Genomic DNA, 57671 nt, shown 5'->3' with positions numbered 1-57671 from the left:
ACACGACGAGGCTTGAGGGAAGGGTCTATGTGCTCGACGTTTTTCAAAAGAAAGCCAAGTCAGGCCGCGGAACTCCGAAGGCCGACCTGGACCGAATCGCGCTCAGATTGACAGCTGCTAGAAAGCTGCATCGAGACAACCCGCCATAGGCCAAGGTTGGATTCAGGATCACACCGCCGGGCAGCAATTGATTATTGGGATGTACAATTCACTGGGAAGGACAATGAGAGTTACAAAGGCGAAAGAGCGCAGGCTCGAGCGAGGCAATCGAGGCAAGGTCGACGAGACTGACTACTTCGTAGGCAGCGGAAACGTGTATGAGGATCTTGGCTTCGCTGACGCGGAAGAAAGGTTCGCGAAGCTCAAGCTCGCTGCCCAGATCAATGAGATTATCGAGGAGAACGGTTGGACCCAAAAGACGGCCGCCCTAAGACTCGGCACTAAACAGCCAGAGATCTCGAACCTGAGCAGGGGCAGGCTTAGGAGCATCACCTATGACCGACTAGTAGACTGGCTTATTACGCTAGGATATTCGGTCGAGATCAAAGTCGAACGATCGAAGAAGCCTCACGTCGAAGTTGCGATCGCAGTCTAAGGGACACGCCACTATTTGCACCGTGCAACAAGTGGAACAGAGCGATGAATCGAGTCATCCTCGATTTCATGACTTCGACTCGGCGCGAGTCCAGCGCTGGCGCAGCAGTCCCACGCTGCATCTTTCGGCAAAGGTGATCTGGCAATACATCATTGGAAGCTTACTTTCTTGGCGGAGAATCGAAGCTTACCGTGTTGCCAGGTCACCTTTCTCGTTCGGGAAGTTGTTGCACTCGCTTCATGAATCCGCGCTGTCGAACGAACGGCTGCAGTTGGCAGAGCGACAATGCTTCACGCTGTGCGTCTTGCCTTCTCATCGAAACGCGTTCATTATCGCGATTGGCGGCCATCACCGCCGGAGCTGAACGTCAACGTCATGCGCCGGCACCGCCATTCGGATAAGGGCTTCTAAACTTTCCCTACGCCGCGCCTTCCCAGGGAGGGTGAATGCAGGACAGTCCCGAGTGACCGAGACCCAGAGCTCAAAACTCGAATCATGTATCCATAGGCCACGCTACTATATCCGCGATTCGCTTGCGGGCAACATCGAGGATCGCACTAAGCCAATCACGGAGCAGGAACACCGGGAGAGAATGAGGACTTTCATGGCTCTCGCGCTGGGTGTACCGCAGTCTGCGCTGCCGGAGGACGCGCTTATTCGCGACGTCATGACAGGCCCTCAGGCCGTCGCAATTGTCGAAGAGATCTTCAAGCGAGCCGAGGTGACGAATTACAAGGCGGGACTCGAATATGCACAGGCGCCTCCACTGAGAACTATTGGCGACATGGTTGGCCGTCTCGTGCCGATCGTGCGAAAATACGGCGCCCGCTAGGTCTACGACACTCAAACCTTCACGGAGCTTTCGTGCGCACAGTCACACCCGTCTTCCTCGTCGTCGCTTTCGCGATCGGTCCGTCCGTTCCCGTGATTCAGGCCCAGGCCTCACCCGCCCCGCCGGCCGTCATGCCCGTCATCGTTACCGCTCCCCGGGCAGCCGCAGCGGACGTCGAGTCGATCGACGCGATCATCTCTGCGCTGTACGACGTCATCTCCGGCGGCGTAGGCCAGGCGCGCAACTGGAATCGCATGCGCTCCCTGTTCGTCCCCGGCGGAAAACTGATGCCCACGATCCCGCGCCCCGACAGCACCATCGGAATGCGCATCCTCGGCGTCAACGACTACATCGCCGTCTCCGGGCCGCAGCTCGAGCGGGTGGGCTTCCGCGAGCGCGAGATCGCGCGGCGCGTGGAGCAGTTCGGGCACATCGCGCACGTATGGAGCACGTACGAAGGCCGGATCGAGACGGACAGCACGATGATCCGCGGGATCAACAGCATTCAACTCATGAACGACGGCACGCGCTGGTGGGTGGTCTCGGTGTTCTGGGAGGCGGAGCGGCCGAACTTGCCTTTGCCGCCGCAATACCTGCGGAACGAGCAGTAACGAGCCCGGTACAGCGGAATCCACGGTCTTGTGTTAGCGTTTGGTTGTTGACCCCACAGGAGGCTGTCCCATGAGTTCCGCTTCACGGCTATTCACGCTCCCGCTCGCCGTACTTGCGGGACTCACCGCCGCCTGCGCCGCCGGCAATACCCAGCGCGATCCTTCGGGCCGCGCGACGGTCACGAGCGAGGACCTGCAGAACCCGAATGAGCCGATCGAGGTCACGCTGCAGAAGAAGGTCCCCGGGCTCGTGGTCACGCGGACCGCCGAGGGAGAGATCGCCCTGGAGATCCGCGGCGGCTCATCGTTCCGCGGCGCCGACTCGCCACCGCTCTGGATACTTGACGGCCAGCCCTTCCATCCGGGGCCGAACGGCGCGCTTTCCGGCGTCAACCCGCAGAGTATCGAGTCGATCAGAATCCTGCGGAGCGCCGAGGCAGGGCTGTACGGCGTTGAGGGCGCAAACGGGGTAATCCTCATAACGACCAAGAGGGCGGCCAAAGCGAAGCCCTGAGCTACGCGCCTCAAGTGATGGCAACGCGGCCGCGGCGGCATCTCACCGCGCCATAAGCCGCATGGATCCCATCACGCACACGATGACCGGCGCCGTGCTGGCGCGCGCCGGCCTCGACCGCCGCGGCACGCTTCCACTCGCCGCTACCACGCTCATCCTCGCGGCCAACGCGCCCGACATCGACATCCTCGCGATGTACGCCGGCTCGTACGCCGGACTCGCGTTCCGCCGCGGATGGACGCACGGACCGATCGCGCTGGTGCTGCTCCCGCTCGCGCTCACAGGAGTGATGCTCGCCTGGGACCGGTTGGTCAGACGGCGCGGAGAGCGCGGAGCGTCACTCACGCCGCTCGATGCCCGCGCGACGCTGCTCATCGCGTTTATCGGAGTTGTGAGCCACCCGGCGCTCGACTGGCTCAACACGTACGGCATCCGGCTGCTGATGCCGTTCAGTGGGAGGTGGTTCTACGGCGACGCGGTGTTCATCATCGACCCGTGGCTCTGGCTGCTGCTCGCCGCCGCGCTCGTCCCCTGGCGCCGCACGCGCGGCCGAGTGCGGATCTTCGGGGCGGCCGCGGCCGTGTATGTGGCCGCGATGATCGGCGCGAGCATGGCCGCGGAGTCCATGGCGCGGCGCGCGGCCGAGGCCGCTGGCATCACCGGCATCGAGGAAGTGATGTACCAGCCCGCGCCGGCGCAGCCGCATCGCGGAAGCGTGATCGTCGCGACGGGTGAAGCGTACACCCTCGGCGGTTTCGCCTGGATCGCGCCGCCGCGGAGCCGCGTGACGTTCCGCGATTCGATCCCGCGCGGGGACTGGACGGAGAGCGAGGTCCGCGAAGCCATGACGGATCAGCGGGTGCGCGACTTTCTCGTCTGGTCGCGCTTTCCATACGTAAGGGTCGAGCGCGCATCCGGCGGCACCGCCGTATTCTTCGGCGACGCGCGCTTCGTGGACGTTCCTGCCGGCTCGCTGCAAGGCGTTCGCGTCGTGCTCAGCCGATGACTCGACCACGCCAAGCCATGTTCCGCCTGTGCTGAGATCGTCGCTGCTGTGGGCTTCGCGGAACCGCACCATCGAGCGCCTCGTGCGCTCGAGCAGAGTGGTGCGCCCACTCGTCTCCCGCTTCATGCCGGGTGAGACGATCGCGGACGCGCTGCGGGCCGCCCGGACCCTGCGGGCGGAAGGCACGCCGTCCATCATCACCTACCTCGGCGAGAACGTCGCCTCCGAAGCGGCGGCTGATGCGACAGTCGCGGAATACGAGCGGCTGCTCGCAGCGCTCGCGGCGCGGGGCGCGGACGCCCACGTTTCCATCAAGCTTACGCAGTTCGGCTGGGATCTCGACCGGCCGCGCGCGCTCGATCGCGTGCGCGCGGTGGCGCGGATGGCGCAGGCGGGTGGGACGACGCTCGCCATAGACATGGAATCTTCCGCATACGTGGACTCGACCGTGGAAGCGTACGAGACACTCGCTCGCGAATTCGCCTGCGCCGCGCTCTGCCTCCAGGCATACCTGCATCGCACGCCCGCGGACGTACGCCGGCTGCTCGCCGTGCGGCCATATGTCCGCCTGGTGAAGGGAGCGTACCGCGAGCCCGCGAGCGTGGCGCTCCAGCGGCGGGAGGACGTGAGCGCCCGCTTCCGCGAGCTGGCGCGTGAGCTGCTCGGCCACGCCGGTGACGGCGTGCGCGTCGCGTTCGGCACGCACGATCTCGAATTGCTGCGACGGTTGCGGGACGACGCGCGCGAGCTGGCAGTTCCGCCTTCGGCGTACGAGATCCAGATGCTGTACGGGATCAACAGCGAGGCCCGTCGCGCGCTCGCCGCCGAAGGCGAGCGGGTGCGCGTGCTGATCAGCTACGGCGCGGCGTGGTATCCATGGTTCATGCGGCGCCTCGCCGAAAACCCGGCCAACCTGCTGCACGTCGTGCGCGGCTTCGGCCGGCGGTCGGCCCGCCCGTCACCCGCGACATGAGATTGTCGCGACCGGCATGCATTGCGGCGGCTCTCGCGCTCGCCGCTTGCACGACGAGGCCCGCGCAAGCGCCGGCAGTCAACGCGCCCGACTCCGTCGAGATCCGCCTGGCCGAGCGCCGGCGGATCGCGCAGGAGCGGCTGCTCAACGACTGGGCGGGCCTGTCCCGGTATCGCGCCGCCAACGACAGTATCCCGGCGCCGGCGCCCGGCGAGAATCGCGTGGTGTACATCGGCGACTCCATTACCGAATCGTGGGCGAGCTACTTCCCCGCTCTTTTTCCCGGTAAGCCCTACATCGGACGTGGCATCAGCGGGCAGACTACGCCGCAGATCCTCGTGCGGTTCCGGCAGGATGTGGTGCAGCTGAAACCGAAGGTCGTCGTCATCCTCGCGGGGACCAACGACATCGCCGGCAACACGGGACCGTCGTCACTCGAGATGATCCAGCACAACCTTGCGTCGATGGCGGAGATAGCGCGCGCCAACGGCATCCGCGTAGTGCTGTCGTCCGTGCTGCCGGCCTACGACTATCCATGGAAGCGGGGACTGGAGCCGGCGCCGAAGATCGTGGCGCTCAACTCCTGGATCCGGCGCTACGCGGAAGAGACCGGCGCGGTGTATCTCGACTACCACTCGGCGATGGTCGCCGCACGCGGCGGGCTCCGCGCCGAGCTGACGAGGGACGGCGTGCATCCGAACGCCGCCGGCTACGCGGTCATGGCGCCGCTCGCGGATGCGGCCATCGCCAGAGCGATGCGGCTGCCCTAGCTTTCCGATCCCCACACGGTGGAAGCTGCTTGCATTCCGAAATGGTCCGAATCCTGCTCGCGCGCGACTTGCGAGCGCTCGCACGTGAAGTGGACGCGTACCCGAACGACGAATTGGTCTGGCGCACCGTGCCCGGCATCTCGAACTCCGCCGGGACGCTGGTGCTGCATGTCGCCGGCAACCTCGAGCACTTCATCGGCGCGGTGCTCGGCCGCACCGGGTACGTGCGCGACCGGGACGCCGAGTTCAGCACGCGCGACCTGACACGCGCCGAGCTGCGCGGTCGGATCGAGGCCGCCACGAAATCGGTGGACGCTACGCTCGCGCAGCTTGCGCCGGAGCAGTGCGAAGCGGAGTATCCGGTTCCCATCGGCGGCCGCAAGGTCGGCACCGCCGCCTTTCTCGTCCATCTCGCCACGCACCTCGCGTATCATCTCGGCCAGATCGACTACCACCGGCGGATGCTCGTGCCGAACGCAGGCACGGTCGACGCGATGTCGATCGGCAAGCTGCCGGAGTACGCGCCCTGATGTCTGACGTGCTTGCATCATCACCGTCGCCGCCCACGCAATTCCCGTCGCCGCTCGCGTCGCGGTTCGTCGTCGAGCGCGAGCTCGGCCGGGGCGGAATGGCCACGGTCTGCCTCGCCCGGGAGACCAAGCACGAGCGGCACGTGGCCGTGAAGATCATGCGTCCCGAAGTGGCCTCGGCGTTCGGCGCGGAGCTTCCCTGGCCCGTCGTGAATTCAGTAACGACCCTAGCGCTGCTCGCTCAGGCGCGGCTAGGTCGTTCGCGTCCGATGCATTCCACCCTCGGTGTTGAAATGCACCAGCGTGTAGAGCGGACACCACCCGAAGAGCCCCGTCAGGAGGGGCACGAAGCCTATGATCTTGAACGCCAACCCCACGCCACCGGCGACCGCGCCGCTCCAGCCGAGCGAGAGCAGCGCGAGACCCGCGGTGATCCGGACCACCCGGTCCAGCCCTGATTCGTTGGCGTCGAACATGATCATCTCCGCTTAAGGAAGTGCCGCCGCGCCCGGGCGCGGCTCGGGATACGGTGCCTCGTCGTCGTCGTCGCCGTCCACCCATTCATCCAGCTCGTGGCGCAACTGCGGATGCTGGCGCAACAGGGCCCAGCTCATCGCCGCCAGCGCGAGCACGGTCGGTATGGAAACGTGCCAAATGGAGAGCGCGTTCCGGAGCGGCTCCGTCATCAGGAGGAACGCGCCGAACAGGTGCAGGAAGACGAGCAGGTACATGACGAGCGCGGCGTACCAGAGCAGCGGCCCGCGCTCCGCCACGGACGCCATCCAGGACGCGAACAGTCCGAAGGCAAGGAAGATCAGGAGATGCACGCCGTTGTAGGCGAAGACGGCGCCCGGCCACACGCGCACCAGCGCGGGGTCCTCGAGGCCGTAGAAGAGCCAGCCTCCGAGCAGCGAGAACGTGTAAAAGAAGGAGCGACCCTGCAGCAGGTCACCGACGCCGACGCCGAGGAATACGATCAGGTAGCCGATCGACCCTATCAGCAGTCCACGGAAAGCGACTTCCCATCGATCTTCGCGCATGGTCCACCGCCGGAAGTATCCAGCTTGAGGATACGTTCGCCGGCCGCCGGCGCAGTAGGGGAAATCCCATGGGCCGGTACAGCTTTGCCCTACCGGGGTGGGCTCCCGCTCGCATATTGGCGCGATCATGGCCGAAGCGAATGTACCTTGGGCGCATGCGCTGGCGTCGAATAGCTATGCTCACGGGCCTGGTCGGCGGCCTGTCCGTTTCCTCAGGCGCTGAGAGCATGCAGGCGCAGCAGTGGCTCCGCGGCAACACGCACGCGCACACGGCGAACTCCGACGGCGACAGCCCGCCTGACAGTGTCGCGCGCTGGTACCGCGATGCAGGCTACGATTTTCTCTTTATCACCGACCACGAGCGGATCACTGATCCCGCTCCATTGAACGCTCGCCTGGGCGCACCCGGCCGCTTTCTGCTGATCGCCGGCGAGGAAGTGACCCAGGTCGTCGCGGACTCGGCGCACCCCGACCGCCGCCGGCAGGCGCACGTCAACGCGCTCGGCCTCACCCGCGTGGTGACCCGGCTGGGCGAGAGAGGAATCGCGCATGGGACCTCGCTGACGGACGCATACGCGCGGAACATCGCGGAGATCCGCGCGGCGGGCGGGATCGCGCAGGTGAATCACCCGAACTTCCGCTGGTCGGTGCGGCTGGAAGACCTCACCGCGCTTCCCGACTCGACGCTGCTCGAGATCTGGAACGCGCACACGGGCGTGAACAACGCCGGCGGCGTCGATGCGGCGGGGCGCGTGGCTCCGTCCGCCGAAGCGCTGTGGGATTCGCTGCTCACGCGCGGCAAGGTGGTGTTCGCCGTCGCCGACGACGACAGCCACAGCTTCCGCGCGAGCGACGCGGACTCGTACGCGCTAACGCGTCCGGGACGCGCCTGGATCATGCTGCGGGCGGATACGCTGGCGGAATCAGCCATTCTCGGCGCGCTTCGCCGCGGAGACTTGTACGCGTCCACGGGCGTGACCTTGAGCGAGCTCACAGTGACCGACCGCACGATTACTGTCGCTGTTTCACCGGTGAACGACAGCAGGTACACCATTGAGTTCGTCGGCGGCGGCGGCCGCGTGCTCGCCACGGTGCACGACCGGCGCGCGTCCTACACGATTCGCAGCAACGAGGGCTACGTCCGCGTGCGCGTCACCGATTCGAACGGGTGGAAGGCGTGGACGCAGGCGACGCGGGTGCGCTGAGGAGCGGCAGAAATCCTCCCAAGCCGTGCAGGTGGTCGATGTGGTCCGGACCGGTGTTCCCCGCGAATCCCAGGATCGCCAGTCCGCCGCGCCGTACCTCGCCGATCTGCTGCATCCCGCCGGGGCCCCATGCGAGCACCGGCGAGCGCGCGAGCCCGAGCGCGGCGAGAATCCAGTCCGCGGTCTCGGTGGTGCTCGCGAACGTTCCGGGAAAGATCTCGGAGTGAGTGACGACGAACCTGACTTCCCCGGCCACTGCGCGGCGCGCGTAGCGCAGGAACGGGACGAGCTTGAGCGTGTCGAGCGAGCCGCCCTCGGAGAGCACGGCTCGCTCCGGGATGTAGCTCGTGTGCAGTCCGTCGAGCAGCAGCACTCCGTCGATCGCGGCAGCGGTTCGCTCGTCGCTCAGTAAAGCGCGCACGCCGCCATAGCCGGCGCTGAAAGCGCTGACGACCACGCGGTCGACGCGCACCCTTCCCTGCGTTCGCGCAACGGTCTCGTCGCGCACGCGCTGGATCAGCGTGTTCCACGCGGCAGTATCCGACAGCGCGCGCTCGTACGCGGAGGAGCTGCCGCCGAGGTTCACGACTGCGAGCACGTAGCGGTCGCGCGTGGTGGCGACCGCGTGCATCGGCACGTACGCGGCGCTGAAGACGTGCACGAGCAATGTCCGCTCGTCCGCGGCGCCCGCGCTGGCGAGCGGCTTATCCGGGATGAACACCTCGACCGGTCGCGACAGCACCGAGTCGATCCTGAACGCGACTCCGGAAGTCTGACCTTGCGGGACGCGCTCGTGCCGTCTGGTGTTCTCCACCATCGGCGAGGGATTCTGCGCGCGCGGAGCCGGCGGTGCGGGAGCGGGATTCGATTCCGACGCCGGGCGCGCGTGACAACCGGCGGCAGCGAGGACGAGCAGAAACGCGCATGGCCGCGTGAGCGCACCGACGGCCGCGGAGGAGGGCCTGTCGGGACCGGTCACTTCGTCCAGATGGCGATGGCGCCGCAGCCAAGCAGTATCTGCTGGAATTGCGGCGGCACGACGTCGGTGTACACCTCGATCGCCGCGATCTCCTCCGGGCGAACCCAGCTGTCGATGTCGTCGGCGGTAAGGTCGCCGAGCATTATCGGCTGAATGTGGGTGCCGTTGAGGTAGAGCGACGGTGAGCACTCGCTGTCCCCTCGCCGGAGTCTGATCGTCCCGACGTCGGTCGCGACCCCCGCGATACTGCGGAACAGGTCCGACGCGTTCACGGGCGCGCGCCGCGCGATCTGTTCTGCCGTGAGGTAGCGCCCAAGGCCGGTCCGGCGCCGCGCCTCGAACGCGAGCCGATGCTCGTCCCTCCAGCGCGACGCGGTGACCCGCACGGTGTCCAGCACGGCGCGGAGCGTGGATAGCCCGACGTGCACCGCGGGCGCGCCCGCGAAGACGTTCACCGCCCGGCGCTCGGGGTAGTAACCGAGTGCGCGAACTTCCAGCATGCGTGTCCCCAACGGCGCGTCCGTGAGCGTCCATTCGCCCCTCTCGTTCGTGAGCGCCTCGGGGCCGTCGGTCATGACGACTTGAGCCCCCGCGATGGGCGCACCCGTGTTGATCGCCGCTACCGTCCCGCTCAAGCGCCCGTCACCCGCTTGCACCATTCGCGGCGGAACAGCGGTGTCACCGGCGGGCCGCTCCGCGTCTGCGGCCACGGTCCGCGCGGATCCGAGGTAGAAGTCGCGGCGCGTAACGTGCTCCGCGGCGATGGTGACTTCGATGAGCGCCGTGCTGTCGGCGCCGCCACTGGCGACGAGCGTCGTCGTCCCGGGACGCGGCACGTCGCACAGCGAGAACCAGCCGGTCTCGGTCGTCGTCGCGGTTGCTCGCTGCACCCGGCGGGTGAACCCCTCGCGCCGCACGGAAAACTCCAGCCACTCCGCCGCGACGGCGACGCCCGCCATCGGCGCGTGGCTCCGCGCGTCGCGGACGATGCCGACTATCACCGCGCCCGAATCGCGCGCCGACTGCTCCCCGCAGATCGCGGCGAGGAGCCGCCGGGGTGAAGGGATCGCCACGTCCGCGAGCACCGGGCGGCCGCCAGTGACGACCACCTCGCGCAATGGCGACTCGACGCCAAGCGAGTCGAGCACCGGATGCAAGAACCCGAGCAAATAGCGGCCGTCCGCCACGCCGCTGAACGCGAACGAGCCCGAGGGGTCGGTGATCTCCGTCCGCACGCCGCCCGCCATGTTGCCGGCGTCCACCAGCTGTACCGTCGCCCCGGCCAGCGGCCGGAGAGCCATGCTGTCGTACACGACTCCGCTGACCGTCGCTCCCGCCGCGCGCCCGGTCGGGTCCGGCGTCTGCGCGCCGGCGGCTGCCGCGAGCGCCACGACAAGCAGGAGAAGCCGGACCAGCATCCGATGATCGCTCAGGAAAGGGGAGTACGCACAAACGTTAGCGATCGACCCGATTCGCGCTAGACTTCCCGGATCACACGAGACAGCGACACAGTACGCGCCCCACGGAGCTGCCAATTGACGGCGATCGAGACGTGACAGCGCTCGAAGTCAGCGATGTGCGCAAGGCCTACGCGGGAGTGGTCGCGCTCGCCGGCGTGAGCCTGCGCATCACCGCCGGCGAGTGCCTCGCGCTGGTCGGCGAGAGCGGCTCCGGGAAGACGACTCTGCTCCGACTGTTCAACCGGATGGTCGCTCCGGATGCGGGGGCGGTGCTGGTGGACGGTACGGACGTGGGCGCTGCCGATCCGGTCGCGCTGCGCCGCCGCATGGGCTACGTCCCTCAGACGGGCGGGCTGTTGCCGCATTGGCGAGTGCTGCGCAACGTCGCACTGGTGCCGTGGCTGGAACGGCTTCCAAACGCGGAGGACGCCGCGCGCGCGGCGCTCGAGCTGGTCGGCCTGCCTCCCGCGACATTCGCCGACCGCCGGCCGGCAGAGCTGTCGGGCGGCCAGCGGCAGCGGGTCGCGATTGCGCGCGCGCTCGCCGCGCAGCCCCGATACCTGCTGCTCGACGAAGCGTTCGGCGCGCTGGACGCGATCACGCGCGCCGACGTCCAGGCTGCGTTTCTGCGAATCCGCGACCGCCTGCGGATCACCACGCTGTTGGTGACGCACGATCTGCGCGAGGCGGCGCTGCTCGGAGACCGGATCGCCGTTCTGCGCCGCGGCGCGTTGGAGCAGGTGGGCGCGCCCGCGGACGTGTTCGCCACGCCGGCCACGGAGTACGTGGCCGAGCTGGTCCGCAAGTCAGGGGTGGGGCCGACATGATCGGCGCGGTGGTCCTCTGGGCGTTGCTCCAGGCAGCTCCGGCGCCCGCGACGCGTCCGATCGCGATCGCGTCGAAGCCGTTCGCGGAGTCCTACATACTCGCGGAAATGTTCGCTCAGCTGCTCGAGGCGCGCGGGTTCACGGCGGACCGGCGGCTCGGCCTGGGCGCTACCGAGATTGCCTTTCGCGCGCTGCGCACCGGCGCCATCGACATCTACCCGGAGTATACCGGCACCGGGCTGCTTGCGATCCTCGGCGAGCAGCCGCAGCGCGACGCGCGCGCCGTGTTCCGGCGCGTGGCGACTGCGTTCCCGGCGAGATTCGACGCGCACTGGCTGCCGCCCCTCGGGTTCGAGAACACGTACGCGATCGCCGTGCGGCAGCAGACGGCGGCGGAGCACGGGCTGCGCACGCTCACCGACCTGAGCCGGGCGGCGCCGCGCCTCACGGCGGGTCTCACTCCGGACTTCGTCGGCCGCGCGGACGGGCTCCCCGGTCTCGAAGCGGAGTACGACATGCACTTCGCGCAGGTGCGCTCGCTGCTGCAGTCGGTGAAGTACAGCGCGCTGGTCAACGGCAACGTCGACGTCATCGACGGCTATTCGACGGATGGGCTGATAGCGCGCCATCGGCTCGTCGTGCTCGTGGACGACCGCGCTTTCTTTCCGCCCTACGAAGCCGCGGCGCTGGTGAGCGGCGCGTTCTACCGAGACATGCCGCATGCCGTCGCGGTATTGACGGAGCTGTCCGGCCGACTCGACGCGCAGCTCATGCGGCGGCTCAACGAGCGCGTCGAGGCGCGCGGGGAAACCGTCCCGCGGGTAGCGGCCGCGGCGCTGCGCGAGCTGGACCTGCTCGGCTCCGCATCGGAGGCTGGCGCGCCCGCCGCGACGGAGAGCGGCTCGCTGCCGCGCTACTTCGCCGAGCGCCGCGCGCTGCTGGCGCAGCTGACGCTGCGGCACCTGCTGCTCGTGTTGTTGTCGCTATCCGCCGCGATCGTCGCGGCCGTGCCCATCGGCCTCGCGCTCGAGCGCGCAGGAGCCGCCGCCGAGCCGGTGATCCGCGCGTTCGGCGTGCTGCAGACCATACCGGGCATCGCGCTGCTCGCGTTCATGATTCCCCTCCTGGGCATCGGCGTCGTGCCGGCGCTCGTGGCGTTGTTCCTGTACTCGCTGTACCCGATTCTGCGCAACACCTACAGCGGCGTGCGCGACGCGGCGCCGGGCGCGGTCGAGGCCGCGGGAGCGCTCGGCATGACGCCGTGGCAGGTGCTGCGCTTCGTGCGACTGCCGCTCGCGAGCCCGATCATCATGGCCGGGATCCGGACCGCCGCGGTGATCGGTGTCGGCACCGCGACGCTGGCCGCGTTCATCGGAGCCGGCGGGCTCGGCGATCCGATCGTCGCCGGTCTCGCGCTGTCGGACACGCGCATGATTCTGTTCGGCGCGATTCCCGCCGCCGCGCTCGCGCTGCTCGTCGACAGCGGACTCGGCCTGGTCGAGCGCGTGGTCACGCGCCGCTTCGCCGGGAAGTGAGCGCCGAATAACACAGCGGGCGCGAGCTACCTGACGGCGGCGGACGCGACCTTTCTGGCCCGGCTTTACTCTGTCGCCCGGGCCCCGCTCAGAAATTCGAATCCAATCCGCACGCCCTTGAGCGTGAAGAACGGATCGACCTGATCGAACTCCCTGCAGTGACTCGCGAACACCTCGGCCAGCCCGCCGGTCGCAAGCACCACCGGCACCGACTCTCGCGGCCACTCGGCCTTGATCCGCCGGACGAGACCGTCGATCGACTCGGCGGAGCCGTACACCACGCCGGACTGAATGCATTCCTCGGTGCGCGTGCCGATCAGCTTCGCCGGCGCGACGATCGCCGTCGCCGGCAGCTTGGATGTCTTGCTGAATAACGTTTCCGCGGAGCTCGTTACGCCGGGCTGGATGATTCCACCGAAAAACGAGCCCTCGGCGGTGATGCAGTCGTAGGTCGTAGCGGTGCCGAGGTCCACCACGATCGTGTCGCGCTCGAGCAGAGCGTGCGCAGCGAGCGTGTTGGCGATCCGGTCGGCGCCGACGGTGAGCGGCTCGTCCACGTCGAGCGTGATCGGCAGGTCCGCGGTGGCATCAATGAAGAACGGATTGCTGCCGGTGACGCGCCTGCACGCTTCGGCCAGCGTCGCGGTGAGCTGCGGCACGACGGAGCAGATCGCGGCCCCGTCGATGCTCTTTATCTTGATTCCCCCCGAGTCGAGCAGCGCGGCGAGCAGCACGCTCGTCTCATCCACCGTGCGCGGCGAGTTCGTCGTGATTCGGAAATTCGCGCGCATGACGTCGCCGGCGAAGACCCCGATCGTCGTCTCAGTATTCCCAACGTCGAACGCGACTATCATCGCCCGCCCTCCAGTACGAGCGAGCCGCTCCGGTGCGCGGACAGCTCTCCGTCCGATTCCACCAGCAGCTCGCCCAGCTCGTTAATGCCTCGCACGATTCCGGCCGCGGGCTCGGAGCAGCTATTCCCCGCCGCGACGTCGCGGCGCGTGAACGCTTCCAGCTCCTCCGCCGACAGCGGGCCGCGCCGCGTGGCTGCGCGCCGCAAGGCGGGGCCGACCGCCGCGAGGACGTCGGAAACGGTGACGTCCTCCCGCAAGCCCGTCGCGGCGCCGACGTCCGCCGGCGGCGCGAGGTTGATGCCCACGCCGAGCGCGACCCACTCCGGCCGCGCGTCCCGCCAGCGCGCTTCGAGCAGAATCCCGGCGAGCTTGCGGCCTTGAACGAACAGATCATTGGGCCACTTCAGTCCGACCGACGCGCGCGCGAACCGGTCGAGCGCGGGCGCGAGCGCGAGTCCCGCGCGGATCGACATCAGCTCGACCGGCACCCCCTCCCATGGACGATCGATCAGCGTGAGCCAGATCCCGCTCGGCGCATCGGAAAGCCATGCCCTGCCGCCCCGGCCGCGCCCGCTGAGCTGCCGCTCCGCGAGCACCAGTGTCCCCGACGGCGCGCCCTTCGCCGCCGCCTGGTGCGCGACGTCCATCGTGGAGCTCACTTCCTCGAACAGCAGCGCTCGCGGCGCACCGGTCAATCGCAGCACATCCGCCTGCGAGAGTCCCCAGTACCGACCGGTGGCTCCGCCCGAGGCCTGCTGCTCGCTGCCAGCTGCCAGCTGTCTTTCAGAGTCCGCGCGCATATATCAGATAGAAAATCATCGCGCCGAACGCCACGCGATATACCGCGAAAACGCCATAGCTCCGCCGCGCGACGTACCGCAACAGCACCGCGATGGCGACCCAGGCGCTCACCGCCGCGGCCACGACCCCCACCGCGAGCGGCACGATGCTCTCCGCCCCACGGACCGCGTCGGGGAGCTTGAACATCACCGCGGCCAGCGTGATCGGCATGCTGAGCAGGAAGCTGAACACCGCAGCCGACTCGCGCGTCAGCCTGAGCGCGCGCCCCGCGGTGATCGTCGAGCCGGAGCGCGACACGCCGGGAACGAGCGCGAGACATTGGGCCAGGCCGACGAACAACGCGCCCTTCCAACCGATCCTTTCCATCCCGCGCTCGCGCGACATGAACCTGTCGACCGCCCACAGAATGATTCCCAGCACGATGAGATTCGTGGCGATGATCGCCGGCGACCGGAAAACCGTCTCGGCGGCATCCTCCAGCAACATCCCGGCGATACCAGCGGGAATCGTGGCGAGCACGAGGAAAATGACGCGCTTCTCCTCGGGCGTATCGGCGCGACGCTTCTTCACCAGCGACAGCGCCGCGAGAGCGAGCCTGCGCCACTCCTCCTGGAAGTACGCCACGATCGCGATCAGCGTCCCGAGATGCAGGGCGACGTCGAACGCCAGCCCGCTGTCCGGCCAGCCGAGCAGCCACGGCGTCAGCGCGAGGTGCGCGGAGCTGCTGATGGGCAACAGCTCGGTGAACCCCTGGATTATTCCGAGTATCAGCGCCTGGAGGACCGTCATTGCGCGAGAGCGTCCTCGTACAACCGCTCGTAGTCGCTCACGACTTCGGCGCGCGAGAAGCGGGAGCGAGCGTCGTGCTGGCCGGCGATGCTCATGCGCTTCCACGCATCCGGATCGCTCAGCACCGACACCGCGGCGCGCGCCATGCCGTCCACGTCGCCGACCTCGCACAGGAATCCGGTCTCGCCCTCCTTGACGACCTCGACGAGCCCGCCGGCCCTCGTCGCGACCACCGGCACGCCCGAGGCGAGCGCCTCGAGCGCGCTCAGCCCGAACGACTCGCTCTGACTGGGAAGAAGGAACAGGTCGGCGCCCGCGAGCAGCGGCGCGACCACGTCGAGCTTGCCGAGGAAGTGCACGGCGTCGTGCACGCCGAGCTTGCGCGCCTCCTCCTCGGCGAGCGTGCGGTCGGGACCGTCGCCGACCATCACCAGCATCGCGGGAACGGCCTCGCGGATCCTGGCGAAAATGCGGACGACGTCCCGCACGCGCTTGACCGCGCGGAAGTTCGAGACGTGCATCACCACGCACTGCTTGGCGCCGAACTGCTCGCGCAGCAGCGGCGCGTACCGCTTCCGGTCGTACACGGTCGGGTCCACGAAGTTGTGAATCACGCGCACGTCGCAGCCGGTGCAGCCGAACGCGTGGAACGTCTCGCCCCGCAGATACTCAGACACCGCGGTGATGCGGTCGGACTTCTCGATCGAGAAGCGCGTGATGGACTGGAAGGACGGGTCCTGGCCCACCACGGTGATGTCGGTGCCGTGCAGGGTCGTGACGAGCTTGATGTCGCGGCCGGTCTCGTGCAGCATCTCGCGCGCGATCCACGCGCTGGTTGCGTGCGGGATGGCGTAGTGGCAGTGCAGCAGCTGCAGGTCGTGCGCGCGTACCACCTCGTGCATTCTCGCGGCGAGCGCGAGGTCGTACGGCGGGAACTCGAACAGCGGGTAGCGCCCGACGTCCACCTCGTGGAAGAAGACGCGCGGCAGGAATGACGGCAGGCGAAACGGCTGCCGGTAGGTGATGAAGTGCACCTCGTGGCCGCGCTCGGCGAGCGCGATGCCGAGCTCGGTTGCCACCGCGCCGGAGCCGCCGTACGTGGGATAGCAGGTGATGCCGATCTTCATGCGCCGTTGCTCCACCATTCCTCGATGATCCGGCGCGCGTCCGGCGAGCCCGCGTCCACGCGGGTCACGGTCGTTCCACCGATCTGATGCCGGAACCAGGTCCGCTGCCGCTTGGCGTATTGCCGCGTCTCGATCAGGATCTTCTCCCTTGCGGCGTCGAAGTCTATCTCACCGCGCGCCAGCGCGCGCACGGTGGAATAGCCCGATGACATCCACGCGGGCGCCGACGGCGCGACGTCGCTCTCGAGCCGGCGGACCTCGTCCAACCATCCCGCCTCGAACATCGCGTCGATTCTCCGCGCGATGCTCTCCTGCAGCTCGGCGCCGCGGTCGACGACGAGGAACTTCGCGCGCCGGGGCTGCAGCCGCGGCGCGGCCGCGTGGAACTCGCTCAGCCGCTTGCCCGACAGCAGCGCGGTCTCGATGGCGCGCAAGAGCTGCGCGCGGCCGAGGTCGGCGCGCGCGGGATCGAGCAGCAGGCACCAGCGGCGCAGGTCCTCGGTACTGAGCTGATCGAGCTCGGAGCCGATGGTGAGCCGCTGGGCGGTGTCGAACACGGGCGAGTCGGCCAGCGGCTCCACCAGGGCGCGGATGTAGAAGCCGGTGCCGCCGACCACGAGCGGAATCCTCCCCGCGGCCTCGCACTCCGCGATCCATTCGTCGGCGTCGCGCGCCCAGCGCGCCGCCGAGTAGCGCTCGGCCGGATCGATGATGTCCACGCCGAAGTGCTGCACCCGATTTCGCTCGCCCGTGGTCGGCTTGGCAGTGCCGATGTCGAAGCGCTTGTAGATCTGCCGCGAGTCGGCGGAGATGATGTCGGCGCCGTGCCGCTCGGCCAGCTCGAGCGCGATCGATGACTTGCCCGCGGCGGTGGGGCCGCAGATTATGCGCAGGCTATCGCCGGCCAAAGCGGCGCTCCAGCTCATCCCAGGCGATTCGGACGATCGTGGCGCGTCCGTGTACGTCGTGCGCCGGGAGCTTCGTGTCACGCAGCGCGAGGAACAGCGCGCGCATCTCGTCCGGCGCGAGCACGTCGCCGCCCTTGACGGCCGCCTTGCACGCGACCGTCGCCAGCAGCCGCTCGTGCCGCGCGATGTTGCCCGGCGCGCGATCGCCGGTCAGCGCCGTGAGCGTCTCGCGCAGGCAGCGCTCGGCGTCGAAGCGCGGATGCGGAGCCGGCACGCTGTGCACCAGCAGCGTGTTCCCGCCGAACAGCTCTACCTCGAAGCCGATCTTCTCCAGATACTCGCGGTTCTCCTCGAACGCCTCGATCTCGGGGCCGCCGACGTGCAGCGTGATGGGAAAGAGCAGCCGCTGCGACGGCGAGCCGCCGCTCTCGAGCGCGCTCAGGAACCGCTCGTACAGGATCCGCTCGTGCGCCGCGTGCTGGTCGATCAGCACCAGGCCGCTGCCGTCATGCTCGAACGTGACGTAGGTCCGATGCAGCTGAAACAGCGGCGGGACGTAATCGTCGGCGGCAACGGCCTCGTCCGCCGCACTCTCCCCGGCAACCTCGAACGCGGGCGTGCCGTTCCCGGCGTGCGCCGGCGACGCGGTGAACTCGAGCGACAACCCGCCCGCATCGTTGAGCGCGGCGTCCGCCCGCGCGGCCGCCTGAAAGGAATTCCAGCCCGGGTTGTACGCGCGCGGGCCGAGCGAAGCCGAGCTGTCCCAGTTGCCGAGGGCGCGGCGCACCGCGGCTTCGACCGCGCGCTCGACCGGCCACCGGTCGCGGAAGCGCACCTCCGCCTTGGCGGGGTGAACGTTCACGTCCACGAGGTCGGCGGGCAGCACCACGTCGAGAAAGAGCGACGGCCGCACTCCCGGCGGGATGGTGTTGCGGTAGGCCGCTTCCGCGGCGCGCACGAGGCCGTGGTCGCGGATGACGCGGCCGTTGATCGTGATGAATATCCGGCGCGTCCTGGTGCCGACGTCCGCGGGCTTCTCCACCAGCCCGCTCGTGTGCATGGCGCCCGCGAGATCCTCCACCTGCACCAGCGACGCGGCGTAATCGGCGCCGTACAGCGCGGCGAGCCGCTCACGCAGATCCGTCGCGGGCGGGACACTCATCGCCTGCTTGCCGTCGTGCGTGAGCGTGAAGCGCACGTCGCGGCGCGCCAGCGCCATGTTGCTCATCGTCTCCGCGATCGCGCGCCACTCGGAGCGCGCGCCGCGCAGGAATTTCTGCCGCGCCGGCACGTTGTAGAAGAGGCGCGAGACGGTGACCGTCGTGCCCGGCCGACGCGCCACATCGGCCACGCCGAGCACCTCGCCCGCGGCGGTCCTGACCTCGAGCCCTTTCCCGCCCGCGGTGCAGCTCTCGAGCAGCAGCTCCGACACGGAGCTGATCGCGGGGAGCGCCTCGCCCCGGAAGCCGAAGGTGGCGACGCCGACGAGATCGGCAGCCGTTCTGATCTTCGACGTGCCGTGCCGCTCGAGCGCGAGCAGGACGTCGTCGCGGTCCATGCCGCTGCCGTCGTCGGCCACGCAGATGAGCGCGCGCCCCCCGTCCTGCACGGTGACGTCGACGGTGGTCGCGCCGGCGTCGAGCGCATTCTCCACGAGCTCCTTGACGACGGACGCCGGCCGCTCGACGACCTCGCCGGCGGCGATCTGGTCGGCGACGGCGCCGGGGAGAATGGCGATTGTGGGCACGCTGAAAACTACGCTGTTGGCTATTGGCTGTTGGCTATTGGCAAGACGGCAACGGTGGACATTCTTGGCTAATAGCCAATAGCCAATGGCCAATAGCTGCTTCTACCAGTCCTTCCCTCTTGGCGCCTGCGGCACGCTCCGCCGGGTCTTGTCGCCCTGCACGTCCTGCTCCTCCTCGGCCGCGGCGTCGAGGATCCCGCTCGCCTGATCGACATTCAGGCCGTTGCGCGGGCGCGGCGCGATAGTAGGCTGACCCTGCGCCGGATCCGGCTGGGGCGTCGCCGCGCCACCGCCGCCACCGCCTCCACCACCGCCCCCGCCTCCGCCTCCGCCCTCACGCTCGCGGAGCGCCAGCTCGTAGTTCCACTTCGCGTCGAACACGTCCGGCCGACGCTTGAGCGCGATCCTGTAGTGGACCAGCGCGCTGTCCAGCGGCGGATCCGCGGAATCACCCCGCAGCGCGAGCCCGCGCTGCAAGTGAGCCAGGCCGATGTTGAACTCGCCGCGCCACGCGATCTCGTCGCGCTGGCTGTCCAGCACCATCCGCAGGAGCCGCTCCGCCCGCTCGAGCGAGTCGGCCTGCAGCGCCTGGGTGCCGGCGTTGTAGTTGTCGAGCGTCGGATCGGGAAAGAGCTGGCGGCACCCCGCGAGCAGCAGCAGCATCGCGGCGGCTCCGGCCGTGCCCGCCGCGCGAGCGCGCGCGGGAGTCTTGCCGGCGCTGAATCCCCGGGGCCGCACCCGCTCGGGCAGGTTCGAGACGAACGTGCGCAGCCGGCGCCGCCGGCGGGCGAGCGCGGGCAACAGCGCGTCGAGCATGAGCAGCAGAAACGCGGGGAGCAGGAAGAGCTGGTAGCGGTGCGCGAGATTCTCCCTGTTCTCGACGCTGCGCTGCTCCGCCTTCAACGTCGCCAGCGCCTGCACCGCCGCGGCGACCCGGTCGTCCGCGTCCGGCGGGATGAACGTGCCGCGCGCCACGCGCGCCGCTTCCTGCAGCAGTGCGGGCTCGTACCGCGTCGTCACTACCGCGCCGGCCTCGTCCCGCTTGAGTACGATACGGCCGTCCTCGCGCACAGGGATCGTCGATCCCTGCCGCGTGCCGAAGCCCATCGTGATCACCGCGATCCCGGCCTCGCGCGCTTTCTCGGCGGCATCGACGACCGCCGCGGCGTCCTCGAATCCCTCGCCGTCGCTCATCAGCACCACCGCCTTGTCCGCCGACGATCTACTGAGCGACAGGAGCGCCGTCGCCTGCCGCAGCGGCGGCGCCAGCGCACTCCCCGCCTGGCCGACGACGCTCGGATCGAGGTTGTCGAGGAAGAGATCGAGACCACCGTCGTCGATCGTGAGCGGGGTGAGCACGTAGCTGCGCCCCGCGAAGGCGATCAAAGCGACGCGGTTGCCGCGCCCGCTCGCGCGCAGCCGGCGAACTTCGCGCTTCATCGCCTCAAGCCTGCTCGGCGCTTCGTCGGTGGCGAGCATGGAGGCCGAGGCGTCGAGGGCGAGCACGAGATCGATGCCGCTCTGGCGCACGACCGTGCGCTCGAATCCCCAGCGGGGTCCGGCGAACGCGAGTCCCGCGAGGAGAACCGCGATCGTGCCGATGACGATGCGGAGCCGCGACTGCCGGAGCAGCGCGCCCGGGGCGAGCCGCTCGATCATCTCCGGGGTTCCGAGCCGGGCGAGCCGGGCGTCGCGCCGCCTGCGGGCGTGGATCAGCAGCCACGCGGTGAGGGCAGTGACGACAGCCGCGAGGGCGAGCGCCCACTGGTACTGGAAAAGGACGGGCATCATGGAATCGGCGCCCTCCGCGCGAGCAGCGCAAGCTCGCCCAGCAGCGCGAGCAGACCGAGACCCAGCGGCATGCGGAACAGCTCGCTGTACCGCACGTACGACCGCGACTGCACGGTGGTCCGCTCCAGCAGATCGATCTGCTCGTATATCCGCCGCAGCGCGGCTGCGTCGCGCGCGCGGAAATAGCGGCCACCCGTCATCCGCGCGACTTCGCTCAGCAGCACCTCGTCGATGCGCACGGGCTGCAGCTCGTAGCGCAGCCCGGCCGGTCCGCGTCCCACGGGAACCGGCGCCAGCCCGACGGTGCCGACTCCGATCGTGTAGATCTTGATGCCGTACACGCTCGCCGCGCGCGCCGCGGTCCGCGGGTCGATGCTCCCGCGGTTGTTGACGCCGTCGGTCATCACGATCATCACGCGCGAGCGACCCGGCGCGTCGCGCAGCCGGTTCGCAGCGGTGGCGATGCCGAGTCCGATCGCCGTACCGTCCTCCAATTGCCCGGCCTGGAGGTTGTCCACGGCCTGCATGAGGATCGGATAGTCCGTGGTCAACGGCACCTGCGTGAGCGCTTCGCCGGCGAACGCCACCAGCGCGATGCGGTCGGACTCGCGCGCGGCGATGAACTCCTTGAGCCTGGACTTGGCGACGGCGAGTCGATTCTGTGGCCGAAAATCCTCGGCCAGCATCGAGCTGGAGAGGTCCACGGCGAGCGCGATGTTGATTCCCTCGCTGGTGACGTTCTCCACCCGCGCGGTGGAGCGCGGCCGCGCGAGCGCGAGGACGAGCGCGGCGAGCGCGACGTTCCGCAGGATGAACATCGTCCGCGTGATCCGCTCGCCGGTGCGCGGTCCCTGGGCGAGCACGCCCGTCCGGGAGAACGCGATCGCCGACGGACGGCGGCGGCGCCGCAGGATCCACCAGAGCGGGAGAAGCAGGAGGAGCGCGAGCGCCCACGGCGTATAGAGCTGGAGGGAATCGAAGGTCATGCGGCCTTCCGCTTCTCCTGCTCCACGAACCTGTTCTCGACGCGCTCGACCACGGCGCGGGCGGCCGCGCCCAGCTCGCGAGCCTGAGCCGCGTCCACGCGCCACGCGGCGAACTTGGCCAGATCGGCCTGGTGCAGCAGCTCCGCCAGCCCGGCACTCCACTCCGGATCGAGCGCGCCGCTCGCGCGCGCGGCGGCCACCAGCTCCCGGGTGGTGTGCGACGCGCGGACTCCAGCGACGCGCGCCGCGAGATAATTCCGCAGCACGTCCACCATCAGCGCGACGTGCAGCGCGCCCTCGTCCCTGTCGGGCAGACCGAGCTTCTCGATCCGGAAGAACTCGCGCTGCGCGAGCGCGGCCGGATGGATCGGCCGGTTCTTCCAGCGCTGGTACACGCGCCAGAGCCACCACGCCAGCAAAGCCGCCAGCAGAATCCCCAGCGCGAGCAGCAGCCACTTGAGCCACCATGGATAGGCGAACGGGAGGACGTCCCGCGCCGGCTTCGGCACGTGCAGTGTGGTGTCGGCCGGGAGCACGCTCCGCACGAAGACGGTGTAGGACGCGAGCGATATCCTGCGCTCCGCGATCCCGGAGCGAACGATGACGTCGCCGAGCCCGAGCGGCTGGGCCTCGATGTCCCACGCCGCCATGCGGTAGCCGGCCACCTGCTCCATCTCGCCGGGCGAGCCCGCCGGAGCAGGCAGGAGCCGCGGCTCGGCGACGGCTGCGTCGGCGGCGAGATCGACATTGGCCGCGGAATCGGTGCTGACGGGGAACTCGATCGTGGAGCCGGCCGGCGCGCGAACCCGGACGATGACCGTGAAGCGCTCGCCCACGGTGACGGTGTCGGGATCGATCTGCACGCCGATCCGGACAGGGACCGTGACCGGCGCGACCGGCCGCGCCGCGCCCGCCTGCAACAGCAGCACCGCCGCGAGCGCAATCACCGGCGGCGGGCCCTCGTCTCGCGCGTGCGGAAGAACTTGATCAGCGGGTGCACGACGTTGTCGGGCGTGGCGATGGCGATTTCGTCGATCGACAGCCGCCGGAGCAGATGCTTTCGCTCCTCCCGCTCGGCGGACACGGCGGTCTCGTACGCGGAGCGGACGCCGCTGGAGCTGGTGTCGATGCTCAGCGTCTCCCCCGTCTCCGGATCGATGAAACGCGCGAGCCCGACGTCGGGTAGATCGCGCTCGCCGGGATCCTCGATCGTGACGGCGACGACGTCGTGCCGCTGCGCCAGCAGCTTGAGCGGGTGCTCGATGCCGGGCGCCAGGAAGTCGGAGACCACGAAGATGATCGACTTCTGCGTGAGCATGCGCGAGACGTACTCGAGCGTGCCGGAGATGTCGGTGCCGGTGCCCTCGGGCTCGAACGCGAGCAGGTCGCGGATGATGCGGAGCACGTGCCGCCGGCCCTTGCGCGGCGGTACGACGTGCTCGATACGGTCGGTGAAGAGCACGATGCCGACGCGGTCGTTGTTGCGCACGGCGGACATGGCCAGCACCGCCGCCAGCTCGCTGGCCGCCTCGCTCTTGAAGCGGCGCACCGTCCCGAACTGCTCCGAGCCGGAGAGATCGACGGCGAGCATGACGGTCAGTTCGCGCTCCTCGATGTAGCGCTTGACGTACGGCCGCCCCATTCGCGCGGTGACGTTCCAGTCGATCGAGCGCACCTCGTCGCCGGGCTGGTACTCGCGCACCTCGGAGAACTCCATCCCCTGCCCCTTGAACACCGAGCGGTACTCGCCGACGAACAGCGAGTTGACGAGCCCGCGCGTGCGGAGCTCGAGCAGTTTTACTTGCCGGAGGATGTCTTTGGATGGAGTTGTGAGCGCGGGTTCCGTGCGCGAGGCGGCTCGACTGGAGGGTGCTTCGGCCGCTACGCGCTTCGCGCTAAGACGCGGCCTGCGACCCTCCGGTCCAGCCGCCTCATCGACCTTCATCGCGCCCGCAGTCGCGCGACGGCGAAACATCAGGGCGCCCGGATAGCCTCGAGCACCCGTGCGACGATTGCGTCGCTCGTCACTTCCTCCGCCTCCGCTTCGTACGTCGTCAGCACCCGGTGGCGCAGCACATCGGGAGCGATAGCCTTGACGTCGTCCGGCGTCACGAAGGAGCGGCCGTGCAGGAACGCATGCGCGCGTGACGCTTGCGCAAGTGACAGCGTCGCGCGCGGGCTCGCGCCGAACTCGATCAGCGGGGCGAGCTGCGCCAGTCCCGCCTCAGCCGGATACCTCGTGGCGTGGACGATGTCCACGATGTAGTCCACGATCCGCGCGTCCATGTACAGCTCGGCGATCCGCTTGCGGGCCGCGAGGATCTGCTGCGGCGTGGCGACGTGCCCCACCGGAATCGGCTCGCCGCCCGCCATCCTGCGCAGGATCAACTTCTCCTCCTCGCGCGACGGATAGCCGATGTGCAGCTTGAGCATGAAGCGGTCGACCTGCGCCTCCGGCAGCGGATACGTGCCTTCCTGCTCGATCGGGTTCTGCGTCGCCAGCACGAGGAACGGCTCCTCGAGGATGTAGGTCGTGCCGCCGATCGTGACCTGCTTCTCCTGCATCGCCTCGAGCAGCGCGGCTTGCACCTTCGCCGGCGCGCGGTTGATCTCGTCGGCGAGGATGATGTTCGCGAAGATCGGCCCCTGCTTCACCGAGAACTGGCCGTTCGACTGGTCGTACACCTGCGTCCCGATGACGTCCGCCGGCAGGAGGTCGGGGGTGAACTGGATCCGCTGAAAGTGCGTGTTGATCGTCTCCGCGAGCGTCCGCACGGTCAGCGTCTTGGCGAGGCCGGGGACGCCTTCCAGCAGCACGTGTCCGCCGGTGAGCAGGCTGATCATGAGCCGCTCGACCATGTAATTCTGGCCGACAACCCGCTTGCCGACCTCGGCTATGACGTTCTGGATCATCGCCGTGTCGCCCGCGGGCGGCGCGGTGTCCTGGGAGCGGGCCCCTACCGGCGCTGCGCTAGTGCTCACGTGTTTCCCCTGGTGAACGTGGTGTTACCCCCGCGGCTGTGCAGGAATAGCGCCGTTATCTTGCCAGCGCCTGGATGATGTCGCGCTCCTTCGAGGTAAGCTCCCGCGTCTTACCCGGGGGCAGGCGGCCGAGTTTCACGGGACCGAAACGGGTCCGCACCAGCCGCTCCACCGCGAGGTCGAGAGCGGCGCACAGCCGGCGGACTTCCCGCGTGCGGCCTTCCGCGATGGTAACCTCGAACTCCCACAGCCGGTTTCCGAGCGGCCGCGCCGCCACGTCGATCGGCTTCACTACGCCGTCCTCGAGCTCGACCCCCCGCCGCGCGGCGCGGAGCGCTTCGGCGGCATTGCCGCGGACGGTCGCGACGTACGTGCGCTCGACCTCGTTGCTGGGGTGCGTGAGCGCGTTCGCCGCCTCGCCGTCGGTGGTGAGCAGGAGAACTCCCTCGGTCATGTAGTCGAGCCGGCCGACGTAGGTGAGGCCGGGTATGTCCTGCACGAGTTCGAAGACGGTCCGGCGCCCCTGTGGATCGCTGCGCGTAGTCATCACGCCGGAGGGCTTGTTGAGGACGATCCACTTGTTCTTTACGGCTGGGCCGATCGGCTTGCCGTCCACGGTGATGACGTCGCGGCCCGGCTCGACGTCCTGACCGACGGACGGCGGGACACCGTTCACCAGCACGCGGCCGGCGGCGATGAGCTCGTCGGCGCCTCTGCGGGAAGCGACGCCGGCGCGGGCAAGCGCACGATTTATTCGCATACGTAACGCGCCGCCGGTCGGTTATCCAAGGGAAGGACAGGGGTGGGTGACCGGTCGAAAGTGTTGGTTCTGGTAAACAACGGGTTGACCGTCATTGGTCCGGAGGTTGAGGCGGAACCGAAAACCGTTCACCTATGACCGGTCGTTAACCAGAACCAACACCTGCAACCTGTCACCCATCCCGGTTGTCAAGCTGACGGCCGTACCTCGCCAGCCGGCCTCAACGCTACTGCCAGCTCATCCGCCCGCGGCAGCTCGTCGAGATGCCGAATCGCCAGCTGCTCCAGAAACGCCGGCGTAGTACCGTACATCAGCGGGCGTCCCATCCCCTCGGCGCGGCCGGTCACTTCGATCAATCCTCGCTCGTGCAGCGACTTCAGAATCGCGCCGCAGTTCACGCCGCGGATCTCTTCGACTTCCGCGCGCGCGATGGGCTGGCGGTACGCGATGATCGCGAGCGTCTCCAGCGCCGCCGCTGAGAGGCGCGCGGGACGGCTCGCAAGCTGCGCGCGCTCGATCGCATCCGTGTACTCGGCGCGCGTGAGGATCTGCCAGCCGCCGCCCGTCTCGATCAGTTCGACGCCGTGCCCCGCCTCGTCGTACTGCGTGCGCAGCTCCGTGAGCGCGCCCGCGACCTCGTCGTCGGACACATCCGGATCGAGCTCCGCGAGGCTCTCGCGAGAGATCGGGGCCGAGCTCGCGAACAGCGCGGCTTCAAGCAGCTTCGCTAGCGGACTCACCGTTGATCTCCACTTCGGTAAAGGCCCGGTCCTGCCGCAGCTTCAGCTCGCCGCGCTTCGCCATCTCGAGAAGGGCCAGCAGGACCGAAAGAATCTCCCAGGGCTCCGACCCCGTGCTCACGAGGTCGCGCCAGCGGCAGTTGCGCCGGAGAGCGAGCATGTCGCGCACGACTGCGATCGCGCCTTCCACGTCCAGCGCGCGCGGGACCACGTCGTGAATCGTGGGCTTCCTCGCCAGCCGCAGCACCCGGTCGACCGCGGCGAACAGCTCGGGCAGCGAGAGCGACAGCGGCGCGGCGGCCGGCGCGGGCGAGCTGAACTGCTGCGGCAGGTACCCGCGCGCGAACTTCGCGCGGCGCACCTCCGACAATCTGTCGAGCACGTCCACGACTTCGCGCACCTGCTGGTACTCGAGCAGCCGCCGCACCAGCTCGGCGCGCGGATCCTCCCAGCCTTCCTCGCCTTCGCGGCGCGGCAGGAGAAGCTGCGCCTTGATGCGGATCAGCCGGGCTGCCATCTCCAGATAGTCCGCCGCGTCGTCGAGCCCGAGCGTCTTGATGCGAAGCAGGAACTGCTCGGCGATCCGCGCGACGGGAATGTCGTAGATGTCGATCTGCTCGTCCCGGATCAGCGTGAGGAGCAGGTCGAGCGGACCGGAGAACTCTCCGATCTGCACGACGAAGGCGTTGTCGCCGCGGTCGGTTACGTGGTCCACGGGCCCGGCAGGATGAACGGCAGCAGCAGGCGCACCGCGGCGGTGTGCAGGAAGAAGATGGGCATGAAGAACCCGCGCATTATTCCGCCGCCGAGCATGATGATGAGCATCAGCGCGATCAAGCCGTACCGCCCGAACTGCTCGTACCGCAGCGCCCAGGCGGGCGGAAGCAGGTACTTCGCGACGTGCGAGCCGTCGAGCGGCGGGATCGGAATCATGTTGAAGAACGCGAGCACGAGATTGATCAGGATGCCGTAGATCAGCATCAGCTGCAGGATCGACGCCCACGGCGCGAGCGCGGGGATCCCCCGCCCCGCGAGTCCGATCAGCGCGACCACCAGAACGGCGGCGGCCGCGAGCACGAGGTTCGTTACCACTCCGGCGAGGGAGACGATGATGTCTCCGCGCTTGAAGTTGCGGTAGTTGCGCGGATTCACGGGTACCGGCTTGGCACCACCGAACATGACCCCGGCCGTTATGAAAGTCAGGATCGGCAGGATGATCGTTAGGAACGGATCGATGTGCTTGAGGGGGTTCCAGGTGAGCCGACCGAGCTGGTAGGCCGTGGGGTCACCCTGCCTCAACGCCGCGTAGCCGTGGGCGTACTCGTGCGCGACCATCGAGAAGAGCAGAACGGGCGCGACGAGCAGAAAAGTCTGGGTTTTATCCAATAGCGGGTTTGCGGGAAGCGCCGAAGGACGGTAGTTTCAACAACTTAGCCCTAGTAATGGAGATTCAGTAAGTGCCGAACATCGCGTCCGCCAAAAAGAACCTGCGAAAGTCGAGAGCCGCCGAGGTGCGCAACCGCGCGCAGCGCTCGACGCTTCGCACTGCACTCAAGAAGGCCAAGTCCACCGAAGGATCCGCCGCGGACCGCGCAGCCGCGGTTCAGCTGGTCGATCGCGCCGCGCGCAAAGGTCTCATCCACAAGAACGCGGCCGCGCGCCACAAGAGCCGGCTCGCCAAGAAAAAGTGACTAGTGACTAGTGACTAGTGACTAGTAAACCGCTTTACAGCGCAGCGAGCTCACCGCCGCAGCTCTCGCAGTACCACTCCGTAGGATAGTTCATCGCGCCGCACTCGGCGCACTTGAGCGTTTTCTCGTTCTCGCGCCGGGGGTCCGGCTGCGCGGGCACGAACGTGCTCGTCTTGCCGCGCTTGCCATGGGAGTTCGCGCGCGTCTCCGATTTTGCTGGCGCGGGTGCCGTCTCCGCGGGTGCGGGCTCGGCCGGAGCCCTGGTGGATTCCGGCACTTTCGCCGGGAGCCCGTCGGCGGGCGCGAGCGATTCGATCGGCACCGTCGGCGTTTCCTGCTCCACCGCTGGACGGGCCATGGCGGGCGTCGCGGCGCGGGATCGCGCGGGCGTCTTTCGACTGACACTGGTCGCGTCCGCGGGCACCGGCGCCGGGCCGGGCGGAATCGGCGGCGGCTCGGCGGCCGCCCGCGACGGAGCTTCCTCCTCGCTGGTCTGCTCGACGATCAGCAGCAGCTGGTTCAGCTCATCCGAGATCTTCCGCTTCTCGTCGACGAACCGCTTGAGCTCGACCTCGACCTCCCGCTTGCGCAGCTCCCATTGCTCGGGCGTGAACTCGCCGACCACCGCGCGCAGCTCCGCCTCGTGCAGCTCGTCGACGCGCGCGGTCTCCTCCTCCGTCGCCTGCTTGAGCCGGTCCTTGAGCGCCGCGACCGCGGACCGGATCTCGCTCGTCCGCTCGGTGAGCTGGTCGCGCACCGCGGCGAGGCGCTGCTCGTAGTCCGCGTGCACGCGCTCGTACACGTGCCCCGGGGTCGAGTCGCGCCTCGACTCGAGCGTGGCGAGCCACTGCTCGTACCGCTTGCGCTCCTCCAGAAGCTGCTGCAGCGCGTCGTGAGAACGACCGGGCTTGGCCACCGTCACCTCGTCGTGTTCGGCATCGTGTAGACGATCTCTCCATCAACGATAGTAAAAATCGCGCGGCCGTGAAGCTTCTCGCCGGCGTACGGCGTGTTGCGCCCCTTCGAGAGGAAGGCGGCCGGATCCACCGTCCACTCGGCGCGGGGGTCGAAAACCGTCACGTCGGCGACGGCGCCGCGCTCAAGCGTCCCGCCGGGAAGGTGGAACACGCGCGCCGGCGCGCACGACATGCGCTCGACGAGCCGCGGGTAGTCGAGCACCCCGCCCGCCACGAGCTTGGTGTGCACGACGGCAAGCGCGGTCTCCAGCCCGACGATGCCGTTGGGAGCGTTGGCGAACTCCTGCTCCTTCTCGTCGTAGTGGTGCGGCGCGTGGTCCGTGGCGATGAGGTCTATCGTGCCGTCCGCCACCGCGTCGCGCAGCGCGGCCACGTCCGCGGCGGTCCGCAGCGGCGGGTTCATCTTGGCGTTGGTGTCGTATGCGCCGACCCGATCCTCGGTGAGCGTGAGGTGATGCGGACACACCTCCGCGGTCACGTTGATCCCGCGCTCCTTTCCCCAGCGGATCAGCTCGACCGACCCAACGGTGCTCATGTGCGCGAGGTGGACGTGCCCCTTCGTGCGCCGCGCCAGCAGGATGTCGCGTATGACCATGATCTCCTCGGCCTCCGAGGGAATCCCCTTGAGGCCGAGCCGCGCGCTCACGATCCCCTCGTTCATCGCGCCGCCGTGCGAGAGCGTCGGCTCCTCGCAATGGTCGATGACGGGGATGTTGAACGTCCGCGCGTATTCCAGCGCGGTCCGCATGAGCTGCGCGCTGGCGACGGGCCGCCCGTCGTCGCTCACCGCGACGGCCCCGGCCCCGATCATCTCGCCGAACTCGGCGAGCGCTTCGCCGCGCTGCCCGAGCGAGATCGCGCCGATCGGGTGCACGCGCGCGGCCTTCGCGCGCTGCGCCTGCCGGATGATGAACCCGACCGCGGCCTGGTTGTCGGTGACCGGATCGGTGTTCGGCATGGCGCAGACGGCGGTGAATCCGCCGGCCGCCGCGGCCCGCGCGCCCGTGGCCACGGTCTCGACGTCCTCCCTTCCCGGCTCGCGCAGGTGGCAGTGCACGTCGATGAACCCGGGCGAGACGATCATCCCGGCGCAGTCGAGCACGCGCGCGCCGTCGGGCGCTGCGAGACCTCTGCCGCAGGCTTCGATCAGGCCGGCGGCGAGCAGCACGTCCTGCTGAGCGTCGATCTTCCGCGAGGGATCCACGACCCGGCCGCCGCGGAGCAGAATCGGCTGCGTCACCTGGCCGCCGCCTTGGCGGACTCCGCCAGCGTGGGATTCCCGCCGGCGAGCAGATACAGCACCGCCATGCGGATCGCGATCCCGTTGGTTACCTGGTCCAGTATCACGGAATGGTCGCCGTCGGCCACGTCGGAGTCGATCTCGACGCCGCGGTTCATCGGCCCGGGGTGAAGGATGAGCACGTCCCGCGGCGCGCGCGCCAGCCGGTCGCGCGTCACGCCGAACACGCGGTTGTACTCGCGCAGCGAGGGAATGTACCCGCCCGTCATGCGCTCGATCTGGAGCCGGAGAACGTTGAGCGCGTCGGCCCATTCGATGGCGTCCTCGATGTGGTCGAACACGGTCACGCCCAGCTCCTCGATCGCGCTCGGCAGGAGCGAGCGGGGGCCGCACACCGCGACTTCGGCGCCCACCTTGCGGAGCCCCCAGATGTTGGAGCGCGCGACGCGGGAGTGCAGCACGTCGCCGCAGATGCACACGCGCTTGCCCGCCAGGCCGCCGAAGTGATCGCGCAGCGTCAGGAGATCGAGCAGCCCCTGCGTGGGATGCTCGTGCATGCCGTCGCCCGCGTTGATGACGTTCGACTTGATGCGCTCGGCGAGGAACTGCGCGGCGCCGGAAGAGCCGTGGCGGATCACGACCATGTCGATCCGCATCGCCTCGAGGTTGCGGGCGGTGTCCACCAGCGTCTCGCCCTTGGACACGCTGGAGCCCGTGGCCGAGACGTTCACCGGATCGGCGGAGAGCCGCTTCTCGGCGAACTCGAAGGAGATGCGCGTGCGCGTCGAGTTCTCGAAGAACAGGTTCACGATGGTGGAGCCGCGCAGCGTCGGGACCTTCTTGATGGCGCGCTCGCTGATCTCCTTGAACGGCTCGGCGGTGTCGAGAATGAGCTTGATCTGCTCGGCGGAGAGCGGCTCGAGGCCGAGCAGATCCTTCCCGAGCGCGCCGCTCATGCGCTGTCGGCCCGCGAAACGACGACGCAGGTCTTTCCGTCCACTTCCTCCAGCAGGACGTCGACGCGGTCGCCGCTCTCGACGTCGACCTTCTTGCCGACGATGTCGGCGTGGATCGGAAGCTCGCGCCCGCCGCGATCGATCAGCACGGCCAGCGCGATCCGGGCCGGCCTGCCGAAATCGGCCAGCTCGTCCAGCGCCGCGCGGACGGTGCGGCCGGTATAGAGCACGTCGTCCACGATGACGACTTTGCGGTGGTCGAGCTCCCAGGGGAGATCGGTGCGGCCCACGACGGGGCGCGGGCCCACGGTCTGGAGGTCGTCGCGGTAGAGCGTGATGTCGAGGGCGCCGCGCGGAACGCGGACCGTCTCGCTCGCCGAGATGAGATCGACCAGGCGGTCGGCGAGCTGGACGCCCCGCCGCTGGATCCCGACGAGCACGAGGTCGTCGGTGCCGCCGGTGAGCTCGAGGATCTCGTCGGCCATGCGCTTCAACGTTCGCTCGACTGCGCGCGTGTCCAGGAGAGTCGAGTCGCGGGAGGGCATTAGCACACAAATCTAATCGTTACTCGCTCCGCTCCTAGTCAGGCGAAAAATGCGTAGCGCAGCTAGGCGACCTGCCGGGCTCGTTTCACGACGATGCTCACCCGCACGCCGGAGTGCGCGAGCATGTTGACCAACCCGTCGATGCTGAAAAGCTCGATGCGCCCGCGGACAAGGTCGCTTATCCGAGGTTGGGTAACCCCGAAGACTTTTGCCGCGGCCGCCTGCGTCAGTTTCCGCCCCTCGAGAATCTTTCGCACCTGAATCATCAACTCGGAGCGAATACGAAGGTTCTCGGCCTCCTCGGGCGGAAAGCCGACATCTCGAAAGACGTTGCCGGTCGACCGGTGTATTCTCGTCGGCATATTTCGCTATATCCCGGTTCGCAATCGTATGAGGTCCCGCAGCCGTTTTCGCGCCAGCGCCAAGTCGATTTGTCGGGTCGGACGAGTCCGCTTCTCGAATGCGTGGAGCACATAAATGGCCTCCTCGAACCGGGCAACGTACAGAACCCGAAACTCCTTGCCGACCCAGCGAAGAGGCTTGAGCGCCGACATTGACTATACAATGTTCAGTATAGCCACGCAATCCGCCGATCCCGTGCTGCACCCATCCAGAGCTAGCGACGTCTGCATGGGGCATTGTTATCCACGTCGACGCTGTGACCATGCGCCGTTCCTCGCAAGCAGGAGCAATCACGCCCAGCTGAGTGAGGTCACGGGCGCGGCTGCGTTCCCGCTTGTGGCCCGACAACGTGAGCGTACACGATTCGCGATATGTCGGCGATCAGCGCGGCGGAAGCGCGGCCGTCGCGTACGCCGCGGGTGAGCACGACCAGTACGTAGGGCGCGCGCCCCGGCGGGTACACGATCCCGCCGTCGTGCGACACGGCGGTGATCTCGCCGGTCTTGTGGGCGACGCGCGTTCCCGGCGGCAACCCAGCCGGGATCTTCGAGTTGAACTCCTGCGCCAGCAGGATGTCCAGCATGTCGCGGGTGTCGTCCGGCCCGGCGATCTGCCCGCGCTGCAACGCGGCGAACAATGTGGCGAGATCGCGCGCGGTCATGGTGTTGCTCATCCCGCGGTCGAACGCCTTCTGGTCCTCGACGCCGCGCAGCACCAGCGATCTGGTCACGCCGAGCTTTCGCGCGGTGGTGTTGATCTGCCCGGCGCCGAGCACGGCGACCATGATGTTGGTCGCGAGGTTGCTCGAACGCGTGATCATCCGGCGGGCGAGGTCGCGGACGGGCACGCGCCGCCCGACGAGTCCGTACAGCGCCGAATCGCCGTCCACGCGGGCGTCCAGGGCGTACGGGCTCCCGTCGACGATTGATGCGAACTGGTTCACGACCAGCAGCTCCTGCTCGAGCGAGATGCGTCCCTCGCGCGCCGCGTAAAACGCTTCGACCAGCACCGGCACCTTCATCGTGCTGGCGGCGTGAAAGACCGTGTCGGCGTTGCGGTACCAGCTCGCGCCGGATCCGAGATCAACGATCGCGACGGCGACCTGCGCGCTGTCGGTCGCGGCTACGCGCCGGTCTATGGCCGCCGCGAGCGACGTGTCGGCCAGCGTAATCACCTGCGCGAGCAGCAGCAGATGCATCACGCGGCCTGCTCCTCCCCCTCGACCTCATCCCATATGCGCGTCTTGTGCTGCTCGGTGAGGTAGAGCGAGCCCACCACGAAAGTCGTCAGCGCGATGGTGATCGGAAAGAGAAGCCCGGCGTAGATGTTTCCGGTCCGGGCCACGAGCGCGGTGGCGATCAGCGGCAGGAAGCCGCCGAACCAGCCGTTGCCGAAGTGATACGGCAGTGACAGCGAGGTGTAGCGGATCTTCGCCGGAAACGCCTCCACGAGAAACGCCGCGATCGGGCCGTACACCATCGTCACGAAGACCACCTGGAGCAGCACGAGGGCGGTCAACATCACGGGATTGACGGGATCCGCGAAGTGCTTCATCGCCATGTAAATGGGAATGTACGACAGCGCCGCGAGCAGGTTGCCCGCCATCATCACCTTCTTGCGGCCGATCTTGTCGGACAGCGCGCCGAAGACGATGAACATCGGCGTGCCGAGGATGAGCGCGGCCGCGACGATGAAGTACGACATGGTCAGCGGGACCTGCAGCACCGTCTGCATGAAGAAGAGCGCGTAGAACTGACCCGTGTACCAGACCACCGCCTGCCCCGCCGTCGCGCCGAACAGCACCAGCAGGAAGAACTTCCAGCGCGGCCACGTGCCGAACGAATCGGTGATCGGCGCCTTCGACGTCTTCCCCGCCTGCTTGAGCCGCGTGTACAGCGGCGACTCGGCCAGGCGGCTCCTGATGTAGTACGACAGGCCGACCAGCACGATCGAGAGCAGGAACGGAATTCTCCAGCCCCAGGCCCGGAATGCTTCCTCGGACATGGACGCCCGCACGATCAGGATGACGCCGAGCGAGAGAAAGAGCCCGAGCGTCGCCGTCGTCTGAATGAAGCTCGTGTAGAAGCCGCGCTTCCCGTCCGGCGAGTGCTCGGCCACGTAGATCGCGGCGCCGCCGTACTCGCCGCCGAGGGCGAGACCCTGGAGCAGCCGGAAGATCACGAGCAGGATGGGCGCGGCCGTCCCGATCTGCGAGTACGTGGGGAGGAAGCCGATCGCCGCGGTCGCGCCGCCCATGATCAGCAGCGTGATCAGGAAAGCGAATTTGCGTCCGACCAGATCGCCGATCCTGCCGAACACCAGCGCGCCGAACGGACGCACCGCGAAGCCGACGGCGAACGTCGCCAGCGTCTTGAGGAAGTTGAGTGTCGGGCTCCCCTCTGGGTAAAAGTGCGTCGAGAGCACGGCCGCGAGGGCGCCGAAGATGTAGAAGTCGTACCACTCGATCATCGTGCCCGCGGACGAAGCCGCGATCACGTTTCGCAGCGACTTCTTGTCTATCGTAAACCTCTCGCCGACCGCCGCCGTCTCACTCATGGCCGGCAGCCGGTTCGGGGAGCGCGGCGTCACCGGCCCACCGGTCCAGTATCGTGACGGCCGCCATGTGACCGGTCACGTTCGTGGTTGTGCGAAACATGTCGGGGATGGCATCGAGAGCGAGCAGCACGCCGATACCCGCAACCGGGATTCCGACGGCCGCGAGAACCGGCGCCATGATGAGAATCGTTCCTCCCGGAATGGACGGCACGCTGAACGTGAGCAGCGCGGAAGTCACCGCGATCGTAATGAGGTCGGCGGCGCCGAGGTCGACGCCGTACAGCCGCGCCACGAAGATGGCGCCGGCGGGAATCGCCACGGCGCTTCCGGGGCGGAAGATCGAAGCCGAGATCGGCAGAAAGAAACCGGGGAGATCGCGGTGCACCGCGAGCCGCTCCCTGGCGCCCTCCAGCATCGCCGGCAGCGCGGCCAGCGACGAGCGCGCGCTGAAGGCAAGCGCCTGTCCGGCGGTGGAGGCCGCGGCGAAATCGCGCACCCTCGTCGTGGAGGCGACCGCCACGAGCGGATAAAAGGCGGCGATGGTCAGCACGCACAGCACGACAACCACGGCCACGAAGACGCCGAGCGCGCCGACCGCGCTCGCGCCGAGCCGCGCGGCCAACACGAGGGACAGCGCGAACACACCGACCGGCGCGAGCAGGAGCACGAACTCGACGATGCGCAGCATCGTGTCGGAGATGGCGACGGTCAGCTCGCGCAGCCGCTCGCGACCCGCTTCAGCGAGGGTCGTGGCGGCGAGTCCGAACGAGATCGTGAAGATCAACAGCGGGAGCATCGCGCCGTCGGCGGCGGCCTTCACCGGATTTACGGGTATGAGACTGACGAGCCATTCCCCGATGCCCGGCACCTCCGCGGCCAGCCCGGTGGTGGCGAGCCCGGACGCCGCGGCGCGCGCGTCGTCCAGCGGCAGCCACGCGAACGCGGACCCCGCCGCAAGCACGGACACCGACGAAAGCACGAGCGCCAGCACCCCGAGCAGCGCGGCGGCGCGCCAGCCGAGCTGGGCGAACAGCGCGCGCGACCCCGGCGCGAGCAGCGCCGCGAGGACGGTGGACACGACCAGCGGAATCACCGTCATCCGGATCGCGTTGACCCAGAGCGTCCCCACCGGGTCGGCCAGCGCGATCGCGGAATCGGCCAGCGCCGGATCGTACGCGCGGAGCAGCGCGCCGATTGCCAGGCCCGCGATCAGAGCAAGGATCAGCGCGAGCGACTTGTTCACTGGAGCTTGATCGCCTGTCCGGTGACGTTGCGGCTCGCGCTCGAGCAGAGGAAGAGCACGGCCTCGGCGACGGCCTCGCGCTCGACGTACGCGGCGTCCGCGCCCATCGCGGCGACGTTCTCGGCGGTCCTTATCTGCGTGGGCGCGAGCGCGTTCGCCCGCACCGCGCCAAGCTCCTCGGCGGCGACGGATCGCATGAGCGCGAGCACGCCCGCTTTCGCCGCCGCGTACCCGCTGATGTTCTTCGACGCGCCGTCGGGGAGAACGGAGGCCGACGCGAAATACACGATCGCGCCTTTTCCCTTGCGCAGCAGCGGGAGGAAGGCGCGCGTCGCGAGATAGGCCGTGGTGAGGTTGATCGCGATCTGCTTGTGCAGAACGGCGGGGTCGCTGTCGGCGACCGGGCCGCTCATGCCGAAGCCGCCCGCGAGATTGACGAGCGCGGCTATCGATCCGCCGCTATCCGCTTCGATTTGCCGCGCCGTGGCGGCGACCTCGTCCGCGTTCGTGAGATCGCAGACGTGGGCGGACGCGTTGCCGCCGAGCTCGGCCGCCCGCGCCTTCACCTGGTCGTCCCGGTCGATCAGCGCCATCCGCGCGCCGGCGTCGGCGAACGCCCTGGCCACGATTTCACCGACCTGGCCGGCGCGGCCGACGCCGGTGAGGACGACGGTCTTTCCCGAAAAATCGGCTTTGCTCACGGCCCGATATTACGCGATGCGCCCACCACGCGGCAAATTAGTCGTGAAACGGGGCTCACTCCCACGACGTAGGGAGTGTCATACCAGTTCGGATACCCACACGCCGAGACCTACATGCAGGCCGCACCCACGCAGCGAACAATCGATCGAGAGCAGCTCCGCGAGCAGATCCAGCAGACGATCGAAAATGCGCGCATCGCGCAGGACGAGGCCGGCCGAATCACGGTCGTCGCCCCTGCCGCTCCGGGAGTCGCGACCACGCAGGTGCCGCCCTCCTGGGGAATTCCGGAGGACATCCCACCTCGCGTGCAGGAAGTGGCGATCGCCGCGATGTTCATGCTCGTCATGATCACCATCGGCTTTCCAATAGCTCGCGCCATTGCCCGGCGTATCGACCGCGCCGGTCACGCCCCGAAGGTGCCGGCGGAGATGACGGCCCAGCTCGCGCAGCTCAACCAGGCAGTCGAGGCGATCGCCGTCGAAGTCGAGCGGATCTCCGAGGGGCAGCGCTTCACCACCAAGCTGCTGTCCGAACAGCACAAGCTGCCCGCCGCGAGTCGCGAGATCTCCTAGCGCGGCCGGGGAGCGTGGTCGCGCGCTAGGCCGACTGCACTCTGATGCTGGTGCTGATGACTTCGGCCTTCTCCCAGAGGGCGCGGAGGCCCGGCCCGCGCAAGGTCTCCCAGTTCGCCAAGATCGGCGACAGCCGCCGCTTCTCGTGATCCGACTTGAACACGAGCCAACCCTCGCAGAGCGGGTAACTCAGGTGCAGGCGAGCTTCGCCCTTCCGCCGGCGATCCTCCCCCACCCGACGCTCGAGTCCCGTCCACGGAGTGGGCCGCTCCTGGCGGCGCTCCCCATCGCGCCGCTCGATCCGCTCGGGCCGCACGTCCCAGATCTCCCAGCTTCTTCCTGCCTCGTCCGCGAACGTCCTGTAGGGCATGGGTGGGCCAGCCTCCGCCTCCGTACGCTGTCAAACACGGTGCCAGAGCCGCCCGCGCAGGCCGAATGTCCTCGCAAAAGGGCTTTATTCGACGTGAACCTCCCGCAGAACGAGAGCACGAACCTCCCTTCCGCGCGCCGCCGCGCCGGAGTCACGACCGCGGTGGACCGATTTTCGTAGTGCCGGCGGTAGTATTCCGCGTTGAACCCGGTTTTCGTCATCGGGGAGACCCTACGACAATGACTCGATGAAGACACGGCTCGTTCTGGTGACCACTCCTTGAAGCAAGCGGCCGCGGCTCCGGCTGAAGCCGATGTCCGCGCCGAGGACGTCCCGCTGCACGAGGACGTGCGCCGGCTCGCCGCCTCACTCGGCAACGTCATCCGCCGGCTGGAGGGCGAGGCCGCGTTCGAGACGGTGGAGTCGCTTCGGCAGGCGTGCCGCGCCAGGCGCCGCGGTGAAGCGGGCGCGCCATCGCTCGCCGCGCTCCTGGCCCGGGTGGATGCGCTGCCGCTCGAGCACGCCGCGGTCACGGCGCGCGCGTTCACCTTGTTCTTCCTCCTCATCAACACGGCCGAGCAGGTCCACCGTGTCCGGCGCGCGCGCGCGTACCGGAGCGTCGAGGACGCGGAGCCGCAGAGCGCGTCCGCGCGGTGGGCGATGCGGGAGCTGCGGAACCGCGGCCACGACGCGGCGGCGGTCGCCAGGGCGATGTCCGGGCTGGACGTTCGCCCCGTGCTCACCGCGCATCCCACGGAGTCGACGCGGCGCACGCTGCTCGCGCTCCAGGCGCGGGTGGCGGAGCTGCTGCTCGCGCGCGACGGAGCTCCGCACGGGGAGCGGCGCGCGATCGACGAAGCGCTCGACGGTGAAGTCGAGCTGCTGTGGATCACCGCCGAAGTGCGGCAGGACCGCCCCACCGTGCGGGACGAAGTGAGCACGGTGCTCTGGTACCTCGAGACGAGCCTGCTCGACGCCGCGATGCGCGCGCGCGAGGCGTTGCTGCGCGCGTTCGAGGACGAGCTCGAAGCCAGCGGCGAAGCCGTGCGCGAGATCGTCCCCCTGCGGATAGGCAACTGGGTCGGCGGCGACCGGGACGGCAATCCGTTCGTCACTCCCGACGTGACTATCGCGACGGCGCGCCGCGCCAGCTACGCGATGCTCGGGCGTTACGCCGCGGCGCTCGCGGATCTGGTGGAGCGGCTGTCCGTCTCCGCCACGATCGCGCCGCCCACGGCCGCGATGCGCGCGTCCATCGAATCGGACAGCGAGCTCCTCCCGCAGGTGTATGAGGCGAACCGCGCGCGCAACGCCGACGAGCCGCTCCGGCTCAAGCTCTCGCTCATGGCCGCGCGCGTGAAGGCGACCAGGCGGCTGACCGCCGCGCGCGACGCCGGGCGGGCCACCGACGAGCCCGCGGCGTACCCCGACGCCGCCGGGCTGGAGCGGGACCTCCTGCTCGTGCGCGAGAATCTCGTCGCGGCCGGAGCGGAGCACGCCCGACGCGTGACGATCGACCCGCTGCTGGCCATGGTCCGCGCGCACGGACTGCACGGCTACCTCATGGACGTACGCGATCACGCCGACGTACACCGCGCCGCGGTGGACGATCTCGCCGCTTTGCTGAGCGTGCCTCCGCTCGCGGGGGACGCGCTGCGCGCCGAGCTGACGGGCCGGCGACCGCTGGTGAATCAGCACCTCGAGGTGTCGGACGATACGCGGCGCGTGCTCGAGACGTTTCGCGCGGTGCGCGACATCCAGGATGAGCTGGGCGAAGCGGCCGCGAGCACCTACGTCGTGTCCATGACGACGGAGCCCGACGACCTGCTGCGCGTGCTGCTGCTCGCGCGGGAGACGGGGCTCGCCGATCTGGCCGCCGAGCCGCCCGAATCGCGGCTCGACGTCGTGCCGTTGTTCGAGACGCTCGCCGATCTCGAGCGCGCGCCCGCGATCATGCGCGCGCTGCTGGCCGACCCGGTGTATCGCCGGCAGCTCGCCGCGCGCGGCGAGCGGCAGGAGGTGATGATCGGCTACTCGGACTCGGGCAAGGACGCCGGGATCCTCGCGTCGTCGTGGGCGCTGTACCAGGTGCAGGAGTCGCTGGCCGCGGTGTTTCGCGAGGCGGGCGTGGAACTGCGGCTCTTTCATGGACGCGGCGGGAGCGTCGGCCGCGGCGGCGGGTCGCCGGTCGCGCGCGCGCTGGCGGCGCTGCCGCCGGGCACCGTGAACGGCCGCATCAAAATCACGGAGCAGGGCGAGATCATCTCGCAGCAGTTCGGGCTGCTCCCGATCGCCGAGCGGACGATGGAGGTGATGCTCACGGGCGCGCTCATGCAGGAGTTCAATGAATCGCCGGGCGACGCGACCGCGGACGAGATGGCGGAGTTCCGCGCAACCATGACCGACCTCGCGGCGCGCGGCCTCGCGGTGTACCGGCGGTTCGTGCACGAGGACGACGCGCTGTTCACGCTCTTTCGGACGGCGACGCCGATCGACGAGCTGGCCGACGCGCGGTTCGGGTCGCGCCCCGCGTACCGCCCCGGGGCCGGCTCCGGGATCAGCGGGATTCGCGCGATTCCGTGGGGCTTCGGCTGGACGCAGATCCGGCTGATGCTGCCCGGCTGGCTGGGCGCCGGCTCGGCGCTCGCGCATTACGCGTCCACGGACGGCGGGCTGGACGTGCTCCGGCGGATGGCCGCGCGCTGGCCGTTCTTCGACGACCTGCTGAGCAAGATCGAGATGGTGTGCGCCAAAGCCGACATGGAGATCGCGCGCGCTTACGTCGGCACCCTCGGCGGCGACACCACGCTGTTGTCAGAGCTCGAGCGCGAGTACGCGAGCGCGGTGGACGCGGTGCTGCGAATCCGCGACAGCGCCGAGCTGCTGCGCGACAACGACGTGCTGCAGTCGGCGATCGCGCTGCGCAACCCGTACGTGGACCCGCTCTCGCTGCTGCAAATCGCGCTGCTGCGCCGGAAGGAAGCGATGCCGCGGGACGACGCTGCCCGGCCGACGGTAGAAGCCGCGCTGGCGACTACCGTGAGCGGTATCGCGCAGGGGCTGAGAAATACCGGCTAGCTGCGCCTCATTTCCGTATCCAGCGCGACGTGCCGACGAGCTCGTCGATCCCGCTCTCGAGATCGGACAGCCGCTGCGGCACCCCGGCGCAGCCCAGATCATGCTCGACTCGCTTCGTGCGACCCCCGACGGTGATAGACGTGATCACCGTCGGCGCGTCGGTGCCGTACTGCGGACAGTTCGGCTCGCCGTACGCGTACTTGTCGTCCAGCGCGAAGTAATCGTGCTCGTCGAAGAGGCGCGCCAGCGCGGCGACACGCTGCGCATCTATCCGCCCGGTGAAGCTGCCGATCGAATCCACGTGTTGCAGCCCCTCGAATACGACGGCGCCGTTTTCCGCCACGGCCACCCGATACACCGGGCACGTCCCGAAACAGGGCTTCCGCTCGAGCGTCACGCGCGTGTACGCGGGCGCGGCGCTCGGCGTCGCGGCCGAAGAATCCGGTACCGCTCCGTTGGGCGCGCACCCGGCCAGCACGAGCGCGCCCAGCGCCGCCGCGCCGCGCAGGCTCATCGCCGGCGATCCTTCGAACGGCCGCGTCATCGCGGCGCGACCCGAATGCGCTGGCGCGTCGAATTCACGCCGTCGGAGAACGTGACGTCCAGCTCCTGGCCCGGAACGGCGATGTCGAGCCTGCCGCCGCGGGCGAACGACAGGATCTGCCCCGTCGCAGGATCGCGCACGAGCGCCATCGGATAGGCCCTCGCGTCCCACTCCAGCCGCGAGCGCGGACCACCGATCCGGTCGAGCCGCGCCGGCGCGGGAGTGATCGGAGCGTTGCCGAGCGGGCCCGGGAGGAGCGAGCTGCGGCGGACGGACTCGCGTCCGTTGGCGGTGAGCCGGATAGCGGCCGGTCTCGCCTGCCCGGCCGGAAGCGGCACGACAAAAGCGAAGAGGCGGTGATTCGGAGCGTGATCGATCTCGTTTCCGGCGAAGGAGAAGCTGAACATCGCGCGACCGGCCGCGTCGGTGGCGTGGATTCTGTACGGACCCGCGCGCGTCGGCAGCGACGGCCGCGCGTCGATCTCGAACGACGGCTCGAGCACGACTCCGTCCGGCCCGATCCGTCCCCAGACGAGCAGCGAGCGTCGGGGCGCGCCCGCGGCGGAGGCTCCGCCACTCGCCGCCCGGAAGTTTATCACCGCCTTGTACGTATAGTCGCTGATCCAGCGCGGCTGGCAGTATGTCATGAGGTCCACGAAGCTCAGCAGCGGCAGCAAGGCGCCGGAGGTTGCGTCGTAGCCGTGCGCGCCGATGCTGTTCGGGTCGTGGGGGTAGAGCGGGTCGGGACCGGAAGGATCGCCACAGGCGATGTGCAGCCGATTGAAATTGTGCCCCCATTCGTGCGCGGCGGTCACCGCGCGCAGGGTGGAGCCGTCGATTGGGGACGACCAATCCACGCCGATCGCCGCGGCCATACCGAGGAAGCCCATGCCCGTGCCGCCGGAGATGTAGTCCGGCTTGATCACGCCGTAGAAATGCCTGTCGAGCCCTTCATTTACGCGCAACGCGTTTATCTGCGCCAGCAAGTCGATCCAGGTCGGGCCATAATTGTTGGCCAGAGCTCCGATGAACGTATACGGAGCGCGAACGACCGCGTCGTAGCTCGAGAGCGGATAGATCCTCGTCGCGAACTCCAAATACCCGTGCTTGTTCGCTTCCGTCACGTCGCCCTGCAAGTTGTTGCCGGACTGCACGACCGGCACGAGCGTCACCTTGAGCGTGCTTGCCGTCCGCACGTCGAGCGCGGCCGGAGTGCCGGAGACAGGGAACGAATTGTCGGACGGGTTCCCCTCGGCGACGGTCCCCGAGGGGTCCACGTCGGCGAGGATGGAAAGACCGGTCTGCATGACGTTCGCGGCTACCGCCACGTTCCACGACGACGTGAGCGAGCCCTCGTTCACCGCGGTGGGTACCGACAGCGTCGGCGCGTCAATCGTTTCGGTCTGCACGAGACTGCCGTTGCGATACAACCTCACTCGGACGGCCGGGGTGAGAGAATTCGCCCTCGAGGCCTTGACGAAGACGCGAATCAGTCCCGCGCGGCCCGCGATGAGCGGCACGGAGCCCTGATACGTCTGCGTGGACTGGGTGAGGTGCACGCCGTCGATCGTCAGGTTCACCACCGACCCGTTCAGGGTGAGCCCGCTCGACGCGGCCGGCGTCAATCCCGACGCGCTGAAGCGCAGCGTCGCCGTGCCGTCGCTGGTGAAGTCGCTGATCACGAGGTTGCTGAACGTCGCCACGCCGGCGACGGCGGTCACGGCGACGGTCCCACCGAGCGTGCCCTCTCCACTCGCGAGCGAGGCGGTCACGCTGGTCGTCGCCGTGGTGATGAGATTCCCGTACTGGTCCTGCACGTGCACGACGGGCGCCGCGGTGATCGGCGCCCCGACCGATGCGGTTCCCGGCTGCGTGACGAGCCCCAGCTTGGCCGGCGCGTCCGCTACGGCAGTCGCCGTGAAAACGGCAGGCGGGAGCGAGCCCGACGTGACCATGAGCGCATTCGGCCCCGCGATCGTTCCCAGCGTCCAGCTTCCGAGCGTCGCGACTCCGTTCGCTCCGGTCGTGGCCGAGAAGCCGGTGATCGAGCCACCGCCCGAACCGATCATGAAAGAAACGGCTGCGCCGGCGAGGGGATTTCCGTTCGCATCGGTGACCATGACGGATGGGACGATCGGGACCGCGCTGCCGACCGTCACCGATTGGCCGTCGCCGGTGCTCTTGACGATCGCCGAGGCTGATCCGGCGACGCCGGTCGCGGCGAACGTCAGCGGCGACAGGCCGGACGCGGTGGCGGTCAACGCATTGGGTCCGGCAGTCGCGCCGAGCACCCAGTCGCCTACGGTGGCGATTCCCGTGGAGCTGGTCGTCTGGCTCGCGCCGGACACCGTGCCGCCGCCGAGCACGGCGGCGAAGGTGACGGACACGTTCGCCATCGGGTTGCCGCGCTGGTCCTTGACGATGATGGAGGGCTTCTCCGCCACCGACGAGCCGGCGATCGCCTGCAGCGCGGTCGTGGAGGTAGCCGCGACGCTCGAGGGAACCGACGGGTCCAGCTTGTCGCCGCCGCCCCCACACGCCAGCGCGAGCTGCGCGGCGATGATTGCGAGCGCGGCCAGCTGCCTTCTCTTCGACGTCGTATTGAACGCCATCCGGCCTCGTAAATAGATGTTTTTCGAGCGGGCCACAACATCGTACTTCGGGCCGGTTTACGCCACTACTACTCGTAGTAGTCGTAGTAGCTGCTGATTGTGCCGTCGCCCTTGCCCCGCCGGCGCCTGGTGCAAGAAAGGCCCGACGGCGCGAGCTGTCGGACCTCCGGACGGATGGGGTGGGATTCGAACCCACGGTACGCTTTCACGTACACACACTTTCCAGACCGGAAGATATTGGCAGGGATTGGGACGTGATGTCCGCATTTACCTCTGACGGACCGCGAAATGTCCTGTGCACCCCTGCCCTGATGTCCTGTGATGTCCGCAGCCAACCGACACCTGAACCGACACCTGCTCTCAGCAGGCTGTGCTTGCAGGTAGAACTCGCAACGTTAGCTCAGGCCAAGCCTCTAGGTGTAGATTAGACCATTACTTTGGAGGGTATTCATGATGCCGTCTTTGCCCAATCCCCTGATCACGAGTTCGCCCGACCGCCTGGGGGGAACGCCGGTGTTCGCGGGAACGCGAGTGCCAGTTCAGGGCCTCATTGATTACCTCGAAGGTGGTGATTCGCTCGATGTATTTCTAGATCAATTTCCGAGCGTTTCACGTGAGCACGCCATCGCCGTACTGGAGCTTGCAAAGGACGCACTAACGGCTTCGGCGACAGCAGCATAAGCGGACCCGCTCAGCGAACCGATGCGCGTGCTACTGGATGGCAATTTGCCACGGGCGCTAGCCCACCAGATCATCGGCCACGAAGTTGCGACGATCCACCAAAGACGTTGGTCCGACCTGTCGAACGGCGCTCTGTTGGACGCCGCAGTCGGCGAATACGATGTGTTCGTCACGCTGGACCAGAGCCTTCGCTATCAGCAAAACCTCGGTGGACGCGGTATCGCGGTCGTGGTCCTGCGCGCCCCCAGCAATCGGCTCCGGGATCTTGAAGGTCTCATTCCGGAACTACTTCAGGCCATTGTCAGCGCGCCAAAGGGTGAAGCAACTCTCGTTGGCGTCTGACGGGCCGCTGAAGAGCGAAATCGCCGACGGATGGGGTGGGATTCGAACCCACGGTACGCTTTCACGTACACACACTTTCCAGGCCGGAAAGTATAGGCAGGGATTAGGACCTCAAGTCCGCATTTACCTATGGCGGACCGCGAAATGTCCTGTGCACCCCTGCCCCGATGTCCGGTCATGTCCGCATCCAACCGACACCTGAATCGACACCTACAGCCAAGCCGAGCGAGCGAGTGATTTTTCGCGGGCGAAGGCGAAACAGGACACCAGCGATAACCGCTGCGACCGCACTCGGGTGAGAACGAGGAGGGGTTAAGAGAGGCTCGCCTCGGTTGCCCTCGCGCCGGAGGCGAAGTGGACTGCTTGCTGCCGAACAGGAAATCGAACATGCTCGATGACGTTTCCTCCGATTCAGGCCAGCGTGCGATGACGTTGTCCCAGAATACGCGGACGGGCATTAGAGTAGAGTGCGTTGGCTCCTGATGTTGGATCCGAAATCAGATTGGGACATATCGGAGGCGCTGTGAGTGAACCTGTCGACAAACGCGCATTCCTCGCCGCCCGGCGTTGTCTGACTCAGGGCTGGTATATTCATCACGCGCCCGGAGAGGTTCCTGCTCCTGGGCTCCGGTGGCGCTTTTACGCGGGAGCAGACGTGGCGCACCGGGCGCGAGCTTGGCTGGGCGAAGGGCGTTCATTGCAACGCGCTCCATTCGATTCTGCGCTACAGGCCACTGACGATGCGGTGAAAAACCCCGAGTCCAATCTGCTCTTCGAAGCTTCGTTCCAGTGGGGAGGGCTGGTCGCGCGCGCTGATGCCCTTCGCCACTCAGATGATGGCTGGACCCTCGTCGAAATAAAATCAGGGCAGTCCTCCCAAGACGGCAGAGTGAAGGAAGAGTACCTCGACGATCTCGCGTACACGACTTGTGTCGCGTCGAGGGCCGGCTTGGCGGTTGTGCGCGCCTCGCTCGTCCTCCTGAACCGAGACTACACGCTCGGAGGCGAGGCCGATCTATTCGTAGAACTCGACGTAACTGCCGAGGCGCTCCGGCGAGCGACCGCTTTCAGCCAGGACGCGCAGGCGATCGCGACGGCCGTTACTGGTGACCAGCGACCGGAGCCGAGTCTCAAGTTCGCATGCAAGGGCTGCGAGTTCTTCGACACGGTCTGCATCGGGAAGGGCGTGGCAGACCCTCTCTTCGTTCTGCCTCGTTTGAGCGAGAAGAAGTTCGTGGAGCTACGCGTTTACGAGCGAGTCACCAACCTCCCCTCGACCGCGAAGCTGACCGAACCGCAGCAGCGAGTCGCGGAGATCGTTCGCTCTGGGCAGCCCCGCACGGAACGAGCTGGACTCCAGATCCTCGAGGACGTTGCCTGGCCAGCGTACTACCTCGACTTCGAAGCAGTCATGCCCCATCTGCCGTGGTTCGAAGGGAGGCCGCCGTACGACGCCGTTCCCTTTCAGTATTCCCTGCACATACGGAGCGCGCCTGGCGCCACGCTTGAACACCACGAGTATCTCGCCACAGTCGATGGCGACTGGAGACGAGCGTTCACGGAGCAGCTCCTTGCCGACCTTGGAAGTACCGGTTCGATCGTGGTCTACTCCTCATATGAGAAGACGCGACTCACGGCGCTCACAACTCTCTTTCCCGATCTTCGCGAAGCGATAGGCCTCGTCGTGTCGCGCCTTTTTGACCTCGAGCAAGTCTTCAAGAATGGATACTGGCACCCAGGCTTTGGAGGAAGAACATCAATCAAGAAGGTCCTACCCGTGATGGTGCCAGACCTCCGTTACGATACCTTGGCGGTCAACAATGGAGATGACGCTGCGGGTGTGTTTGGGTTGATGCGAGTCGGCGAGTATCCCGCCGACACACACGAACGGCACCGACGCGCGTTGCTAATGTACTGCAGCCTGGATACGATGGCATTGGTTCGGCTCCACGAGGTGGCCTCCAGCATTAAGACCGGTGCGGGCTAGAGTTCTCGCTCGGCATCGATGATAGCGCCGGTCGAGCACGTCGAGCCGATTGAGCTGTACCCGGTTCCCGGGACGCTGGCCTAAGCTACCCGCACCGGTTCTCGCTAAACCTCGTTGAGGAGTCCACCAACCCGCGCACAGCTCGAATGACCCCGGACCTGTGTGTGCGACGGCCCTCAGTCATCCGCGTCCGCGTCCTCAGTAACCCGGTCGGGGTCTGCCTCGTCGATCGCCGCGTTCGACTCGAGCAACCTGTTTGCGTCGGGTACCGAGAGCGACTGAACGTCTCGCAGCTTCCACTCCATGGCTCGCTTCCGCACGCCAGCAGCCCCGATCGACTTCTGAGCCGAGTCGAGCTGCCGGTGCACCTTGTCCAGGACTTCGCCAAACTTCAAGAACTCTGTCTTCACTGCCCCGAGAACGTTCCACACTTCGCTCGCGCGCTTTTCGATCGCGATGGTGTGAAAACCCATCCGAAGACTGGTCAAGAATGCACCAAGTGTGGTCGGACCAGTAAGCGCGATCGAGTACTTACGCTGAAGCTCCTCAACAAGGCCTGGCTGGCGGAGGACCTCGGCATAGAGGCTCTCGGTGGGAAGGAAGACGATCGCGAATGGGGTTGTTTGCGGCTGGACGATGTACTTGTCGCATACGGTCTTAGCATAGCTCTTCACCTGCCGGTACATCGCCTCGCGCGCCTCAGCAACGCCCGCGATGTCGGCACGGTCGCTTGCGTCGAGCAGGCGAAGGTAGTCCTCCTGGGGAAACTTGGAGTCGATCGGCAGGAACACCGGGCCTGCGATGCCCCCGGGGCCCGGGAGCGCCACCGCAAATTCCACGTGATCCCGCGAATCCTGAGACGGCGCATAATTGGCACAGAACTGATCCGGTGTCAGAATCTCCTCCAGGATCGCCCGAAGCTGCACCTCCCCGAATATCCCCCGTGTCTTGACGTTCGATAGCACCTTCTTGAGATCGCCCACACCCGTAGCCAGCTGCTGCATCTCGCCTAGTCCTTTCTGAACGGACTCGAGCTGCTGTTGTACGAGCGTGAACGATTCGCCGAGTCGCCGGTCCAGCGTTCCCTGAAGCTTCTCGTCAACCGTCTGTCGCATGAGTTCGAGCTTTTTTTCGTTCCCCTCCTGCATCTCTTTGACACTCTGCGCGAGCGTCTCTCGCGATCGGTCGAGTGCGCCAAGCGTGATACTGGACATTCCATCCAGCTTCTGGCCGATCTCGGTCCGGAGCTGCACTCCGCCGCTGACGGTTTCCTGACGGAGGGTACTCAATTCATTTCGAAGAGCGGTGCGGACGAGCTCGGTAGGATCGGCGCGAGTTCTCAGTAGCACGATCTGCAGCACGAGGACGGCAGCCAAGAGGCCAGCCATCGCGATCAGCCAGGTCTGTGTCATACGTCGCGGCCTCCGAGACTAGACATTCAGGTACCCGATGGGATATTCTGGTTGCCCGGAGCGAAATTGCACTTGAGCTGTGCCGGGTTCCGTGGACGGTGAGTTAAGCTACTGCCGCCGTTCGCTCAAGACCTTTGGCGGACCGCGAAATGTCCTGTGCACCCCTGCCCCGATTTCCGGGCATGTCCAGGTCTAACCAACACCTGAACCAACACCTCAGCTAAACCGCTCCACGAAACCGGAAAGAAAGTATGCGACCGCGAGCCCAATGGCCGGCGGAGCAGGGAATAGTTTCCTGGCAAAGCGAGCGCGGGCCTTCGGAGGCCGGTCCTTGCCCCGCGCAGGAACCCACGGGTGCGCGCTAGCCATCATGTGGGATGTTTCAAGACGCAATCTCAAGCTCACAACTCACTCCGGCTGCGCTGGACCACTCCCCTTCCATTGCTAGCCATCCCGCTCTGTTGGAAGTGATCGTATCGGTCCAGTGCTGGTCGCCGCCGTAGGCGTAACCGCTCGTGCGGTCGCGAAAATTGCAGTGACTCCCGAACGCGGCGTCATAACTACAGGCCACCAGAAAGCGAGCCCTCGCCAGCCTTGCGCCTCCTCTCCACTCTGACGCAGAAGCATAAGGACCGGAATATCCTCTGCCTTCAACCGGGCGAGATCCTTCTGTTGTTTTGTGTCGGGCGCATTTGAGAACCGGCCCTCTTCACGATATCGAGACACATTTCGATCGCGCGCAACCAAAAGCCAGACTTTCCCCTTCAAAGACGCATTCTTTGTCGTGCGAGACAAGTGCTCGAGAGCAGCGATATGCGCCTCCCGGTCGTCGTCATTCGAATCGTCGAATTCAAGATTCGAGTATGCCATTTTCAAGAGCTCAACGGCTTCCGGCAGACTGACTAGGATTGGCTCGATTCGCAAGCCAGCTATTTTCTCGATGCGCCTATCCAAGGCCGCCAAATTTTTTCCGCCATAGGTCCGGTGAACAGTCTGGAAACCGGAAAGTACTAGACGCCGGCCGGGTCGGATGCTTACCACATCAGAGAACAACAGCTTATTGGGAGAGCACGGAACCAACCGCTTGGAGCTGTCCTTCTGAATAAAATAGACTCCTCCGTCGTGCGCCCCGGACTGGAAAGCTTCCCTAAGAGCCGCATCGAATTCATGAATCCGCTTCATGATTTGATACACATGCAGTGGTGCATAGAACCGAGTAACAGCAAGATCGCCGCTCGGACGCGCGCCATACATTCGGGAATGCTGGAGAACGGTATCCTGCTGGAACCGATTTGGATTCCGACCATAATAGAATGCGATCAAATTGCTAATCGTTATGCCCCGATCAAGAATCTGACCCCCAATAAACATGTTAAATGGAGTGCGCAACTTGAGCTGCCCATCTTCCGCCAATAGCTGCTTAATGTCTTGGTCTGAGTTCACCTTCGTGATCATAAGTTGCCCGCTGTGCAGCGATTCAACCACGGACTTTTTAACGTCATCGAGGCTTGGTACTGCGCCCTCTAGTTCGATCGACCTACGAAGATCCATATACGCTGAGCGAAGGAGTTCATTGAATAGAGGACTGTCCGCCCGAGCTTGTTCGACGAGGGAGTCTCTTATCGCCCGAGCGACCTTTTCTTGCCATTCATGGGATCCGCGCGATTGCTCAGTGTGAAAAAGGAAACTGTATTTCTGAGGCCGCTGTCCCGCAGACCTCTGTTGCAGCCTGCGAATCGCACCACCCACTAAGAAAGCAACTACGGCGTCTCGGAGAATTCCCGCATTTTTCTCGGTCAGAACCTTGTCGATTTGCAACCGCCGACGATCTTCTTTTTTTAGGGCATCACGTTCTGGCAAAGGTACTTCGCGGTAAAAAAAGAAACCCGGGGAATCGCTATCTGTGCTCTTCTCGAAGTATTCGTACCCTCCGACATATTTCGCGTGTGTCGGCAACAGAACGGTAAACGCGGGGCGCTTTGGCCGAAAAAGCGACCCCCCACTCAGAACAACTTCGTCCTCAGGCTGAAGGTATAGCGCATAGGGTGTAGCAGTGACCTGCAAAAACGCGGCGTTCGCCACTAGTCCCCGAAGCTGATCTATCTGCTGAGAGATGACACCGGCCCCACTCACACCATTCGTCTTACGAAAACTCACCGACGCTAGATCAGCCTCATCGTCGATGATCAAAACCGTCTTGGTTCGCAATGCGGGATAGGTTTGCTCAAAGAGGCTCAATAAGCGGCGCAGATTGTCGTCCTCCTTCTTCACTACGAAAATGAGCTTGTGTGTTAGCTCGTAAGGAGTGAGTTCGGGCACGGATAGGATGTCGAATATTTCAACCTCATCCGCAGCAATGAATTCTCGAAAGTCGTCCTTCGCGCGGCTAATAGTCTGCTCGGCCAGGGACTTGGTGCCTTTCGTGAGGATCACGGCGATGTCGTAACCCCGATCGAAAGCGCGAGCGATCACTCCCAAAAATGCCCTGGTTTTTCCGCTCTGCACACCACCCAAGAGGATCCCCGGACGCTTCGTAGACGTGGCTTGACCTTGAAGCTTCTCAACCACCTCCTCGACTTTCTCTCGGAGTTCGGGTGGATCTCCCCGCCTGCTTGCCAATTGATCGTAGTAAAGGTCGATCGGTGGCGCTGCATCACTCGACTGACGTTTAGCTAGCCACAACTTCACGGCACTTTCCGAAAAGACAGGTCCCGACTTCAGTTCGGCCAGTGGACTCGGAAAGTCGGGGAACCTTTTTCGCCAATTGCCAACGGCGGAAGGGCTGACATTCGCGGTCTCGGCAATCTCATAGACTCCCAGAAGGGTTTCGCCCATACCGTTTCCCTGACTCCCGTGCGAGTGTGAATAATATGCTCAGGAGAATGTTAGCGCTGTGCACAACCACTGTCAACGGTATTCACAGAACGCTTACTCAGCCGCCCCAGGGTTCACGGAGAAGAGAAATTCCGCCGCCCTCTGAATAAGTGCAAAAGGGATAGAAGTATTTCAGCGGACCCGCGATCGGAAGTGAGAGTGCTCGGGAGTTCGCGAAAGGATGCAGACACCGGCATTCGATCACCGCCTTTCTAATCTGGTCGCGTTGTCCTGCATGATTCTGTCAAACTTCACCCAACTCATTTTCAGTCCATAGGTCGTGCCCTTGGGAAACCACACAAGTGAGCCGTTCGAAACCTCAAGAGTACCGTGCACTGAGCCATCGCGCTTTACCTGAAATTTGACATCGGCTTTACCAAGTGCGCGTTGTGGGATACTGAAGGACACGTCGTGCTTTGCCATTGTCATGCCTCTCCGGTTGGTTGCCTTCGACTTACAGCTTTGTTCTCCTCATCCGGCCCGCGAACTGATCGATCGCGCTGAAAAAAGGTTACCGCAGGTGCCCTTTGGTAACGCGTTATGACCGACTAAGGGTACCTTCCCCCAAGCCGTAATTATATCCAGACTGGGGGGCGAAGCAGGATATGTCTCGCCCCATCCTAGACTACAGGATATGTTTGGAGTGTTAGAGCCACTCTCACAGGGGCCCAAGGATGGCGCGAGCCTTAACTCAACGTTCGAACACGGATAGCCTTATCCTGCCAGGGCTGAGCAGCCCCAAGGAAGCGTTTCGCAACATTCGCAACTACTTGGCCGGTCAATTCGTCGGCGCAACGCGCGACGACGCGCTCCTTGAGGAAGTTCTAAAGTGCCTCTTCTGCAAGCTGTATGTCGAGGTGGGAGCGGCTGAAGAGATTTCGGCAGGGGCGGACTCGTTCGAACGCGCTAGGCATCTCCGGAGTGTATTCGCGCGGGTGCGTGGGGACTTTCCTGATCTTTTCGAACCTGATACCGAGATTCTTCTCGATCCGGAAGCGATCCGCTTTGTTCTCGCCGAGTGCGCATTTTCGCTCATTGATGCCGAAAGCGATCCCATTGGAGATGCGTTCGAGGTATTTGTAGGCAGCGAGTCACGTGGGAGGGCAGGACAGTTTTTTACTCCCCGCGTGGTAACCGACCTGCTAGTCGAGGCTGTAGACCCAAAGCCGGGCGAATTAGTGATTGATCCGGCCTGCGGTGCGGGCGGCTTCCTGACCTCAGTGGCTCGGCACTACGTCGCAAGGGGCACCGATGCGAAGAATTTGTCATCGCTCGTTTCGCGAGACTTCTTCGGCATCGATAAAGATGAGTATCTAGTTAAGCTCGCGAGGCTTCATGTCTCACTGCTTAGTGGCGGGCACCCCCACATCGCATGTGCCGATAGCATCGCGCTTCAAGATGGATCGAGAGCGTTTGGTGAACACTTTCCGAAGGAGGGGTTTGATGTTCTCCTGACAAATCCACCATTCGGGACGCGAATCGTCGCTGCGAAGCCTGAGGTGCTGCGCACTTTTGAGCTCGCGCGTAAGTGGCGCTATGACAAAGCATCTGATACTTGGGGCCCAACGAGTGAGATGCAGGCGCAAGTTCCTCCCCAAGTCTTGTTCGTGGAGCGTTGTTTGTCGCTGCTCAAGCCAGGTGGACGGCTCGGAATGGTGCTCCCCGAGAGCGTGCTCTCAAACAAATCATACCGCTATGTAACTGAATACCTGTTGGCTAAGGCGGATGTGCAGGCGGTGATGGGCATGCCCGAAGCCCTCTTTAAGACGTCAGGTAAGGGCGGCACTCACACAAAAACTTGCCTGCTCGTTGCGGTGAAGAACGGCGGCGGCAGACAGCGTGGAAACTCGGTATTTATGGCCGAGGCGAAATGGTGTGGCCATGACTCCCGTGCCCGCACAATCCCGAAGAATGACCTACCCGCAATCGCGGGCAACTTGAAGGCAGCCCGCACAGGCAACACACTCAAACCGTCTAGTCGAGGCTTTCTTATCGGCAAATCAGAGATCTCAAACAACGTTCTATGCCCTCGATACTACGACCCACAAGTTGATGCGGACCTCAACGCGCTAAAGGCCACGCATGACCTCTTACTCTTCGGTGACCTTGTTAGCTCCGGCACGTTTGCAGTGGCCACCGGCGACGAACTGGGGAAACTTGCTTACGGAACTGGTGATATCCCCTTCGTCCGAACATCGGACATAAGTAATTGGGAGATAAAGGCTGACGCGAAGCACAGTGTCGATCGAAAGATCTACGAGTCCTTCCGCAAGAAGCAGGACGTACGACCGTTAGACATTCTTATGGTAAAAGATGGCACCTACCTTATCGGTACCTGCGCGGTTGTGACAGAAGAGGACCGCGAAATCGTCTACCAGAGTCACATCTATAAGATCCGCGTTCAGGCCAACCAGCTCGGCCTAACTCCCTTCCTGCTCATCGCTGTACTAAGCTCACCAATTGTGCAGCGACAAATTCGGTCCAAGCAGTTCACCCAGGACATCATCGACAGCCTCGGGGAGCGAATTCGCGAGCTAGTTCTACCGATACCCAGGGCGTCCGACGCTCGCGAGCGAATTGACGCAGCCGTAAGGCAAGCGGTTCAAAAGAGGATTGAAGCAAGAGCACTCATGAAACAAGCGAAGCAGGCGGTTACGGAAATTTCGAACTTACTTCAGACCCAGCCCCTCGCTTCGTAATTGCTTGCAATGCGCCGTAGGAGTGCTCGAATCTCCGTTATGCCCATGCTGCCTTGAATGCGATTTCCATCCGCCGAGATCCAGCTGATATTTCCGGCGGTATGTCCCGATCCTGTGAGACTTGCCGGCGCGTCAAGTTTTAGCGGGTTGAGATGTGCTACCTGAAACTCTGATCTCCCATGCGAGGGATTCTCAAGTGCTTCGTGAAAAGCTAGAAAGGAAAGGGCATCGAGCGTGATTGGACAGCGAAAGGTCTCAAGCGGTTGAGGAAGAAAACCTTTTGCCTGTAGAATGTCTCTCGATTCCTTTGGGAATCCTTCGAACGCGCAAAGCTGCGTAATAAGAGTGTGCTCGATGGCTATGCACGTTCGCCTGTCGGCGAACTGCACCGACCGAGGGTGCGTTTCCCATCGCTTCTCTCGATTCGTCTTGAACTCGCCGGTTAGTGCGCGATCTGTGAGGTACGTCTTAACCACTACCTTCCGGTCAAGAACTTTCGCAAAGAACTCAGCGTCCGGGCTAGAAGCCGAGTCCGTCAAGAACTGGCGAAGCCTGAGTGTCCGCAACATCGTCTCGGTAGATATCCAGACGAGATTCTGACGCCGATGAATCCTTGTACTGGAATCATTGGGCTCCGGACGTGTCGCGTAATCAAGCGGAACCTCATACGGTAACAGGCAGTGTTCAAAACACAGTTTGAGCGCCTGCTCGTGGTCCGGGTCGTCCAGCCAGCCGTCACTCAGATGGGTTGTGAGGTCCCGCGCTATGTCCAAGCATTCGTCGAAGGAGCACCAGCGCGGATCGCCAGTTAGCTGCTCAAACCATCGCACGCGGTACTTCGTGGTTTCGATCGCAGGCACCTTCACCAACTCAATTAAGAAGACGTGGCGCAACAAGGCGTTTCCGAGACTTCGGTAGTGTTTGTCTCCCAACCGCTCCCTAAGCAGTCTCAGGGGTTCGCTCACGACGGGGTCGGCCTCGAATATGGGCCAAATTTCTTGATGGAGCTGACGTAGGTTGAATCGGTCCGCCGTCGCAAACCGTTCGAAAATCTGCTGGATCATCGGACTGGAACCTTGACGAGCGCCCGATCAAGCTGAGTTACGAACGCTGGTAGGGAAACCTCAAGAGCACCGCACCAAGCTCGAAGCTCGATAATGTCAAGGCGGCGCTCACCTCGCTCACACTTGCTGACGAAGGATTGTGTCGTGGAGAGGCGCACTGCGAGTTCCTGCTGCGTGATGCCTGCGCGCACCCGCGCTCTTTTGAGATGATTTAAGAACGCGCTGTACTCTTTGGAGAAAAGAGACTTTCGCATTTATGAGTGGATAAGCACCGCGCGGGATCGTACAGTCGGATTTGGCATAGTCCAAATCCGACTGTGACATGGCCAACCTTCCGCTGGCCAAGTGGCCCCGCTTTCGTGAGCTGATCGGCTGACGTAGACGACACCCGTCACCGTCGCCACGCCGACTCGTCTCCGACGAGCAACGCACACGACATCAGCCAATTGATATCGGGTGGCAGCGCACCAATCGATGCCAACGCCCAAAGTATTTTCACCTAATTATTGCTCATGTTTTCACAACCAGTACCGCATTTTACACGTTTCGACACCTTCGCCTGCACGCCGATTACACGCCTTTTCACGTCCCGAAACTTCGTCTACACGTCTCCAACACGACTTTTCACCATTGACGTGTATTTGTGGTTTCGCTGGACGCGCATGGGCTGAATACCCCCGCCCTTGACTACGAAACGATCCTCCTCTTAGGAGTTCGGAAGTCGGACAATCCAAACTTTTTTCGAGGAGGTTGAGGTGGCACGCAAGGGAATCGCGCAGCTTGAGGAAGAAAACGACAAGCTGTGGCAAGAGAACGCCCGCCTATGGGAAAAAAACGAGCGGCTGGCTGGCATGGTCGATAAGTACCAGGCCAGCGACGAAGAACCCGGCGATGAGCTAATCGACGACGATTTGGACGAAAGCGACGACGACGAAACAAAAGAGAGCTGAGGCGTCGTTGCAAACGAAGTGTTGGACGAGCGCGGGGAATCGGTGATTCCCTTCCCGTTCGGCGAGATCTCCGACGAGGATACAGCCCTCGATTGGTGGGAGCAGACGTTCGCTGCGTCCTGCGCGGAGCTTGGCATCCACGCTGACGCCGCAGCGTTGGTTCGAACCGTTGTATCGAGCCTGCGGGAAATTCGCCAGGCGTCTCCCGACCGAACGCTCTCGCTCACCGAAGCTGCCCAGGAAACGGGCTACAGCCCAAAGCAGGTCGGACGCTGGGTTCGCTCCGGTCAGATCGAGAATGCGGGAAGCAAGATCGCTCCACGCGTTCGCCGAAGAGACTTGCTCCACCGGCGAAAGCGTCCCTTGCCGCTCCCCTCGCCAGTGCGCATCGTTGAATCTGCACAGGACATTGCGCGGTCCGTCGCCAACTCCGCAAAGGGGAAACGCGATGGATAACGCAACGAAGGAAGGCTGGAGCTACCGGTCCGGCGAGAAGGGCACGAATCGAGTGCGCGCGTACGAGAAGGGAGGCCAATCCTTTCTTGAGTTCTACGAACGCCAGCCCAACGCCGAGCCGGTACGCAAACGGGTTTCTCTCGGGAAGAGTGACCGGCAACACGCCAAGCTCAAGGCGGACGAGCTGGCAGCGGCACTGCGAAGGGGAGAAGCTCCGCAGGCGTCAGCACTGACCCTGCATGCGCTTTTTTACAACTGGTACTTGAAGGAAGTGACGCCCGGCAAGTCGCCTGGCAAGCAGGCGCACGACGCTATGTGCGCCGAGATGTTCTGCCGCTGCTTCGGAGCTAAACGTCACCCGAGCACGCTCAATGTTCGCGACTGGCAGAAGTTCATCCGCGAGAGGCAGAGCGGCGCGTTGCGTCCGGCCAGCCGGGAGGATCTACCGGTCAAGCCGGTGGGCGAGAGGCAGGCCCGCTACGATCTCAAGTATCTGATGGCGGTGCTCAACTTCGCGACGACGGCACGGGATGACCGGGATGTGCCGCTTCTCACCCATAACCCTCTGAAGGGACTGCCCTACCCTTCCGAGACCAACAGCCCGCACCGTCCGATGCTGGCGGACGAGCAATACGGAAAAATGCTCTCCGTGGCGCGAGAGGTTCACCGTCTATGCGAACCGTTTTTTATCCTGGTTCACGAGACAGGACACCGCGCGGCTTCAGTGCGGCATCTCCGCTGGTCGGACATCGATCTTGAAAAGAAAGTCGTCCGGTGGCGGGCCGAGAACGACAAGATCCGATTTCTGCATACCACGCCTTTGTCCAACAGGGCCGCCGAGGCGCTGGACCGGCTCCAGAAGGCAGAGGGAGCCATCGGTGAGCATTGGATATTCCCGTCGGATACGAACCCCTCACGGCCGCTGCCATGCCATACAGCCAACAAATGGTGGAGACGGGCGGAAGCAAAGGCCGGGATCGAGCATGTGCATGGAATGGGCTTCCATTCGGCCCGCCGGAAGTTCGCGTCTGAGTTGAAGGACACGAATCTCCGAGACCTCGCCTACATGGGAGGTTGGAAAAACCCGCAGACCGTGCTCCTGGTCTATCAGCAGCCCGATCTGGAGCTGCAGCGAGAGGCGCTGACTACACGCAGGAAAATGAGCGCTACGGGCTAGCCCGGACCAACCGACACCACGAACCGACACCTGGGCGGTTCAGTCCCAAAAAGAAGAAATCCCGCTGCGTTCTCTAAACGCAAACGGGATAACGCCTTCTCGAACGGATGGGGTGGGATTCGAACCCACGGTACGCTTTCACGTACACACACTTTCCAGGCGTGCGCCTTAAACCACTC

56 protein-coding genes (1 of these 56 running past the window's edge) are annotated in these 57671 nt (G+C 65.9%); 20 read left to right on the top strand and 36 right to left on the bottom strand.

Annotated elements, in window-relative coordinates:
* The 9 genes from WEA80_03640 to WEA80_03600 form a co-directional block, all read left to right on the top strand.
* Positions 1-149 carry the end of a type II toxin-antitoxin system RelE/ParE family toxin gene (locus WEA80_03640; GenBank protein ID MEX1185660.1) on the top strand. It extends 202 nt beyond the left edge of the window, so 149 of the gene's 351 nt are visible here — the last part of the coding sequence; the start codon falls outside the window, past its left edge; its stop codon occupies positions 147-149.
* A 74-nt stretch (positions 150-223) separates the two neighbouring features.
* Complete coding sequence (locus WEA80_03635) at positions 224-595, top strand: helix-turn-helix transcriptional regulator (protein MEX1185659.1); 372 nt, start codon at positions 224-226, stop codon at positions 593-595.
* Positions 596-1199: 604 nt separating this feature from the next.
* Complete coding sequence (locus WEA80_03630; protein ID MEX1185658.1) at positions 1200-1427, top strand: hypothetical protein; 228 nt, start codon at positions 1200-1202, stop codon at positions 1425-1427.
* 32 nt (positions 1428-1459) lie between these two features.
* Complete coding sequence (locus WEA80_03625) at positions 1460-2038, top strand: hypothetical protein (protein ID MEX1185657.1); 579 nt, start codon at positions 1460-1462, stop codon at positions 2036-2038.
* A gap of 70 nt (positions 2039-2108) precedes the next feature.
* A complete protein-coding gene (locus WEA80_03620; protein MEX1185656.1) occupies positions 2109-2552 on the top strand; it encodes a TonB-dependent receptor plug domain-containing protein in 444 nt (147 codons plus the stop codon).
* Between the two features lie 61 nt (positions 2553-2613).
* Positions 2614-3558 (top strand): metal-dependent hydrolase, encoded by a 945-nt coding sequence (locus WEA80_03615; protein MEX1185655.1) that lies wholly within the window; start codon positions 2614-2616, stop codon positions 3556-3558.
* Positions 3559-3586: 28 nt separating this feature from the next.
* Positions 3587-4531: a proline dehydrogenase family protein gene (locus WEA80_03610; GenBank protein MEX1185654.1), complete on the top strand. Its 945-nt coding sequence runs from the start codon at positions 3587-3589 to the stop codon at positions 4529-4531.
* The gene (locus WEA80_03605) at positions 4528-5301 is read left to right on the top strand and encodes an SGNH/GDSL hydrolase family protein (protein MEX1185653.1); all 774 of its coding nucleotides are present in this window, start codon (positions 4528-4530) and stop codon (positions 5299-5301) included. Before WEA80_03610 ends, WEA80_03605 begins: the two co-directional genes overlap by 4 nt.
* Positions 5302-5330: 29 nt before the next feature.
* Entirely contained in the window at positions 5331-5831 is a 501-nt protein-coding gene (locus tag WEA80_03600; GenBank protein ID MEX1185652.1) for a DinB family protein, read from the top strand.
* 251 nt (positions 5832-6082) lie between these two features.
* Here WEA80_03600 and WEA80_03595 read toward each other — a convergent pair whose 3' ends face one another.
* Both WEA80_03595 and WEA80_03590 read right to left on the bottom strand, forming a co-directional pair.
* On the bottom strand, positions 6083-6307 hold the full coding sequence (locus tag WEA80_03595; protein MEX1185651.1) for a DUF2892 domain-containing protein: 225 nt from the start codon (positions 6305-6307) through the stop codon (positions 6083-6085).
* 12 nt (positions 6308-6319) lie between these two features.
* Entirely contained in the window at positions 6320-6871 is a 552-nt protein-coding gene (locus WEA80_03590) for a hypothetical protein (GenBank protein MEX1185650.1), read from the bottom strand.
* Between the two features lie 176 nt (positions 6872-7047).
* Between WEA80_03590 and WEA80_03585 the strand changes: the two genes are divergently transcribed.
* Positions 7048-8076 (top strand): CehA/McbA family metallohydrolase, encoded by a 1029-nt coding sequence (locus WEA80_03585; GenBank protein ID MEX1185649.1) that lies wholly within the window; start codon positions 7048-7050, stop codon positions 8074-8076.
* Here the strand turns inward: WEA80_03585 and WEA80_03580 are convergent.
* Both WEA80_03580 and WEA80_03575 read right to left on the bottom strand, forming a co-directional pair.
* Positions 8024-9055 carry a hypothetical protein gene (locus WEA80_03580; GenBank protein MEX1185648.1) on the bottom strand — a complete coding sequence of 344 codons (1032 nt, stop codon included), beginning with the start codon at positions 9053-9055 and terminating at the stop codon, positions 8024-8026. The genes WEA80_03585 and WEA80_03580 overlap by 53 nt on opposite strands.
* On the bottom strand, positions 9052-10473 hold the full coding sequence (locus tag WEA80_03575; GenBank protein ID MEX1185647.1) for a carboxypeptidase regulatory-like domain-containing protein: 1422 nt from the start codon (positions 10471-10473) through the stop codon (positions 9052-9054). The genes WEA80_03580 and WEA80_03575 overlap by 4 nt, the downstream gene beginning before the upstream one ends.
* A 134-nt stretch (positions 10474-10607) precedes the next feature.
* Between WEA80_03575 and WEA80_03570 the strand changes: the two genes are divergently transcribed.
* The gene (locus WEA80_03570) at positions 10608-11342 is read left to right on the top strand and encodes an ATP-binding cassette domain-containing protein (GenBank protein ID MEX1185646.1); all 735 of its coding nucleotides are present in this window, start codon (positions 10608-10610) and stop codon (positions 11340-11342) included.
* On the top strand, positions 11339-12877 hold the full coding sequence (locus WEA80_03565; GenBank protein MEX1185645.1) for a glycine betaine ABC transporter substrate-binding protein: 1539 nt from the start codon (positions 11339-11341) through the stop codon (positions 12875-12877). Before WEA80_03570 ends, WEA80_03565 begins: the two co-directional genes overlap by 4 nt.
* 65 nt (positions 12878-12942) lie before the next feature.
* Here WEA80_03565 and WEA80_03560 read toward each other — a convergent pair whose 3' ends face one another.
* The 15 genes from WEA80_03560 to WEA80_03490 form a co-directional block, all read right to left on the bottom strand.
* Positions 12943-13731 carry a type III pantothenate kinase gene (locus WEA80_03560; protein MEX1185644.1) on the bottom strand — a complete coding sequence of 263 codons (789 nt, stop codon included), beginning with the start codon at positions 13729-13731 and terminating at the stop codon, positions 12943-12945.
* The gene (locus WEA80_03555; protein ID MEX1185643.1) at positions 13728-14531 is read right to left on the bottom strand and encodes a biotin--[acetyl-CoA-carboxylase] ligase; all 804 of its coding nucleotides are present in this window, start codon (positions 14529-14531) and stop codon (positions 13728-13730) included. Before WEA80_03555 ends, WEA80_03560 begins: the two co-directional genes overlap by 4 nt.
* Positions 14515-15321, bottom strand: a complete 807-nt coding sequence (gene uppP, locus WEA80_03550; GenBank protein MEX1185642.1) for an undecaprenyl-diphosphatase UppP — start codon at positions 15319-15321, stop codon at positions 14515-14517. Before uppP ends, WEA80_03555 begins: the two co-directional genes overlap by 17 nt.
* Complete coding sequence (gene bshA / locus WEA80_03545; protein MEX1185641.1) at positions 15318-16463, bottom strand: N-acetyl-alpha-D-glucosaminyl L-malate synthase BshA; 1146 nt, start codon at positions 16461-16463, stop codon at positions 15318-15320. Before bshA ends, uppP begins: the two co-directional genes overlap by 4 nt.
* Positions 16445-17356 (bottom strand): tRNA (adenosine(37)-N6)-dimethylallyltransferase MiaA, encoded by a 912-nt coding sequence (gene miaA, locus WEA80_03540; GenBank protein MEX1185640.1) that lies wholly within the window; start codon positions 17354-17356, stop codon positions 16445-16447. Before miaA ends, bshA begins: the two co-directional genes overlap by 19 nt.
* Positions 17343-19103, bottom strand: coding sequence for a DNA mismatch repair endonuclease MutL (mutL, locus tag WEA80_03535; protein ID MEX1185639.1), 1761 nt, complete (start codon positions 19101-19103; stop codon positions 17343-17345). Before mutL ends, miaA begins: the two co-directional genes overlap by 14 nt.
* A gap of 102 nt (positions 19104-19205) precedes the next feature.
* Positions 19206-20894 carry a VWA domain-containing protein gene (locus tag WEA80_03530; protein ID MEX1185638.1) on the bottom strand — a complete coding sequence of 563 codons (1689 nt, stop codon included), beginning with the start codon at positions 20892-20894 and terminating at the stop codon, positions 19206-19208.
* A complete protein-coding gene (locus WEA80_03525) occupies positions 20891-21880 on the bottom strand; it encodes a VWA domain-containing protein (protein ID MEX1185637.1) in 990 nt (329 codons plus the stop codon). Before WEA80_03525 ends, WEA80_03530 begins: the two co-directional genes overlap by 4 nt.
* Positions 21877-22827 (bottom strand): hypothetical protein, encoded by a 951-nt coding sequence (locus WEA80_03520; GenBank protein ID MEX1185636.1) that lies wholly within the window; start codon positions 22825-22827, stop codon positions 21877-21879. Before WEA80_03520 ends, WEA80_03525 begins: the two co-directional genes overlap by 4 nt.
* Positions 22824-23855 carry a DUF58 domain-containing protein gene (locus WEA80_03515; GenBank protein ID MEX1185635.1) on the bottom strand — a complete coding sequence of 344 codons (1032 nt, stop codon included), beginning with the start codon at positions 23853-23855 and terminating at the stop codon, positions 22824-22826. The genes WEA80_03520 and WEA80_03515 overlap by 4 nt, the downstream gene beginning before the upstream one ends.
* The gene (locus WEA80_03510; protein MEX1185634.1) at positions 23855-24862 is read right to left on the bottom strand and encodes a MoxR family ATPase; all 1008 of its coding nucleotides are present in this window, start codon (positions 24860-24862) and stop codon (positions 23855-23857) included. Before WEA80_03510 ends, WEA80_03515 begins: the two co-directional genes overlap by 1 nt.
* A gap of 55 nt (positions 24863-24917) precedes the next feature.
* Positions 24918-25622 carry a pseudouridine synthase gene (locus WEA80_03505; GenBank protein ID MEX1185633.1) on the bottom strand — a complete coding sequence of 235 codons (705 nt, stop codon included), beginning with the start codon at positions 25620-25622 and terminating at the stop codon, positions 24918-24920.
* A 188-nt stretch (positions 25623-25810) separates the two neighbouring features.
* Positions 25811-26362: an SMC-Scp complex subunit ScpB gene (gene scpB / locus WEA80_03500; GenBank protein ID MEX1185632.1), complete on the bottom strand. Its 552-nt coding sequence runs from the start codon at positions 26360-26362 to the stop codon at positions 25811-25813.
* On the bottom strand, positions 26337-27077 hold the full coding sequence (locus WEA80_03495; GenBank protein MEX1185631.1) for a segregation/condensation protein A: 741 nt from the start codon (positions 27075-27077) through the stop codon (positions 26337-26339). The genes scpB and WEA80_03495 overlap by 26 nt, the downstream gene beginning before the upstream one ends.
* Positions 27065-27748 (bottom strand): site-2 protease family protein, encoded by a 684-nt coding sequence (locus WEA80_03490; protein MEX1185630.1) that lies wholly within the window; start codon positions 27746-27748, stop codon positions 27065-27067. The genes WEA80_03495 and WEA80_03490 overlap by 13 nt, the downstream gene beginning before the upstream one ends.
* A gap of 71 nt (positions 27749-27819) precedes the next feature.
* Here WEA80_03490 and rpsT point away from each other — a divergent pair, with 71 nt between their 5' ends.
* The gene (rpsT, locus tag WEA80_03485; GenBank protein ID MEX1185629.1) at positions 27820-28053 is read left to right on the top strand and encodes a 30S ribosomal protein S20; all 234 of its coding nucleotides are present in this window, start codon (positions 27820-27822) and stop codon (positions 28051-28053) included.
* A 34-nt stretch (positions 28054-28087) separates the two neighbouring features.
* On the opposite strand, the gene WEA80_03480 is transcribed toward rpsT, so the two are convergent.
* From WEA80_03480 to WEA80_03440, 9 genes are all read right to left on the bottom strand, one after another.
* Positions 28088-28969, bottom strand: a complete 882-nt coding sequence (locus tag WEA80_03480; protein MEX1185628.1) for a hypothetical protein — start codon at positions 28967-28969, stop codon at positions 28088-28090.
* A gap of 2 nt (positions 28970-28971) precedes the next feature.
* The gene (locus WEA80_03475; protein MEX1185627.1) at positions 28972-30270 is read right to left on the bottom strand and encodes a dihydroorotase; all 1299 of its coding nucleotides are present in this window, start codon (positions 30268-30270) and stop codon (positions 28972-28974) included.
* Positions 30267-31226, bottom strand: coding sequence for an aspartate carbamoyltransferase catalytic subunit (locus tag WEA80_03470; protein MEX1185626.1), 960 nt, complete (start codon positions 31224-31226; stop codon positions 30267-30269). The genes WEA80_03475 and WEA80_03470 overlap by 4 nt, the downstream gene beginning before the upstream one ends.
* A complete protein-coding gene (gene pyrR / locus WEA80_03465; GenBank protein ID MEX1185625.1) occupies positions 31223-31771 on the bottom strand; it encodes a bifunctional pyr operon transcriptional regulator/uracil phosphoribosyltransferase PyrR in 549 nt (182 codons plus the stop codon). The genes WEA80_03470 and pyrR overlap by 4 nt, the downstream gene beginning before the upstream one ends.
* 62 nt (positions 31772-31833) lie before the next feature.
* Complete coding sequence (locus WEA80_03460) at positions 31834-32133, bottom strand: XRE family transcriptional regulator (protein MEX1185624.1); 300 nt, start codon at positions 32131-32133, stop codon at positions 31834-31836.
* 350 nt (positions 32134-32483) lie between these two features.
* Entirely contained in the window at positions 32484-33371 is an 888-nt protein-coding gene (locus WEA80_03455; GenBank protein ID MEX1185623.1) for a serine hydrolase, read from the bottom strand.
* Positions 33371-34729, bottom strand: coding sequence for an MFS transporter (locus WEA80_03450; GenBank protein MEX1185622.1), 1359 nt, complete (start codon positions 34727-34729; stop codon positions 33371-33373). Before WEA80_03450 ends, WEA80_03455 begins: the two co-directional genes overlap by 1 nt.
* On the bottom strand, positions 34722-35972 hold the full coding sequence (locus WEA80_03445) for a dicarboxylate/amino acid:cation symporter (protein MEX1185621.1): 1251 nt from the start codon (positions 35970-35972) through the stop codon (positions 34722-34724). The genes WEA80_03450 and WEA80_03445 overlap by 8 nt, the downstream gene beginning before the upstream one ends.
* Entirely contained in the window at positions 35969-36673 is a 705-nt protein-coding gene (locus WEA80_03440) for an SDR family oxidoreductase (protein ID MEX1185620.1), read from the bottom strand. Before WEA80_03440 ends, WEA80_03445 begins: the two co-directional genes overlap by 4 nt.
* A 114-nt stretch (positions 36674-36787) precedes the next feature.
* On the opposite strand from WEA80_03440, the gene WEA80_03435 reads away from it, so the two are divergent.
* Entirely contained in the window at positions 36788-37246 is a 459-nt protein-coding gene (locus WEA80_03435; protein ID MEX1185619.1) for a hypothetical protein, read from the top strand.
* A gap of 25 nt (positions 37247-37271) precedes the next feature.
* Here WEA80_03435 and WEA80_03430 read toward each other — a convergent pair whose 3' ends face one another.
* A complete protein-coding gene (locus WEA80_03430) occupies positions 37272-37616 on the bottom strand; it encodes a hypothetical protein (GenBank protein ID MEX1185618.1) in 345 nt (114 codons plus the stop codon).
* A gap of 279 nt (positions 37617-37895) precedes the next feature.
* Here WEA80_03430 and ppc point away from each other — a divergent pair, with 279 nt between their 5' ends.
* Positions 37896-40694 (top strand): phosphoenolpyruvate carboxylase, encoded by a 2799-nt coding sequence (gene ppc, locus WEA80_03425; GenBank protein ID MEX1185617.1) that lies wholly within the window; start codon positions 37896-37898, stop codon positions 40692-40694.
* A 7-nt stretch (positions 40695-40701) separates the two neighbouring features.
* Here ppc and WEA80_03420 read toward each other — a convergent pair whose 3' ends face one another.
* Positions 40702-41238 (bottom strand): DUF6438 domain-containing protein, encoded by a 537-nt coding sequence (locus WEA80_03420; protein ID MEX1185616.1) that lies wholly within the window; start codon positions 41236-41238, stop codon positions 40702-40704.
* Positions 41235-43850, bottom strand: coding sequence for a hypothetical protein (locus WEA80_03415; GenBank protein MEX1185615.1), 2616 nt, complete (start codon positions 43848-43850; stop codon positions 41235-41237). Before WEA80_03415 ends, WEA80_03420 begins: the two co-directional genes overlap by 4 nt.
* Positions 43851-44552: 702 nt before the next feature.
* On the opposite strand from WEA80_03415, the gene WEA80_03410 reads away from it, so the two are divergent.
* Together WEA80_03410 and WEA80_03405 are read left to right on the top strand one after the other, a co-directional pair.
* Positions 44553-44873, top strand: coding sequence for a DUF5615 family PIN-like protein (locus tag WEA80_03410; protein MEX1185614.1), 321 nt, complete (start codon positions 44553-44555; stop codon positions 44871-44873).
* 523 nt (positions 44874-45396) lie between these two features.
* Positions 45397-46860: a DUF2779 domain-containing protein gene (locus tag WEA80_03405; GenBank protein MEX1185613.1), complete on the top strand. Its 1464-nt coding sequence runs from the start codon at positions 45397-45399 to the stop codon at positions 46858-46860.
* Positions 46861-47036: 176 nt separating this feature from the next.
* On the opposite strand, the gene rmuC is transcribed toward WEA80_03405, so the two are convergent.
* From rmuC to WEA80_03390, 3 genes are all read right to left on the bottom strand, one after another.
* Positions 47037-48272, bottom strand: a complete 1236-nt coding sequence (gene rmuC / locus WEA80_03400; GenBank protein ID MEX1185612.1) for a DNA recombination protein RmuC — start codon at positions 48270-48272, stop codon at positions 47037-47039.
* A 444-nt stretch (positions 48273-48716) separates the two neighbouring features.
* Positions 48717-51107: a Z1 domain-containing protein gene (locus tag WEA80_03395; protein MEX1185611.1), complete on the bottom strand. Its 2391-nt coding sequence runs from the start codon at positions 51105-51107 to the stop codon at positions 48717-48719.
* A gap of 240 nt (positions 51108-51347) precedes the next feature.
* Positions 51348-51569 (bottom strand): hypothetical protein, encoded by a 222-nt coding sequence (locus WEA80_03390; GenBank protein ID MEX1185610.1) that lies wholly within the window; start codon positions 51567-51569, stop codon positions 51348-51350.
* A gap of 347 nt (positions 51570-51916) precedes the next feature.
* On the opposite strand from WEA80_03390, the gene WEA80_03385 reads away from it, so the two are divergent.
* Positions 51917-53845: an N-6 DNA methylase gene (locus tag WEA80_03385; GenBank protein MEX1185609.1), complete on the top strand. Its 1929-nt coding sequence runs from the start codon at positions 51917-51919 to the stop codon at positions 53843-53845.
* On the opposite strand, the gene WEA80_03380 is transcribed toward WEA80_03385, so the two are convergent.
* A complete protein-coding gene (locus tag WEA80_03380) occupies positions 53821-54909 on the bottom strand; it encodes a hypothetical protein (protein ID MEX1185608.1) in 1089 nt (362 codons plus the stop codon). The two genes, WEA80_03385 and WEA80_03380, sit on opposite strands and share 25 nt — an antisense overlap.
* On the bottom strand, positions 54906-55163 hold the full coding sequence (locus WEA80_03375; GenBank protein ID MEX1185607.1) for a helix-turn-helix transcriptional regulator: 258 nt from the start codon (positions 55161-55163) through the stop codon (positions 54906-54908). Before WEA80_03375 ends, WEA80_03380 begins: the two co-directional genes overlap by 4 nt.
* Before the next feature lie 501 nt (positions 55164-55664).
* Here WEA80_03375 and WEA80_03370 point away from each other — a divergent pair.
* Both WEA80_03370 and WEA80_03365 read left to right on the top strand, forming a co-directional pair.
* Positions 55665-55859: a hypothetical protein gene (locus WEA80_03370; protein MEX1185606.1), complete on the top strand. Its 195-nt coding sequence runs from the start codon at positions 55665-55667 to the stop codon at positions 55857-55859.
* A 448-nt stretch (positions 55860-56307) separates the two neighbouring features.
* Positions 56308-57492 carry a tyrosine-type recombinase/integrase gene (locus WEA80_03365; protein MEX1185605.1) on the top strand — a complete coding sequence of 395 codons (1185 nt, stop codon included), beginning with the start codon at positions 56308-56310 and terminating at the stop codon, positions 57490-57492.
* The last annotated feature ends 179 nt before the right edge of the window (positions 57493-57671 follow it).

The organism is Gemmatimonadaceae bacterium, assembly GCA_040882285.1.
Taxonomy (GTDB): Bacteria; Gemmatimonadota; Gemmatimonadetes; order Gemmatimonadales; family Gemmatimonadaceae; genus JACDCY01.
The sequence above is the reverse complement of the archived record's forward strand: the minus strand, read 5'-3'. Positions and strand labels throughout refer to the sequence as shown.

Excerpts from the sequence above, each read along its gene's own strand:
- WEA80_03505 (MEX1185633.1), bottom strand. The coding sequence starts at position 25,622 with ATGCGAATAAATCGTGCGCTTGCCCGCGCCGGCGTCGCTTCCCGCAGA.
- WEA80_03630 (MEX1185658.1), top strand. The coding sequence starts at position 1,200 with ATGGCTCTCGCGCTGGGTGTACCGCAGTCTGCGCTGCCGGAGGACGCG.
- WEA80_03435 (MEX1185619.1), top strand. The coding sequence starts at position 36,788 with ATGCAGGCCGCACCCACGCAGCGAACAATCGATCGAGAGCAGCTCCGC.
- WEA80_03460 (MEX1185624.1), bottom strand. The coding sequence starts at position 32,133 with ATGCCGACGAGAATACACCGGTCGACCGGCAACGTCTTTCGAGATGTC.
- WEA80_03470 (MEX1185626.1), bottom strand. The coding sequence starts at position 31,226 with ATGAGCGGCGCGCTCGGGAAGGATCTGCTCGGCCTCGAGCCGCTCTCC.
- WEA80_03450 (MEX1185622.1), bottom strand. The coding sequence starts at position 34,729 with ATGAGTGAGACGGCGGCGGTCGGCGAGAGGTTTACGATAGACAAGAAG.
- WEA80_03410 (MEX1185614.1), top strand. The coding sequence starts at position 44,553 with ATGCGCGTGCTACTGGATGGCAATTTGCCACGGGCGCTAGCCCACCAG.
- WEA80_03365 (MEX1185605.1), top strand. The coding sequence starts at position 56,308 with ATGGATAACGCAACGAAGGAAGGCTGGAGCTACCGGTCCGGCGAGAAG.
- WEA80_03635 (MEX1185659.1), top strand. The coding sequence starts at position 224 with ATGAGAGTTACAAAGGCGAAAGAGCGCAGGCTCGAGCGAGGCAATCGA.
- uppP (MEX1185642.1), bottom strand. The coding sequence starts at position 15,321 with ATGACGGTCCTCCAGGCGCTGATACTCGGAATAATCCAGGGGTTCACC.
- WEA80_03565 (MEX1185645.1), top strand. The coding sequence starts at position 11,339 with ATGATCGGCGCGGTGGTCCTCTGGGCGTTGCTCCAGGCAGCTCCGGCG.
- WEA80_03615 (MEX1185655.1), top strand. The coding sequence starts at position 2,614 with ATGGATCCCATCACGCACACGATGACCGGCGCCGTGCTGGCGCGCGCC.
- WEA80_03430 (MEX1185618.1), bottom strand. The coding sequence starts at position 37,616 with ATGCCCTACAGGACGTTCGCGGACGAGGCAGGAAGAAGCTGGGAGATC.
- WEA80_03375 (MEX1185607.1), bottom strand. The coding sequence starts at position 55,163 with ATGCGAAAGTCTCTTTTCTCCAAAGAGTACAGCGCGTTCTTAAATCAT.
- WEA80_03590 (MEX1185650.1), bottom strand. The coding sequence starts at position 6,871 with ATGCGCGAAGATCGATGGGAAGTCGCTTTCCGTGGACTGCTGATAGGG.
- WEA80_03415 (MEX1185615.1), bottom strand. The coding sequence starts at position 43,850 with ATGGCGTTCAATACGACGTCGAAGAGAAGGCAGCTGGCCGCGCTCGCA.
- rmuC (MEX1185612.1), bottom strand. The coding sequence starts at position 48,272 with ATGACACAGACCTGGCTGATCGCGATGGCTGGCCTCTTGGCTGCCGTC.
- WEA80_03595 (MEX1185651.1), bottom strand. The coding sequence starts at position 6,307 with ATGTTCGACGCCAACGAATCAGGGCTGGACCGGGTGGTCCGGATCACC.
- WEA80_03515 (MEX1185635.1), bottom strand. The coding sequence starts at position 23,855 with ATGTTTCGCCGTCGCGCGACTGCGGGCGCGATGAAGGTCGATGAGGCG.
- WEA80_03525 (MEX1185637.1), bottom strand. The coding sequence starts at position 21,880 with ATGACCTTCGATTCCCTCCAGCTCTATACGCCGTGGGCGCTCGCGCTC.
- WEA80_03455 (MEX1185623.1), bottom strand. The coding sequence starts at position 33,371 with ATGCATCTGCTGCTGCTCGCGCAGGTGATTACGCTGGCCGACACGTCG.
- WEA80_03395 (MEX1185611.1), bottom strand. The coding sequence starts at position 51,107 with ATGGGCGAAACCCTTCTGGGAGTCTATGAGATTGCCGAGACCGCGAAT.
- WEA80_03555 (MEX1185643.1), bottom strand. The coding sequence starts at position 14,531 with ATGCGCGCGGACTCTGAAAGACAGCTGGCAGCTGGCAGCGAGCAGCAG.
- WEA80_03585 (MEX1185649.1), top strand. The coding sequence starts at position 7,048 with ATGCTCACGGGCCTGGTCGGCGGCCTGTCCGTTTCCTCAGGCGCTGAG.
- WEA80_03575 (MEX1185647.1), bottom strand. The coding sequence starts at position 10,473 with ATGCTGGTCCGGCTTCTCCTGCTTGTCGTGGCGCTCGCGGCAGCCGCC.
- WEA80_03605 (MEX1185653.1), top strand. The coding sequence starts at position 4,528 with ATGAGATTGTCGCGACCGGCATGCATTGCGGCGGCTCTCGCGCTCGCC.
- WEA80_03420 (MEX1185616.1), bottom strand. The coding sequence starts at position 41,238 with ATGACGCGGCCGTTCGAAGGATCGCCGGCGATGAGCCTGCGCGGCGCG.
- WEA80_03530 (MEX1185638.1), bottom strand. The coding sequence starts at position 20,894 with ATGATGCCCGTCCTTTTCCAGTACCAGTGGGCGCTCGCCCTCGCGGCT.
- pyrR (MEX1185625.1), bottom strand. The coding sequence starts at position 31,771 with ATGCCCTCCCGCGACTCGACTCTCCTGGACACGCGCGCAGTCGAGCGA.
- WEA80_03390 (MEX1185610.1), bottom strand. The coding sequence starts at position 51,569 with ATGGCAAAGCACGACGTGTCCTTCAGTATCCCACAACGCGCACTTGGT.
- WEA80_03380 (MEX1185608.1), bottom strand. The coding sequence starts at position 54,909 with ATGATCCAGCAGATTTTCGAACGGTTTGCGACGGCGGACCGATTCAAC.
- WEA80_03620 (MEX1185656.1), top strand. The coding sequence starts at position 2,109 with ATGAGTTCCGCTTCACGGCTATTCACGCTCCCGCTCGCCGTACTTGCG.
- WEA80_03560 (MEX1185644.1), bottom strand. The coding sequence starts at position 13,731 with ATGATAGTCGCGTTCGACGTTGGGAATACTGAGACGACGATCGGGGTC.